Raw genomic sequence first — 49,861 nt, forward strand, 5'->3', positions numbered from 1 at the left:
CTGAACCCATCGCAAACCTCCAGTTTGCACCATCGATTCAGATTCGTCGCAAAATTGGAATCCCTCGGAGAGTCGGAAACAGCGCTCGCTGGTATTAAATGTGGTTCGGCGGAGGCATAGGCGTAAATGACTGATGCCAGGAAGGCAGCGATGATTGCCGCGAACAATTTGGGCGCTAAGCCCGGCAGCGACTAGCTTCAGAAAGCGCCGTCACTAAAGCAATTCTCAAAACGGCAAGTTCGTCCGCTTGCTCGCTGGTGATGTACTCGGAGATGTACGGCCTTTCGAGACAATGCTTTGCGGCAGCGAGGCTCCCTCACTGATCCAAGCGCAGATATTATCGATATCTTCCCGCATCAATATGAAACTTACCTGTTCCACCGATTGGCCTCGCAACTCCAAACACTCCTCTGATTCTGAGGTCGTTTTCCCGTCGGCGCAAACGAAAGCGCACGGTATTTAGTGCGTACCTCGCGCCCCTGCGACGACTATGGTTTAACACCAGGCGGCAAATCTCGGACGCGTTTTGTCACTAGGAGACCCCGATTACGTCAGTTTTGGACGCGGCTTGTCATCGTGGCGGGCGCCTCAAGCCGATTTAAAACCACAATCTAAGTCTATGATAGGGCGTGCGAATTTAAATCGCGGTATTTCAAACACGGGAATCCAGAGGTTTTACCCCGGGAACCTGGGGACTCTCATACTGGCTCTCTAGCGGGAATTCACAGGGTCAGGCATCGCTGCCATGAACGAGCTTCGCGACAGCGGCGTGATCAAGGGCTGGGGCATTGGCGTCAATGAGGTCGCGATCTGTTTGGATATCCTCGAGCGCACGCATCTCGACTGCATTCTGATTGCCGGGCGCTATACGTTGCTTGATCGGCGGGCGGAAGAAAAGCTGCTGCCGCTCTGCGCAGAGCGCGGAACGTCCTTGGTGGCTGGCGGTGTCTTCAATTCCGGCATCCTTGCGACAGGCCCGGCGCCCGGTGCGTATTTCGATTACGTCGAGGCCTCGGCCGATATTCGCGATCGCGTCGGCAAAATTCAGTCACTGGTCAATGGGGCAGGCGTCGATCTGCCCGCAGTCGCCATGCGGTTTCCGCTGCAAAGCCCCGTTGTCGCTTCGGTGCTGATCGGCGCGGCAACTCCGTCGATCGTCGAACGCAATGTCGTTTCGCTCGCCCATCCCATCAATGCCTCGCTCTACTCCGCCTGCGCGCCCTTTGCTCTTCGCTGATCGTTATTGGAAACGGCGTGCCGGCTTTGATTTTGCTTTGACACTGTCGGGCGCTGCCTTCTACTTAAAGAAAGTCATAGCTTTATGAGGAGATCGCGTGACGGAGATACCGGTTCGCGCCCGAAAGACCAGACGAAAGGGTACGGGCGTTACCATGGCCGAGGTGGCGGCTACCGCGGGCGTATCGATGCAGACCGTTTCGCGCTATCTGCGTTTTCCTGAAACGGTAGCCGCCGACACCGGCCAGCAGATCCAGGAAGCGATCGAAAAGACGCATTACGTGCACAATCTCGCCGCCAGCCATCTCGCCTCCGCGCGCAGCAATATGGTTGCCGCGATCATCCCGACGCTGTCGGCATCGATCTTCGCCGAGACGATCCAGCATTTTTCCGAGGTCCTGCACAGCGCAGGCTACCAGATCTTTCTTGGCTACACCGACTATCGGGCGGATCGCGAGGAGGAGGTTATCCGCAGCCTTCTCGGCCGTCGCCCGGACGGCATTTTTATCATCGGCACCCACCACAGCCGCAACAGCGTTGCGCTGCTGAAACGTGCGCGTATCCCGATCGTCGAAGGCTGGGATTTGACGCCGAAACCGCTGGATCGGCTGGTTGGTTTCTCCAACAGGGCGGCCATCGCCGAAATGGTCGATCATCTCGCGAGAAGCGGCCGCCGCCAAATCGTTTTCAGCGGTGTCCTGCGAAAAGGCGACAGCCGTGCGACCGAACGCCGAGACGGGTTCGTGGCTGCCATGACAGAACGATATCCGGACGAGGAGATACGGTTGCACGTCTCGACAGAGCTTCCGCTGGAAATGGCGTCCGGCGCCGTTCTTTTGCGGCAGACGCGTGAACACTACCCCGATGCCGATGCCATCATGTTTTCAAGCGACGTGCTTGCTTCCGGCGCGTTGCTTGAAAGCGCGCGGCTTGGAATTGCGGTGCCGCATGCGCTCGCCATGACAGGCTTTGGCGATTTTGAGTTGTCCAAGCAGCTCAATCCATCCCTGACGACGGTCTTCGTTCCCTCCGACGAAATCGGACGGCAGGCCGGCAGGCTGTTACTTGAGGGTATGCAGGGCGTTGTTTCCGAACAAAAATCCGTCGACGTCGGCTTCAAGCTGATGATCCGCGAGAGCGGCTGAGCCTCCTTCAAAACTTCTCTCTTCGACAAGCGCAGAGCGTGATTTACGCCGCAGCGAGTCATCAAGATTTGCATTAAAATGTTAGCGCTCACTCTGTACATTCTCATTGAAAAGCGTAAGTTGGCGACAATAAAAATGGGAACTCTTGTGGAGGAGTGATTGTCATGGCCATTCTGTCGGGCATACGCGTGCTGGATTGTTCGATCGCGATGGCGGGCCCCTTCGCCGCGCAGAGACTGGGCGATCTCGGCGCTGATGTGGTGAAGGTCGAGCCTGTGACCGGTGAGTGGCAGAGGCATGTCGCGGCCGGCGGTGCGGAAGGCAATAAGGTCAATGTCTCCTTCCTCTCGCTCAACCGCAACAAGCGGTCGCTCGCCATCGACCTGAAGTCGCCTGATGGCAAGCAGGTGCTGCTCGATCTCGTCAAGACCGCCGACGTCTTCCTGCAGAACTACCGCCCTGGCGTCGCCAAGCGTCTCGGCGTCGACTACGAGTCGTTGTCGGCGATCAATCCAAGGCTGGTCTATGTTTCCATGTCCGGCTACGGCGAGGACGGGCCCTATGTGAACCGGCCGGGACAGGATCTCGTGCTGCAGGGCATGTCCGGCGCCATGCTCTCGGCCGGCCGTGAGGGGGAAGCGCCCACGGCGGCCGGGCAATATCTCGTTGATGCAATCACCGCGTATACCGCCTTCGAGGGCGCTCTGGCGGCGCTTTTCCACCGCGAGCGCACCGACGAGGGTCAGCTCGTGCAGGTCAATATGCTGGATGCGATCACCACGATCCAGATGCAGGAGCTTTCGGTCTTTACCGTTGGCCACAAGCCGCAGAAGCGCTCGGCCGAGCCGCATGCGCATGTCTATATCCGCTCGCCATACGGTGCCTTTTCCACCAGCGACGGCTTCATCATCGTCGCCTTCCCGAAGCTGAAGACGCTTGGGGAGGTGATCGGCGAGGACAGTTTCCTCACCATGGTCGACGAGATCGACACCTGGGGTCGGCGGGACGAAATCTTTGCGAAGACCCGCGAACGGCTGAAGACGAAGACCTCGGCCGAATGGCTGGAGCTGATGCGCGCCGCCGATATCTGGTGCGGCCCGGTCTATGGCTATGCCGATCTCGTGGAGGACGAGCAGATCAAGCACAACGGCACTTTCGTCGAGTATCAGCATCCGACGGAAGGGCTGGTGAAGACGCCGGGCTTCCCCATCCGCTTCTCGAAGACGCCATCGACCGTTGAACGCGGCGCCCCGATCACCGGCCAGCATACCCGCGAAATTCTGGCGGAAGCCGGCTATGATGCGGAAAAGATCGAGGCACTGGAGCGCGCCGGCGCGATTGCCTCGGGAGAGCTGTGATATGCAGCGCCTCAAGGCCCTGACCTGGGACCATCCGCGGGGCTATAATGCACTCGCGGCGGCCTCCCGTCTTCCGGCGCTAGCGGAAAGCGGGTTGTCGATCACATGGGAGAAGCAGCCTTTGGAGGGCTTCGAATCCCATCCGATCGCCGATCTCTGCAGCCGCTACGATCTGGTTGTTCTCGACCATCCGCATGTCGGCGAGGCCGTTGCGGGTGATTGTCTGCTGCCCCTGGAAGACGTGTTCGGTGCCGACGTCATTACGCAGTTGGAGAAGAACAGTATCGGCCCCTCGCTCGCGAGCTACCGCTTTGCCGGCGCGCATTGGGCACTGCCGCTCGATGCCGCGACACAGGTGATGGCCTGCCGCAGCGACCTGTTGGAAGGCACCGTTCCGGTTACCTGGGAGGAGGTCGCGAGCCTTTCTGCATCTACAGGCAAGGTAGCGCTATCGCTTGCCGGCCCCCACGCTATCCTTTCCTTTCTGTCGATTGCCTCAGCCTTTGGCGAGCCGCCGGCAGAGGCTGATCCGGATATCCTGGTCTCTGCCGCAACCGGCCGCGCCGTCTATGATCTCATGGTCGATCTTGCGGGCCGCAGCCTCTCGTCTGTGCGTGAGAAGAATCCCATCGGCATTCTCGGCCACATGGCCACCCATGACGATGTCATCCTGTGCCCGCTGATTTACGGCTACGTCAACTACGCAGCCCCGGAACGGGGGCAGCCCATCGCTTTTTACAATGCGCCGCGACGGACCGTTGACGGGCGGCCGGGCTCCACGCTGGGCGGTACCGGCATCGGCATTTCCCGTCGCTGCTCCGTCACACCTGCGCTGAAGGAGCATTTGCTTGGGCTGATGGATGCAGAAGCCCAGATCAGGTTCATCCCTGGCCATGAGGGCCAGCCGTCCCGGCGCGCCGCCTGGCATGATGCCGGGGTCAATGCGCGCTGGGGCGGTTTCTACGGGAACACGGCCGAGACGCTGGAGGCCGCCTATGTCCGGCCTCGCCACAATGGCTACATCGCTTTCCAGACCAAGGCTTCGGCATTGCTGCGCCGGTCTTTCGACGAAAAGGCCGATGCGGAAGGCGTCATTGAAGCCCTTCAGAAACTTTATGCAGAGCACCGCATCGCCGGCAGCGAAAGATAGGATTTGTCATGACCGAGGACATCCAATTTACCATTGATGGCGCGATCGCCACGATCACCCTCAATCGCCCGCAAAAGCTGAATGCCGTGACGCCTGAGATGGCCGATGCGATCGTCGAGGCGGTCAAGACCTGCAATGACAGCGATACGATCCGCTGCGTGATTCTGACGGGCGCCGGCGAGCGCGCCTTTTGCGCCGGCTCCGATATCCGCGAGCTCGATACCTATGAGACGCCTTGGCAATTCCGCAATCGTCCCGACTATTGCGACGCCTTCCGCGCCCTGCTGAAACCGACGATCTGCGCGGTCAACGGATATGCCTTCGGCGGCGGTCTTGAGACGGCGATGTCCTGCGATATCCGCATCGCGTCCGAAAACGCGCAGTTCGCCGCGCCAGAGATAAAACTCGGCTGGATCGGCGGCGGCGGCATGGCTGCGCATCTCTCCCACTCGATCGGCGCCTCCAATGCCGCCTTGATGCTGATGACCGGTGATCCGATCTCTGCGGAAAGGGCGCTGCAATGGAATCTCGTCAGCGAGGTTGTGCCTCTGGCCGAACTGCTGCCCCGCGCCCGCGCGCTTGCCGCCGTCATTGCATCTCGTGCGCCGATCGCCGCCGAAACGGCCAAGCTCAATCTCAAGGCAGCGGTCTCCATGCCAATCGAAAAGGCGATCGAATACGAACGCGATCTGCAGACGATCTGCTTTGCAACGGCTGATGCTGCGGAGGGGAGGCTTGCCTTTAGGGAAAAGCGCCAGCCGGTCTTTCATCGCAGGTAGTTGTTGTGGCTGAGACCGCCGTTCTCATCCAGGGTTCTCGATGAACGCTGGGAAACCTGACGCGATTCCCGAGTCGGGAAAATGAGGATGCGGCGCGAGGCATCGAGCTGCGTATCTTAAAACCTGTTGATCAAGCCGCTGGGTTCAATCCAGTGCGTCGACGATCTTAGATACGGCTCAAAATCTGAACAAAACCCAAGCGATAACGCGTCCCTAATCCTACAGGAAAGTCGCCCAAACAAGGTGGCGAGAACTTCCGATTTCTACAAGCGTGAGAGGAGCGCCTGGAACCTTGTCAACCTCCAGCTTCGGGCAAGCCAGTATGGGTACGCCTGCCTTATTAGACGGCGGGTCTGGATAGTTGATGGCTTCTTCAAAGCCCGATTGGACAGCCGCGCCGGCCGCTGCTGTTTTGATGAACGTAAGGGTTTTGATGCATGACCACGATCGTTTCTTCCCAGACTCCTAGTCAGATCAGGCTTCTTTCGACGGCCGATATTGCCAAGTGGACGACGGATGATGTGGCCTCGTTGTTCACGAATCAGATCAACGCGTTGACGTCCGACCAGGTCGCTGCGTTGAGCACGGACGATGTCGCGGTCCTCAATTCTCAGCAGCTGGGCGCGATCTCCCGAAACGCGATCGACGGTCTCACCTTCAATCAACTGGCCGTCCTGAGCAAATTCGCAATCGGGAGCTTGAATACGAGCCAGATTACCGGGCTTACGACCGCGCAGGTGGGCTCGCTTTCAGCAAACCAGGCGGAAGCCTTGACGCCCGCTCAGGTGGCTGCCCTCAGCTGCTCGCAACTCGCTGCTCTGAGCACGGACGATCTCGCCGGCTTCTCGGCCGCCGATATGGCGGCGATCAGCTACAGAGCCATACCGGGCCTGTCGACGAGCGCCATCGCGGTGCTTACGCCACAGCAAATGGCGGCTCTCAGCACAAGCGCATTCTTCGGCCTGACGACCAATCAGATTGCCAGTCTCTCCACCGACCAATTCGCAGCCCTGACAACGGCTCAGATCGGCACACTCAAGGCGGCGCAGCTTGCGGGTGTGAGTACGGATGATATTGCCGCGCTGTCGACTGCACAGGTTGCTGCCCTGAATACGGCAACGGTCGCGGGTCTGACGTCCCGCCAGCTCGATGCCATGTCCACCGATCAGGTCCAGGCCTTGTCGTCCTTGCAGGTGAAGTCGCTGAGCTCCACGCAGATTGCGGCACTGGGCGTGGAAGACATCGCCACTTTCTCGACCGCCGATATGGCAGCGATCACCGCCAGGGCCGTATTGGGTCTGGGCACTGACGCTATCGCGGCGCTGTCTACTGCGCAGATCGCTGCCCTGAACACGAGTACCCTTGCCGGTATGACGTCTGGCCAGCTTGCGGCCATGTCCACTCAACAGGTTTTAGCCCTGACGACGGCTCAGATCGGCGCTCTCAAGGTGACGCAGATTGCGGTCATGGGAGCGGATGATATTTCCGCCCTGACGACAGCGCAGGTTGCTGCCCTAAGCACGGCAGCGGTTGCAAGCCTGACGCCCGACCAGCTGGGTGCCATGTCCACCGCGCAGGTTGGCGCATTGACGAGCAGCCAGGTGAAGGCTCTGAGCTCCACTCAGATTGCGGCGTTTGGAGCCGACGATATCGCGACTTTCTCGACGGCCGATATGGCAGCCATCAATGTCAGGGCCATAACGGGCCTGAGCACTGACATCATTGCGGCCCTGACAACTGCGCAGGTTGCGGCTATGAGCGCGACGGCGATTGTGGGCCTGACGACCGACCAGGTCACGGCCCTGTCCACCAAACAGATTGGAGCCCTGACCACGTCCCAGGTTGTCGCCCTCAAGGCACCGCAGCTTGCGGTCATGGGAGCAGATGATATTTCCGCGCTGTCGACGGCGCAGGTTGCCGCCTTGAGCACCGGAGCGATCGCGAGCCTGACGACTGACCAGCTCGGCGCCATGTCCACCGCCCAGGTGGAGGCGTTGACGAGCACCCAGGTAAAGGCGTTGAGCTCCACGCAGCTTGCGGCGCTGGGGACGGAAGACATCGCCACTTTCTCGACCGCCGACATGGCAATGATCGGTTTTGCGGCAGCAGCCGGATTGTCCACGAGCGATATTGCAGCGTTGTCGACGGCGCAGGTCGCCGCGCTGAATGCGAGCACGGTCGGGCGGCTAACGACAGACCAACTCGGCGCACTCTCGGGCGCGCAGGTCGCGGCTTTGAGCACGGCGGGAGTTGCTGCCTTGACGACGGCACAGGTCGCCTCGTTTTCCGCCGCACAGGTCGCCTCCCTCACGACAGCCCAGGTCGGTGCGCTTAAGCCAAATCAGATCGCGTTCATGACGGTGGACGAAATTGCCGCGTTCTCCGCAGCGCAGATTGCCGCCCTGAACACAAGCGCGATCACGGGCCTGCGGTCCGATCAGCTGGCCGGGTTGTCCCCGGCCCAGGTAGCGGCGCTGACGTCCACGCAGGTTGCCGCGCTGAACTCGTCGCAGCTCGCCGCCCTTAGTCCGACCGACCTTGCGACCTTCTCGACTTCCGATATAGCGGCAATCGCTGCGAAGGCCGTATCGGGCCTGAGCACGGATGCGATCGCAGCCCTTTCCGCGGCTCAGCTCGCCGCCCTGAGCAATTCCACGATCGGCGGCCTGTCGACCACTCAGGTCGTAGCCCTGAGCTTTAATCAGATCAACGCGTTGTCCAGCGCGCAGCTTGGCGCGCTTAGCGCGGCACAGGTCGCCGTTCTGACCACCGCTGACATTGCCGGTCTTTCGACAGACCAGATCGCTGCCCTCAGCGCGGCCGGCATCAGCGGCCTGACGTCCGATCAGATCGCCGCTCTGAAAACGAGCCAGGTCGCGGCCCTGTCCACCAAGCAGGTTGCGGTACTCAGCTCGGCGCAGGTAGCCGCCCTGAATATGGACGATATTCATGCCCTCTCGACGACGGCAATGGCTGCACTCAGCTCCAACGGAGTGGCGGGCCTTAGCTCGGCGGCCATCGCGGCTCTTTCGGTCGCACAGATTACGGCTTTGGCGACCGGGGCGATCATTGCTCTGAGGACCGATCAGATCGATGCCATGTCCACCGCGCAGGTGGGGGCGCTATCCGCCGCGCAGGTGAAGTCGCTCAGTTCCACCCAGCTTGCGGCACTGGGAGCCGACGACATAGCGACGTTCTCGACTGACGATATGGCGGCGATCACCACCAAGGCAGCTGCGGGCCTCAGTTCAGCGGCCATCGCGGCCCTTTCTGCTGCCCAGATCGCCGCCTTGAGCACCAGCGCAATCACGGGCCTGACACCCAGCCAGATCGCCGCCCTGCGGACCGACCAGGTTGCCTCATTGTCTACCGGCGAGCTCGCGGCGCTGAGTTCTGCGCAGGCAGCAGCCTTGGGGCTCGATGACATTGCGGCTCTCTCGCCTGACCAGATCGCCGCTTTGGGCACGAGCGCAATTGCAGGCCTGTCATCCGATCAGATCGCCGCTCTGCGCACCGACCAGGCCGCAGCGCTATCGACAAAGCAGATCGCAGCACTTTCTTCCAATCAGATCGGCGCCTTGAGTGCGGTCGATTTGGCGATGTTCTCGACTGCCGATATTGCTGCGATCGGCGCCAAAGGCGTGCCGGGTCTGGGAACTGGCGCCATTGCGGCGCTTTCTTCCGACCAGATTGCAGCTTTGAGTGCAAGCGCGATTGCGGCCCTAACGACCGATCAAATCGGCGCCTTGTCCGCTGCGCAGGTTGAAGCGCTGACCCCGTCCCAGGTTTCTGCGTTGAGTTCCGCGCAGCTGGGATCGTTGGGCGCGGACGACATAGCGACGTTCTCGACAGCCGATATCGCTGCAATCAACTCAAAGGCGATATCGGGCCTGAGCACAGGCGTTATTGCAGCACTTTCTGCGGACCAGCTTTCGGCCCTCAGCACCACTGCGATCGCAGGCCTGACGACGGACCAGATCAATGCATTGAGCACTGACGAGGTGGCAGCCTTGTCCACCAAGCAGATTGCGGCGTTGAGTTCGACACAGGCGGCTGCCTTGAGCCCGGACGCGATCGCGGTCCTGTCGACCGGTCAGATCGTCGCCTTCAGCACGTCCGCCATCGTGGGCCTCTCGACCAAACAGATTGCCGCCCTCGATAGCAGCCAGATCCAGGCGCTCACGCCTGCCGAGGTGGGCGCCCTCAGTTCGACACAGCTCTCAGCCCTGGATACGGACGATGTGGCACTGCTCTCGACGCAAGATCTCGCGGCGATCGGGTCTAACGCCATATCCGGGCTTTCCACTGATATCATAGCAGGCCTCTCGTCGGACCAGATCGCCGCCCTTAGCGCGGCCGCCATCTCGGGCTTATCCACGAAGCAGGCTGCTGTTCTGAGCACCGGTCAGATCGACATGCTGTCGACCAAGCAGGTTGCGGCGCTGAGTTCGGCACAGATCGCCGCCTTGAGCACGGACGACGTCGCGGCCCTGTCGACGGCGCAGATTGCCGCCCTGAGCGCGGGTGCCGTTTCCGGCATGACGACAGCGCAGGTTGGTGCTCTAAGCACTCAGCAGGCGGACGCCCTGACGGCAGCCCAGCTCGGCGCACTTAACTCGAAGCAGCTTGCGGTGCTCGGAACGGATGTCATCGCAGCGCTTTCGACGAAGGATATTGCGGCACTCAACGCGAGCGCCGTAGCGGGCCTGTCTACGGATACGATCGCCGCTCTCACGACGGCACAGATCGCCGCTCTCAGCACGGCCGGGATAGCTGGCCTGACAACCACCCAGATCGCGGCCCTGAGCACTGACCAAGTCGGGGCCCTGACTGCAGCGCAGCTCGGCGCGCTCGGTTCCAAACAGCTTTCGGCCCTTAGCACAGACGACGTTGCCGCGCTCTCAACGGCCGATATTGCAGCGCTTAATCCGAATGCCGTTTCGGGTCTGTCGACGGACGCGGTCGCTGTCCTGTCGACGAACCAGATTGCCGCCTTCAGCACATCGGCCATTGCGGGTCTTTCGACCAACCAGATTGCGGCCTTCAGCGCCAGCCAGATCCAGGCGCTCACGCCTGCCGAGGTGGGTGCCCTGAGCTCCACGCAGCTTGCTGCTTTGGGCGCGGACGATGTGGCAATGTTCTCGACGCAGGACCTCGCGGCGATTGGTTCGAACGCCATATCCGGGCTCTCCACGGATATCATAGCGGGCCTCTCGTCGGCTCAGATCGGGGCCCTTAGCGCAGCCGCCATCCCGGGCCTTTCCGCCAAGCAGGCGGCGGTATTGAGCAGCAATCAGATCAGCGCCTTGTCTACCAAGCAGGTCGCGGCGATGAATTCGGCGCAGATCGGCGCCCTGAGCACGAACGACGTCGCGGCCCTGTCGACGGCGCAGATTGCCGCCTTGAGCGTGAACGCGGCGTCGGGCCTGACGGCTGCGCAGGTTGCTGCCATGAGCACGCAACAGACCGGAGCCTTGACGCCAGCCCAGCTTGCCGCGTTGACGTCCAAGCAGCTTGCATCCCTCAGCCCGGAGGGCGTCGCGGCCCTTTCGACAAAGGATATTGCCGCGCTCAGCTCAAGCGCCGTAGCAGGCTTGTCGACGGATGCGCTGGCCGCCTTCACGACGGATCAGATCGCCGCACTCAGTGCAGCTGGCATTGCCGGCCTGTCGAGCACGCAGCTTGCCGCCTTGAAGCCGGCTCAGATCGAAGCTTTGTCGACGGCCCAGATTCACACGCTGACCTCCAAACAGGTTTCGGGCTTGGGAGCGGCCGACATCGCAGCGCTTTCCACCGATCAGATTGCCGCCTTCAGCACGGGTGCCATTGCCGGGCTTTCCACCGACCAGATGGCGGAGTTGAACTCCGACCAGATCGCAGCGCTGACGACGGCGCAGGTCGCCGCTCTCACCTCGACGCAGATTTCTGCCTTGGGCTCGGACGACATCGCGGCCTTCTCGTTGCAGGATATCGCGGCGATCAACTCAAGCGCGATATCGGGCCTGTCCACCGATAGCATAGCGTCCTTGACCGATGATGAGATCGGCGCCTTGTCAACAGCCGCCATCGCCGGCCTTTCCACCGATCAGGTCGCCGCATTGGGCACCGCGCAGATCGGAGATTTGACGAACGCTCAGGTCGGTGCATTCGGCTCCAAGCAGGTTGCAGCACTTGGAACAGACGAAATAGCGGCTCTTTCCGCCAACCAGATCGCCGCCATGGGCACGAATGGCATAGCAGGCCTGACGGCGGACCAGGTTGGCGCGCTGACCACCGAACAGGTCGAAGCCCTGACGAACGCCCAGGTCGGCGCGTTGAATTCCACGCAGATCGCTGCTCTGGGAACCGATGATCTGGGGGTTTTCTCGCCGAGCGATATCGCAGCCATCAATTCCAATGCGATATCGGGCCTGTCCACGGACACGATTGTTGCTCTTTCGCAAGCGCAGATCGCCGCCCTCGGCACATCGGGCATTTCCGGCCTCACAACCAATCAGATCGCCGTCTTGAGCACCGATCAGGTCGAAGCCCTGACGACAGCCCAGGTCGCCGCGCTCAACTCTGGTCAGATCGCGGCGCTGGGAACCGACGATCTCGCGGCCTTCTCCGGTGCCGATATCGCCGCGATCAGTTCCAAAGCGATATCGGGCCTGTCCACGGACACGCTTGCCGCACTTTCGCCTGACCAGATCGCCGGTCTTGGCACGGCGGGCATTTCCGGCCTGACGAGTGTGCAGATCGCCGCTTTGAGTACGGATCAGGTGGGCGCCCTGACGACAGCCCAGATCGCCGCTCTCGGTGGCGCCCAGGTCGCGGCACTGAATACGGCGGATATCGAAGCTCTGTCGAACAGTCAGATCGCTGCCTTGAGCACAAATGGTATCGGCGGCCTGGGCAGCGATCAGGTCGCAGCCTTGAGTGTCGATCAGATCGGATCGTTTTCCACCAAGCAGCTTAACGCGCTGACTTCGCTTGGCGTGGAGGGACTGTCGGCGCAGGATTTGAACAGCTTCTCCAGCACAAGACTTGCAGCGCTCAACTCCAATGCCATAACGGGGCTGCCTACGGAATTCATCACGTCACTTTCCGCCTCCCAGATCGCTGGCTTGGGCACGTCGGTCATTGCCGGCCTGAGCAGCGATCAGGTCGCAGCGTTGAGCGCAGATCAGATCAATGCGCTTTCCACCAGTCAGATCGCCGCCCTAAGCGCGGCGGGGCTGGCGGGTCTGTCGACGGATGACGTCAAGGGGTTCTCGACCAAGGAACTCCAGTCGATCAACCCGTCATCCATAAGGGGGCTGTCCGATGCGGTTATCGAGTCCCTTTCTGACGACGAGATTGCGGCTCTGTCGACGGGCCAGATCAGCGGATTGAGCTTCGGTCAGGTTATCCATATGAGCACGGGTCAGATCGCAGCACTGTCAACGACGCAGATCGGCGCCCTGACCACCGTGCAGCTTTTGGCTCTCAGCACGGACGACCTTGCGCAGTTCACTACGTCAGATATCGCTGCCATGGGCACGGGTGCCATCTCGGGTCTGAGCACGGCCGCCATCGCATCGCTGACGACGGCGCAGGCCCAGGCTCTGACGTCAGGCCAGGTCGGCGGCCTATCGTCAACGCAGGTGGCGGCACTGACCACGGATCAGCTGGCGGGCTTCTCCACTCAGGATATCGCATCCTTCAGTTCGGCCGGTCTGACGGGCCTGTCCACTGGCGATATTACGCATCTGTCGCGGGACCAGCTGGACACCCTGATGGATACGCAGATGAAGTCCTTGAGCCAGGATCAGATCGCGACGATCATTTCGCTCTATATGGCGAGCTGATCCTCAACATCGGGCAGGTATCGCACGCACGACGCACGCCGGAGCTTTTCATGGCTCCGGCGCAGTGATTCTGGTAAGCCGGTGCCGGCGCGGCGCCCATCGCTTACAGCTCCATCAGCCCCAAAATCGAAATCGACATGGCGGGACGAACGAGCATTGTCTTTTGTCGACAAAAAATTGTTGACAGTTAACCGTTGCTCCTTCTTTATTTATTCCTGTCGAGAGCCGATGAACCGGCGGCCGCGCAAATGATGGAGGAATAAGCTCATGGACAAGACGGTGGATAAGGGCCTTACGAAATACGTTGCTGCCTTCGTTGCCGATGCCAAGGTCAAGGATCTGCCAGAGGATGTCGTTGAGCTTGGGAAGAAGCACATCCTCGATGGTATCGGGCTCGCGCTTTCAGGTGCGGTGGCCCATAGCGGCGCGATCGTCCTTCGCCATCTTGATGAACTGGGCCTTCAGAGCGGTGTCGCGACCGTGATCGGGATGAACCGCAAGGTCGCACCGCGCTTCGCCGCCTTTGCCAACGGCGTCGGAATTCACGCCGACGACTACGACGACACCCAGCTCGCCGTGGCAGCGGACCGCGTCTATGGTCTCTTGACCCACCCGACTGCCCCGGCGTTGCCGGCCGCGCTCGCAATGGGCGAAGTGGCCAAGGCTTCAGGGGCCGACGTCATGCTCGCCTACCATCTTGGCGTCGAGGTCGAGTGCAAGATTGCCGAAGCGATCGCTCCGCGCCACTACCAGACCGGTTTCCATGCGACGGCAACCTGCGGAACCTTCGCCGCAGCGGCTGCCGCCTCCGCGCTGATGAAGCTCGACGCCGAAGCAACTGCGCGCGCCCTGTCCATCGCCGGCAGCCAGTCCGCTGGCCTTCGCGAGAATTTCGGCACGATGACGAAGCCGTTCCATGCCGGCCGCTCCTCCGAAAGCGGCGTTGCCGCAGCGCAGTTCGCCTCGCATGGCTGGACGGCGACGGACAAGATCCTCGAGGCGCCGCGCGGCTTCTTCAATGCCGCCGGCGGCGGCTACGATATCGACGCCATCTACCATCGCCTCGGGAGTCCCTGGACCTTCTCGAACCCCGGCATTTCGATCAAGCCGCATCCGTCGGGCTCGCTGACGCATCCCGGCATGACCGAGATGGCGCGCCTCATTCGCGAATATGGAATCAAGGCCGCTGACGTGAAGCATGTTCGCGTCGGAACGAATTCCAATATGCCGAACGCGCTGATCCATCATCGCCCGCAGGATGAACTGCAGGCGAAATTCTCGATGGAATTCTGCATGGCGATCCTGCTGCTGGACGGTCGCGCCGGCCTCGGTGAATTCACCGACGCCACCACACAGCGCCCCGACGTCAAGGCGATGATCGAAAAGGTCGATTTCGTCGTCGACGAGAAGGCTGAAAAGGCCGGCTACCACAAGATGACCACGATCATCGACATCACTTTGAACGATGGCCGCGTCATCCATGGCGAAGCCGATTTCGGCAAGGGAAGCCCGGCAAACCCGATGAGCTACGACGAAGTCGCCGAGAAGTTTCGCGAGAATGCCGGCCATGCCGGGTTGAAGCGCGATGCCGCGGAAGAGGTGATCACGCTCGTTCATGAACTCGAGCGGCAGCCATCCATCGAGCGGCTTATGGGCCTTGTTGCAAAGATCGGCTGAGATCGGGCTATAGAGACAGGGCGCTCACGCTTTCAGGAGGAAATCGAACATGTCCGCACATAATATTGCCGTCATCGGCGGCGACGGGATCGGAACGGAGGTCGTGGAAGCCGGCGTTCGCGTCCTGGAGGCGCTGGCGACGGTGCAGTCCGACTTGTCCTTTGCGTTCAAGCGTTTCGACTGGGGTTCGGATTACTATCGGCGCAATGGCCGGATGATGCCGGAAGACGGGCTTGCCCAGATCGCCGGTGCCGACGCGATCTATTTCGGCGCGGTGGGCGATCCGAACCTGCCTGATGACATTACCCTTTGGGGTCTGCGCCTGGCGATCTGCCAGGGCTTCGATCAGTTTGCCAACGTTCGCCCGACGCGCCTGCTGCCGGGCCTTGTCGGTCCACTGCGGCCGGAACTCGGCCAGCAGATCGACTGGGTCATTGTCCGTGAAAACAGCGAGGGCGAGTATGCCGGCGTCGGAGGGCGGGCGCATCGTGGTCTTCCGATCGAAGTCGGCATGGACGTTGCCGTCTTCACCAGAACGGGGATTGAGCGCATCGCGCGCTTCGCCTGCGATCTGGCATCGGGGCGCCCGCGCAAGCTGCTTACCGTGGTGACCAAATCGAACGCGCAGCGCCACGGCATGGTGCTGTGGGATGAGGTGGTGCGCGAAGTGATCCGCGACTATCCGGATCTCACGGTCGACTGGATGCTGGTCGATGCGATGACGCAGCGCATGGTCAACAAGCCCGGAAGCATCGATACCGTGCTTGCAACGAACCTCCATGCCGACATCCTGTCGGATCTCGCAGCGGCGCTCGGCGGTTCGCTTGGTATCGGCTCGACAGCCAATATCGATCCTTCGCGGCACCGGCCGTCGATGTTCGAGCCCATTCACGGCTCTGCCTTCGACATCATGGGGAAGGGAATTGCCAATCCGCTTGGCTCGTTCTGGACGGCAAGCCTGATGCTCGAGCATCTCGGTGAACCAGCTGCAGCACGCACACTCATGAACGCAATTGAGGTCGTCACAAGCCGCCGTGAGCATCTGAGCCCGGATTTGGGCGGCAGCGCGAACACGGCTGAGGTTACCGACGCAATCATCGCTGCGTTGAAGGGAAACAATAGTTAAGCCGCGCCGCGCAGCATCACCTTCGGAACCGCTCGCGATATTCATGCGGGCCGGTGCCGAGGCGTTTTCTGAACGCGCGCCGCATTGTTTCGGGACTTGAGAAACCGCAGCGGGAGGCAACCCGCTGCAAAGGTGTATCCGTGTCTTCGAGCAGCCGACGAGCCGCATCGACGCGTGCGAGCTCGACAAAATCCGCGGGCGTGGTTCCGGTTTCGCCTTGAAAGACCCGCGTGAAATTGCGGACGCTCATCGCTGCCCGCTCGGCAAGGACCGTCAGGCTGAGATCAAGCGAGAGATGGTCGAGCGCCCAATGCTGTACAGCCTGTATTCTGCCCTCGGTCGCGACCTGCGCTGCCAGATGGGCGCTGAATTGTGACTGTCCGCCAGGCCGTTTCAGAAAGACGACCAGCCGGCGCGCCACCATCAGCGCCAGCTCGCGTCCATGGTCATCCTCGATGAGCTTCAATGCCAGGTCGATGCCCGCCGTGACCCCGGCGGACGTATAGAGAGCACCGTCCTCTACGAATATCTGGTCGGGGACGACCTTGATTGCGGGAAATCTCTCGGCCAATTCCGTGGCATGCTGCCAGTGGGTCGTGGCATTCAGGTCATCGAGCAACCCCGCGGCGGCAAGAAAAAACGCGCCGGTGCACACGGATCCATGGCGGCGCGTCTGCGGCACGCGCTGGCGAAGCCATGCATGCAGTTGGTCGCTGGAATAGGCCTGTGCGTAATCAGGAGTGCCCGCGACCAGAAGTGTGTCGGCGGAAAAATCCGGATCGAAGATGGACCCGTCGGTGACAAGCGACATCCCGCCCGCCTTGACGACCCGCTCCGGCGTCGTCGACAGCAGTCGCACATCGTAGAGCGCCGCCTCGCCCGGCGACTGCCGATTGGCCTCCAGAAAGGCATCGAACGGCCCGGAAACATCAAGCGATTGGGCATTGGGCGGCACGACGATCACGATGCGCCTTGGCTGATGCTGCGCGTTCACCGTTCAAGATCCCTTCTCAGGTCGAACACGGCCAAATCTGCCGGTCCTTTGGCCAGATATGCTGGCTGAACGAAATTGTGGCCAAGGTAGCAAAGATCTATTCTTTCTCAAGTCGAAAACGAAGAGGAAGGTAGATCATGTATAAACTGTACTATTACCCCGAAAATGCAAACGCGGCACCGCATATGATTCTCGAAGAGATTGGGGAATCCTATGAATTGATGTTCGTCGATCGAGCAAAAAATGCGCAGAAATCGCCGGAATATCTGGAGATAAACCCGAATGGTCGCATTCCCGCTCTGGAAGATGGCGATCTTATAGTCAACGAAGCCGCTGCCATCGTTCTTCATCTTATCGACACGCATCCGCAGGCCGGTCTTGCTCCTAAATTCGGAGCGCCTGATCGCGCCAAATTCTATCAGTGGCTCATTTTCCTGACCAACTCCCTGCAGGAAGAGCTGATGGTCTGGCAGTATCCGGAACGTGTCGGCGGTGACGATGCCGCTGCCATAGACGTTATCCGGCGCGGCGCCGAGGCGCGCGCGAGCAATTTCCTCGATGTGATCGAGGATCATCTCGGGGCAAACGGTCCGTATATTCTCGGTCGCACCTTCAGCGCGGTCGATTTCTACCTCGTGATGCTGGCGCGCTGGGCTCGCCCGATGGCCAAGCCGCCTCGTAGCCGTCCGCATGTCGCCAAGCTTCTCGACCGGATGACGGCGCTCCCCGCCGTGCGCCGTGCCTATGAGCGCGAAGGCGTTACCGACGAAATCTGCTGAAGTTGGATTAATCCGCCGGTGGCCAAGGCCCCGCGCCGGAAAGGAAACTCTGATGTCGAACACCCCGAAAAGCCGCAACACGCCTGATCGCATGGATCTCCCTTTCGTCGGTCTTGCCACTTTCGCCGGCCAGCCCGCCTGCGAGGATTGGGACAAGCTGGATGGCGCAGATGTCGCCATCCTCGGCATTCCGATCGACACGGCCTCAAGCTACCGTGTCGGCACGCGCTTCGGGCCTCGCTCCATCCGCGAAGTCTCGATGTTTCATGGCTTCGGCAAGGAAGGTGTTTTCGATTTCGAGGACGAGGTCACCTATCTCACGGCCGAGGAGGTGAAGATCGTCGACGCCGGCGACAGCGACGTGATCTATGCCGATACCAAACGCAGCCTTGCCAATGCCGAACAGGCCGTTCGCGCCTTGCTTGACGCCAAGGTAATGCCCTACATCCTGGGTGGGGATCACGCCATCACAATGGCGACGGTCGCGGCCTATTCGAACGAGAAGCCGATTCATATTGTTCATCTAGATGCCCATTTCGACTTCATCGACGAGCGCAATGGGATCAGCTGGGGTCATGGCAGCCCGATGCGCCGCGCGTCCGAAATGGCGCATGTGAAGGGCATCACCACGCTCGGGCCACACAATATGGCCTCCGTCAGCAAGAAGGACTACGAGGCTGCGAAGGCCTACGGCACCAACATCGTACCGTTACGCAAATTCCGCTCGATTGGCGCAAAGGCCGCCTTGGCTCACATCCCGGATGGTGAACGCGTCTATGTCTCGATCGACATCGACAGCTTCGATCCGTCGATCGCGCCGGGTACCGCAACGATCAGTCACGGCGGCTTCACCTATTACGAGGCCAAGGACCTGCTTCGGGAGGTTGCCACGCGCTTCGATGTCGTCGGCGTCGATTTTGTCGAGGTGTCGCCGCCCTATGATCCCTCAGGCGTCACCGCGCTGCTTGCAGCCCGCACGAGCCTGGATTTCATCGGTTCGATCTTCCACGAACGCGCCAAGCGCAGGGCCGGTCAGCCGACCAGCTTGAAATAGAGCCACGCGAGGGCAAAAACGGCAATGACTGTCACGATGATGATCATCTTGCGCATCAGCGGGCGCTGCTTCCTCGGCGGCTTTCGCTTCTGAAATTTGATGACGTTGTCGTTCATCGATCTGATCCCCGGTCCTTCTCTGTCACAGACGAATAGCAGCAGAGGCAGAAATTAAAAAGGGACGAAGGGTTCCCGGCCGGCGCTTTCTCAGCGCTGGCATTTTTAGCTTGGGTCACGTTGCCAATAGGCGGCAATGCTGAAGCTGTTGCGGTCATAGCCGCTTTCGTTGCGCATGAAATTGCGGATGGAGCGCGCTTCCGATTGTTCGCAGGCGGCCCAGACATAGCCGGGCGCATCGGCGCTACGGACGATCTGTCTGACGGCGTTCGCAAGGACCCCGTCGTGCCCGCCGGGCGGCCGTTCCGGTGAACCCATGTCACGGCATATTTCGCCCTGCAGGCGAGTTCCTGCTCCTCGGCCTGATCCTCGACCTCAACGAGTATCCGGAGATTGGCGGTTGAGGGGGCCGCGGCCATGATGCGGGCGATGGCGGGAAGCGCTGTTTCGTCGCCTGCAAGGAAGATGTCTTGCGCGTCGGGAGCGCCGCCACCGCCAGGCCCCATGAGCCCCACCCGGTCGCCTGCCCTGGCATTCAGGGCCCAGGATGCCCCGGGCACGTTGTCGCCTTCATGGATGACGAAATCGATTTCGAGATGGCCGCGGACGAGATCGATGTTGCGGATCGTGTAGGCGCGAATGGTGAGCGCATCCTCGCCCTTCGGCCAGTGGATGCGGCCATCCGGTTCGGTATGAGGCCAGACCGGTTCGCGACCCGTCGGCGGGATGAGCAGGCGAACATGCAGGCCACCATCGCTGAAATGCTGCGCGTCATGTGTCGCGACGGTGACGCGGCGCATATGCGGCGTGATCATGCGCGCCCCGACGACCGCGACCTCGCGGAAGTCAGGGATGCGGGAGGCCTGCGGGCCATCCGCCCAGTGGAGTTCGAGAGGCTCCTCGTCGGCGGCACTATACAACTGCTCCGCCATCATGCTCCTGATGGTAAAGAGCATAGCTGCGGTCGGGCATCGGATGTCGACAAAGATCCGGCCGGACGAGATCGCCATGTTGATGGAGCCGATCGCCGTTTCCAGCTGGGCGCCGGTCGTCGATTTCGTCACCGTCACGTGGTCGCCGAGGCGGCCGCAGATATGGTCCAGCACGCGCTCGCAATTCGGATGGGTTGCGAAGCCGGATGCAGTAAATCCGATGGTCATTGCGACGTCTCCTTGCGTGTGAGGTGCCAGATGAGGTACGGCCCGCCGATCAGTGCGGCAAACAGGCCGACCGGAATTTGGTAGGGGTAGATCGCCACACGCGACAACCAGTCGGCGATAACAAGCAGGATGCCGCCGAGAAGCAGGCTGGCAGCCAGCTGATGCTGCGGGCGGTGAAAGCCGATGAGGCGCGCCAGATGCGGCGCGATCAGTCCCGTCAGGCTGAGCGGCCCGATGAGGAATGACGGGATCGCGGTGAGCAGCGCGGCGAGAATAGCGAGCACGAGGCGGCTGCTTGTGACACCAAGCCCAACGGCGCCGGCGGCGGAGCCACCGAGCGGCAGGATGGAAAGCCAGCGGCTCAGGATGGGAAGCGGTGCGATCAACACCAGCGCGGCAACTGCTGCGGTCCAGGCCTCGTAACGGCCGACGCGATCGGTTGAGCCGGACATCCAGGTGAGCAGGATATAGCCGCGCATGTCGCCTCGGGAGAGTACGATCGTGACTGTCGCCATCGATAGCGCCCCGATCGCGACGCCCGCCATCAGCAGCCGCTCCGGTCCGAAGCCGCTGCGGGCGCTGATCGCCAGGATTACGAGAATGGCGACAAGCGCCCCGAGCGCCATGGCGATCAGCATGATCGTCGGGGAAGGAAAGGCAAACAGAAACAGCGCGGCCGTCAATCCAACACCACCGCCTGAGCTGACGCCCAGGACCTCGGGGCTGGCGAGCGGATTACCCGTCAGTCGCTGCAGGAGGAAGCCCGCGGCCGCCAGCATCGCGCCGGCAGCGGCCGCAACCACCGTGCGGGGCAGGCGGAACGGCAGGAGGTCGGTCAGCGGCTGCCCCATGGCGATCTGCCACCCAGCCGACGTGCGGCCCACTGCAAGCGACAGGAGGAAGAGGGCAAATGCCGCGAGAAGCATGAGGACGAGGATTCGCCCCGGGGATCGCAAAGGTCTCCGCCGGTAGGGTGCAGATGGATTTTGCACAGCCATCGCCGAATGCAATCGCGGCAATAAGAAGATCAACAGCGGACCGCCGAGCAGCGCTGTCGCAGCGCCGGCCGGGGCAAGATCGACAAAGCCGGGAGACAGCAGCTGAACGGCGCAATCTGTGAGCAGCAACAATCCAGCGCCGGTGACTGGCGCGGCGATCAGCAATTGCCCTGTGCGTCGCGCGCCGGCGAGCCGGGCAATTGTCGGTGCCGCAAATCCGAGGAAGCCGATGATGCCGACTTCGGCGGTGACTGCGGCAGAAAGCCAGACGGCAAGCGCCAGGATCGCAAAGCGGGTAGAGTGCAGGGCAACACCCAGGCTCCTCGCGCCTCCGTCGTCGAGCCCCATGATAGCGAGTGGCCTCAGTAGCAGGCCGGCGGCAGCGAGCCCGATCGCAAGCTGCGGGGCGAGCGCGATGACGCCGCTCCAGCTCTGCTGGTTGAGGGCGCCGGCGCCCCAGATGTAGATCGACATGGCGTATTCGCCGCGCGCGAGGACAATGGTTACGCTCAATGCGGCTGCGATGAGGGTCATCACCATGCCCGATAGGGCGACCGTGATCGGCTCGAGCCCGCGGCGCCAGCTCAATGCGATGACGAGCCCGAGAACGATCAGCCCACCGGCGAAGGCCACGAGTTCGCGCGAGAAACCGAGCAGAACAGGAAAGAAACCGATCGAAACCGTGAGCGCCAATTGCGCGCCTGCGGCAATGCCGAGTGTCGAGGCGTCGGCGATCGGATTGCGCAAGACCCGTTGTAGCAGCACGCCTGATAGGCCAATCGCGCCGCCGGCGATCAGCGCGATTGCCCCGCGGGGCAGAAGGCTGTCCCAGAGCAGAATGTTGTCGAGTGTCGCGATGTCAGTGCCGCCGCCGGGTAATTGCGGACGCAGGGCGATGGTAGCGCCGAGGGCAAGGACGCATAGCGTCAGAAGCGCAAGCCCTGCCGGTATCAGCGAAGATCCGGCGGGGACGCGGAGCCGGCTAACTGTTCCATCCATGGCTCAGCCCCTCCGCAAGCAGATCGGCAAAGCGCATTGCGGCCGGCAGCGCGCCATAGGGATTGATCGAGCCGAGCACCAGCACCCGTCCGTCACGAACAGGCGGCAGAGCGTTCCAGAAGGCGCTTGCCTGCAGTTCGGCATAGGCATCGGCCGGATGCGGCGGAATGAGGACGATCCAGGCGTCAGTCATGCTCGCCAGCCGCTCGATGCCGACAGGCGCGGTTGCCGAATAGCTGGTGAGATCAGGCCACGCGTTGGTCAGCCCCGTGCGCGCAAACACTTCGCCAAACATGCTGTCGGAGCCGAAGGCCCGGAAATGACGCGCATCACCAAGATTGATCGGCAGGATCGGGCGGTGATCGCCTTTTGCGAACCGGCTCCGATAGACTGTCAGCTTATCGCTGAGACCGTCGACCAATGCTCGGCCGGATGCAAGACCGAGCCTGTCGCCGATCGCCAGGGTCATCTGTTCCGCAAGCTCATAGGGGCTCTTGCCGGCAATGTAGATGCTGTGGCTCTCGACAGGCGCGATAAGGCGGATGCGATCATCTGCCCAGGCGTAAAAGCTCGAATTGAAGACCAGATCCAGCCTCGCATCGCGCAGGGCCTCGAAATTCGGCGTGCCGCGCAGGCCGAGATCTGCAACGGATGAAGGGACGGCAGGCGTGACGGCGACATCGCGGAACTGCAGCAGTTCGGTGCCGGCAACGAGATTGGCACCGAGTGCCAGCAAAGTTTCGAGGATCGCCCAATCGAAGGTTGCAACGCGGAGATTGGCGTCGGCCGCTTTCGCCTCGAACGCACCGGATACCGCAAGCGTGGACGCCAGAGCCAGAAATCGCCGGCGGGAGAGGGGCCTGTCGATCAAAGACATCACAGCAGGTAGCTCACTGGCTCGTTGCGAACCGGATGCGGGAAGACGCCCATGCCGACGCCGAAGATCTCGCGAAGTTTGTCCGCGGTCATGATCGCATCCGGCTCTCCCTCGGCCGTGATCGTGCCGCGGTTCAGCGCGATGATGTGGTCGCAGTAGCGCGCCGCCAGGTTGACGTCGTGAAGAACGATGACGATCATCAGCCCGCGCTCCTGGCTCAGCGAATGGACAAGCGACAGAACCGAGGCCTGATGGGCGAGATCGAGTGCGGAGGTCGGCTCGTCCAGCAGCAGGCAGCGGGCATCCTGCGCCAGCATCATGGCGATCCAGGCGCGCTGCCGTTCGCCGCCCGACATGTTGGCGACGCTGCGATCGGCAAAATCGAGGAGTTCCGTGCGTTCGATCGCCTCGGCGACTGCCGCCTTGTCGGCGCTGCTGAAGCGGCCAAGCGTGCCGTGCCAGGGGAAGCGCCCCAGCGCCACCAGTTCGCGAACCGTCATCCCGTCTGTCGCCGGAGTGAACTGCGGCATATAGGCGATGTTTCTAGCAAATTCCCTGTTGGCCCAGGCGGCGAGCGGCTTGGAGTTGAGCGTAATGCTGCCCTCCGTCGGCACAATTTGCCGGGCAATGATCTTCAGAAGCGTGCTCTTGCCGGAGCCGTTCGGCCCGACCAGTCCGTATATCCTGCCAGCCTCGAGCTTGAGATCGATCCCGGAGAGGATGCGCTTCGTGCCGGCGAGATAGCCGATGCCGGTCAGTTCGATAAGATTGGAGGACACTGCTTCAGTCTGCCTTTGATTGCGGATGGGAGAGGCAGCGGCCTCTCCCATCCTTTGTCACAGTCGAAATTGAAAGTATACCTTTTTTCTCAACTTACCATTTCGTGCTGAGCTTGAAGGTGATCATGCGCGCCTCGCCGTAGGCGCAATCGTTGGCGGTCTGGCAACCCGAGACATATTCCTTGTCGAAAATGTTCGAGACGTTGAGCGAAGCGCCCCAGCCCTTCTTCTCGTATTTGATGCCGGCATCGAAGAGAGTGGCGGAAGGAACGCGCAGCGTATTGGCCTGGTCCGCCCAGGACTTGCCCTGGTAGCGAACACCGCCGCCGACGCTCAGGCCTTCAAGCGGACCGTCGTTGACCGCATATTGCAGCCATAGCGAAGCGGTCGAGTTGGGCACGAGGTAGGGCGAGTTGCCGACGATGGACGAGTCCTGGTCCTCGGTCACCGTCAGATCCGTATAGGAATAGGAGCTGAGCATCTTCCAGTTGTCGTCGAGATTGACCTTGCCTTCCAACTCGACACCGCGCGAACGTACCTCTCCGAGCTGGCGTTGCAGGAAGGTGGCAGGGTCGGTCAGGGCGACGTTCTTGCGGTCGATCTGGAAGATCGAGGCGGTGAAGAGGCCGTCGATGAAGGTCGGCTCATACTTGATGCCGGCTTCATATTGCTGGCCCTTTTCAGGCACGAGCGGTGCGCCGCTTTCGGAGTTACCGACGAGCGGCAGGAAGAAGGTGCTGACGCTGACATAGGGCGTAACGCCGTTGCCGAAGTCGTAAGCAAGGCCCGCACGCCCGCTGGCGGCATGGTCGTTGTAGTCGTAACCGGAGACGCCGCTAAGCTTGGAATCCATGTCGGTGTTGACAAAGTCGTAGCGGCCGTTGAGGGTCACCAGCCATCCGTCGCCGAAGCGCATCTGATCCTGAGCGTAGATGCCGAGCTGCTGCTGGGTAATGACCTGGTTGAGATAGGGAACGTTTGGCGGCTGCGGCAGGCCGTAGACCGGATGCGTCGCGCTGATCGGGGTATCGGCAGCAGGCCATTGCGGAACGGCCTGGATTTCATCCAGCCGGTAGAGCGAATAGTCGGCCCCGACCATGAAGTTGTGGCTGACCGGGCCTGTATCGAAATCCGTCTGCAGGCGGTTGTCGGTCGACAGCGTATCGACTACCGAACGCTCGTAGAAGCCGATGCGGTTCATCAGGAAGTCGGGGTCGCTATAGGACGGGTCGAGAGGATCGCCGTTGGTATATCCGTTCAGATATGGCCCGTGCTCGCTCTTGTTCAGGTGGCCGTATCGCGTATCCGACGTAAAGGTCCAGCCATTGTCGAAATCGTGGCTAAAGGAATAGCCGTAGAGCTGCTGGTTGTATCTGAGCTTGTCGTCATCGGGCTCGCCATAGAAGGCCTTGCGGTCGATCTTGCCGAACGGCGCGGCGACAACGGTGCCGACATAGGGGAAGAAGCCGTTGCCGCTGTGGATTTCGTCGAGACCGCTGACATAGCTATAGACGGTCAGCTTGGTGGAATCGTCCGGCGAGATCGTCAGCTGCGGCATGATGAAGCCGCGCAAATCGTGCGTGTAGTCGCTGTAAGTGTCACCTCCGGCGATCTTGCCGGTCAGGCGATAGCTATAGACGCCGTCGGCGCTGAGCTTGCCGGAAAAGTCGAAGCCGGCAAAGGCGTTGCCGATATTGTTGATGCCGATCTCGGTATAGTAGGAGGGCTCGTCCGTCGGCTGCTTGCGGACCATGTTGATCAGGCCGCCGGGGTTGGAACCGCCATAGGTGACGGAGGAGGGTCCCTTCAGAGCCTCGACGCGCTCGAGCGCGAAAGGGTCTATCTGGAAGCCACCGAAGGCGTAGCTGTGAAGCGTCAAGCCGTCGAGAAAGACGCCGTTCTGCGTTGCGTCGAAGCCGCGAATGTAGAACCAGTCGGTGTCGCCGTCGTCGCCGAAGGGCTGCGTGAAGACGCCCGGCGTATAGCGCAGGGTTTCGTCGACCTTGTTGGTGATGCCGCGGTCTTCCATTTCGTCACGGCCGATGATGGAGACGGATTGCGGCAGGTCTTTCACGGCGATGTCCGCCTTCGATCCCGCCGTGGTCTTCTTGGCGACGTAGCCCCTGACCGGCGCCGTGCCGTCCTTTTCGACGGTGGCATCGGTTGTCTGGCCTGCCTTTCCGCCCTGGCTGCCCTGAACAATCAGCGGCTTCAATTGCGTCGGTTGCTCCTGCGCCATGACAGGTGCCGCGAAGATCAATGCGGCGATGGCCACGCCCGCTTCCAGAGCGATCCGTATCGATGCTCTACCGTTCCGATTCTGCATTTCCAAAGTCACCCCAACGCTCGTCGCCACGCTTCTCAGAGGAGCGCAGCGATCAGTAATTCAATAAGGTGAGCGTTTAACTCATATTTAAGATTAGGGCTTGTCTCGATCGGGGCGTTTTGAATGTTTTTGGGCAATTGTCGGTGACCTCGGCAATTGCTCCAAAACTGTTGCACTCATGCCACCTGGCTCTTTTTCCAGCTGGCCGGGGTGATCCCGACATTTTTGCGAAAGACCCGCGTAAAATGCGCCTGATCGGCAAATCCGGTTTCCGCCGCTATGACCGTCAACGGCGTGTTGTCGTTCAGAAGCAATTGCTTGGCCCGTTCCAGCCGCGCCCGCATCTGCCATTGATGCGGTGGCAAGCCGGTGGAGGCCTTGAAGGCATGGCTGAAATGCGATTGCGAGAGCCCGGTCAGCGACGCCAGTTCCTCGAGGCGAATGCTGCGCATGCAGTTTTCCTCGATGAAATCGGTGGCGCGCCGCAATTGCCAGGAAGCAAGCTTGCTGCGCTTGCGTGGCGCCGATTGCAGCAGGCCAAGAATATCGATGAGCAGCGACAGGCAGAGACCGTCGCCATAGAGGTCATGCAGCGGCTGCGGGTTTTCGCACTCGGTTGCGATCAGTTCGGCAAGCGCAAAGAAACGGGGATCGGAAAACAGCAGCTTCGGGCTGTTCAGGCGGGCCGGATCAATATCGTCCATCAGCCGCCGACGGATGGTTTCGACATCGAAGTGAATGTCGAGATGGCGGACGAAATCGATGTCGACAAGATCCGCCCAGACTTCCGTTCCCGCCGGAATATACGAAATCCTCTGCCGTTCGCGGTCCTGGATCATGCCCTTGGAGCGCGGCGACAGTTTCACGCTGCTGCGTCCTGCGCCGCGGGAATCGAGCAGGATGAACAGGCGCGGATCGTTGGCGACATAGTAGCCGCCGGCATAGGAGGCGCAATTGACGTTCCAGACATCCGCAACGATGCCGTTCCACTCTCTGCGGTGAAGCCCTCCGATAACGGAAAACCCCTCGATCTTGTTTTGCATCCTCGGCTGAAAAGTCATGTCGTCTTCGTCCCGCCGCATCGATCGCGGCTTAAACCTTCTTCAGAAAATCAAGTTTTATTATAAGACGATGAACGACGTGGCAATAGCGCTCTACCCTGGAGTGACCGGGGCGACTTACGGCGGCTTTGCGCGCTAAAGGCGCGCATCGCTGTCCTCGACCGGAAGAATTGCCTTCAGATCGTAGATGACGCCGTCAGGGACGAGGAAGGACCGGATGTTCTCTTCGCCCATCTCGGAGATCACGTCGTGGCGAACTGCAAGTGCCACGGCTTCAAATTCACCCGCCGGCAACTCGTTCTCGATCCTGATGCCATACTCGGCTTCGACTTCGTGGGGGTCTGCGAACGGATCGTACACGACGACTTCATTCGCCATATGCGCAAGCTCGCGCACCAGGTCGGCGACCTTGGTGTTGCGGATGTCAGGGCAGTTCTCCTTGAAGGTGAAGCCCATGACAAGGATGCGGGACTTCCCGACTTCCAGCTTGCGCGAGAGCATGAGCTTGATGATGTCGAAGGCCACCCATTGTGCCATGTGGTCGTTAATGCGACGTCCGGCGAGGATCATCTCCGGGTGAAAGCCGATCGTCTGGGCCTTGTGCGTCAGGTAGTAGGGATCGACGCCAATGCAGTGTCCCCCGACAAGGCCCGGCGAATAGCGATGGAAATTCCATTTCGTGCCTGCGGCGGCGAGCACTTCACGGCTCTCGATGCCCATCTCTTTGAAGAGCTGCGCAAGCTCGTTGACGAGGGCGATATTGACGTCCCGCTGGATATTTTCGATGACTTTCGCAGCCTCGGCAACGCGAATGGAGCTCGCCCTATGCGTTCCGGCGGATATGACCGTGGCATAGACGGCATCTATCAGCTCGGCTGCCTCAGGCGTCGAGCCTGAAGTCACCTTCATGATATTTGGGAGCCTGTGGTTGGCGTCGCCGGGATTGATCCGCTCCGGAGAATAGCCGGCAAAGAAATCCCGGTTGAAGACCAAACCCGAGGCGCCTTCGATGATGGGGACGCAGACCTCTTCCGTCGCCCCGGGATAAACGGTCGATTCGTAAACGACGATGTCGCCGCGGCCGATGACCTTTCCAACCGTCGCCGACGCCTTGTGCAGCGCCGTCAGATCGGGCTGCAAGGCATTGTTGATCGGGGTTGGAACCGTCACGATGTAGAAATTGCAGGATCTGAGGTCTTCGATATCGGCGGAGAAGGTCAGCTTTTCAGCCGCGGCAAATTCCTCGCCGGTCACTTCCCGGGTCCGGTCGTCGCCGCTCTTCAATTCGAGGATTCGCTGGGTGTTGATGTCGAAACCCACGACAGGGAAATAGCGCGCCACGTAGACGGCCAGCGGCAGACCCACATAGCCGAGGCCGATAACGCCGATTCTCACATCCCTTAAATCAATCATGTCAGCTCATCCAACTGTTGAACCCTGTCGCGCGAGGCAGGGGAATTTGGGTATTTTCCAGTCCGCTTGAGAGGTTCGGCGGGCGGGAGACTTCGAATGCTCAGGGCTTGTACATATGCCACTTGATGGAGGATGGGCAATCGACCCGGATGCACAGCTCCTATCTGTCTTGTCGCGACCTTCCCTGTGTTGATATGTTCATAAGGAACCCGCGCCGCGCAAAACGGGCGTTGAGTAGCGATCATCGGGAGATTTCAATGGCTTTCAGCCCCTGGCATTCAAAGCAGGAGGATGCCTTGCACATTCCTGCGATCGGCCTCGATCTTCGCGTCAGACTTCCGCCAGATGCATCCGATGCGGCGCTGACCGTCATCGAGACGACAAATGCTCCCGGCTTTGGGCCGCCTCTGCATCGTCATGCCGAGACGGAAGTGTTTCGCGTGCTCACCGGACGCTATCTGTTCGAAGTCGATGGGCGTCGCTTTTATGCTGACGCAGGCGATGTGGTCACGGCCCCTAGCGGCGCTGCGCATGCCTTCGTCAATGTGACGGACGCTCCGGCGCAGCAGTTCATTCTGATCCTGCCCGGATTGGATGCGACGGCATTCTTCACGCAGCTCGGCGATGTGATGCGCGACGGCGTCCCGGACAGGGCGTTGTTGAATGATTTCGGTAAACGCTGGGCCGTCGAATTCCTCGGGCCGCCGCTGCGCGCCGAATAAGGCCGCTATCGCCGTTCAAAGGCGGAAGGCATCGCTTTCACCGGGCACGAGTTCCAGCGGCCAGATCTTGCTGCGGGCGCCATCGGGATAGAAATGGCTGTAGGCCGGCATCGCGGCGAGCAGGGTTTCGGCAAGATCGACGCCAAGATCGCGCAACGACATGCGAAAGCAGGTCAGCGCCGGCTGGAGAAACTTTGCGCGGGGTTCTTCGCGAAAGCCGATGACGGCGAGATCGCGACCGGGAATGACGCCGGCTTCCATCAGCCTGCGATAAAGGCCGATTGCCATAAGCTCATAGATGAGAATGACGGCGGTGGGTCGCTCTTTCAGCAACAGAAGCTCGTGACCTGCCTGGTATCCGCCTTGTTCGCTCGATTTGACCCGGATCACGAGGGAGGGGTCAAAGGGAATGCCGTGGCGTTTAAGCGCGCTGCGGTAGCCATCCAGGAAGATGAAGCCAAGGTTGATGTCATTTGACGGAGCCGAAATCGCGATCCGTCGATGGCCTTGAGCGACGAGCCGATCGACGGCGCAATTCGCGACGCCATCAAAGTCGAGGTCGATCCAGGGATAGTTGCTGCCGGAAAGACTCCGCCCGAGCGTGACGAAGGGAATTTTCGTCTTCGACAAGAGATCGATACGTTTGTCGGTGCGCTGTGTGGCCGAGATAATCATCGCGTCGACGACCCGACGGGCGACCATGCGTTTCAGATATTCGTGCGGATCCTCGTCGCTGGGGCAGGGGAGCATGATGAGGTCGAGCTGATGGCGGGCAAGCACGCTCTGCAATCCGCCGGTCAGGCCGAGAAAGAAGTTGTCGCTGTTTTCTACCGTTTCCTTCGAGGATTCGATCATCAGGCCGATGACGTTTGTCGTGCCCTGCCGCAGGCTGCGGCCGGACTGGTTGGCGACGTAGCCCAATTCTTCGGCCGCCGCCAGGACTCGTCTGCGCGTCTCCTCGTTGACATCAGGCTTGCCGTTCAGCGCCCGCGACACGGTGCCGATCGATATGTCGAGATGCTCCGCAAGCTGGCGAATGCCCTTCATCGGCGCCCGTTTTCCTCCGCTTTCCAATTTCCCTACTTCTCCTCATTGACACAGGAAATTCTTTCCGCATAGTATCGTAAACGTTTACGGGGTGCATGTCACGAGGAGTTGGCATCATCCTCAGGAGGAAATCGTGAAATTTAGTGCCATTCTGTGCGGGTGCGGAGCTATGTCCAAAGGTTGGTTGCGAGCCATCGCGTCCAACCCTGATCTCGCAGGTTCAATCGCTATTGTCGGCCTGGTCGACCTGAACCGGGCGACGGCGGAAACCCTCGCCAAGGAGTTCGGTCTCGAGGGCGCCGTGATCGGCTCCGACCTTGCCCAGGTCATTGCCGCGACCAAGGCTGATCTCGTTTTCGATATCGTCGTTCCCGCGGCCCGCTACACTGTCGTCTCCACGGCGCTGAAGGCCGGCTGCCATGTGCTCAGCGAAAAGCCGATGGCGACCTCGCTTGCCGAGGGCGCTGCCCTTATCGATCTTGCCGCGGAAGCCGGCAAGGTTCACGCCATCATCCAGAATCGCCGTTTCATTTCAGGCATTCGCCGCCTGCGCCGCTTCGTCGAAAGTGGTGTTATCGGCGAGCTGACCGGCATTCATTGCGACTTCTTCCTTGGTCCGCATTTTGGCGGTTTCCGCGAGGAAATGGACAATGTCCTGCTGCTCGACATGGCGATCCACACCTTTGATGCGGCCCGTTTCGTCGCCAACAAGGCGCCGCTTGCCGTCTATTGCGTCGAAAAGAACCCTGTCGGTTCCTGGTACAAGCATGGTGCCTCCGCCGACGCGATCTTCGAATTCGCCGACGATGTCGTCTTCACCTATCGCGGCTCCTGGTGTGCGGAAGGCAAGCGCACGAGCTGGGAGAGCCAGTGGCGCATCACCGGATCCAAGGGCATGTTGACCTGGGACGGCGAGGAAACCTTCGAGGCAGCCGTTGCCGGCAACGAGCCCGGCCTGCTGCCCGGTTTCACGCCGATTGAGGTTCCAGGCCCCGAGCATGACCAGGAAACCCATGGTCATGCCAGCGTCATTGTCTCCTTTATCGACGCGATCCGGACCGGCAAGCGGCCGGAGACGGAGAGCCGCGACAATATTCGCAGCCTCGCCATGGTGCTCGGCGCTATCGAAAGCGCCAAGACCCGCAAGCGCATAGAGATTTCAGCATAGGGACTAGACGATATGACAAACCCCGCAAAAGCCATCCGTATCGGCACCATGGTCAAGGCGAGCAGCGAAGATGCCGCCGCGCGCATCTCCAAGATCGCAGACCTCGGCTTCGAAAGCTTCGAGCCCTTCTTCTGGCAGACGACCAACGGCCAGAACCTTGCCGAACTCGGCAAGCGTTGCGTCGATGCCATCGGCAATCGCGACATCACCATTTCGACGCTCGGCATGTTCGGCAATCCGCTTGAAGAAACCGCAATGGACCTGCAGACGCTGCAGGGCTGGAAGGACTGCATCGACAACGCCCATCATTTCGGCGCGACCTGCGTTGCCGGCTTCACCGGCCGCGTGCGCAACAAGCCGCTGACCGACAGCCTGCCGCGCTACAAGCAGATCTGGAGCGAGCTTGCCAAGCGCGCTGCCGACAAGGGCATCAGGATCGCCTTCGAAAACTGCGCCATGGACGGCAACTGGGCGACCGGCGATTGGAACATCGCCCACAATCCCGATGCCTGGGAACTGATGTTCAACGAGACGCCTGACGACAATCTCGGCCTCGAATGGGAACCCTGCCACCAGATGGTCTACCTGATCGATCCGCTGCCGCAGATCCGCAAATGGACATCGAAGATTTTTCACGTCCACGGCAAGGACGCGACGATCCGTTGGGACGTCATCAAGGAGCACGGCATCTTCGGCAAGGAAAAGTTCGTTCTTATGCGCACGCCGGGCTTCGGCGACACCAACTGGACGGATGTCATTTCCGAACTTCGCATGGCCGGCTGGTCCGGTTCGATCGATATCGAAGGCTGGCATGATCCGGTTTATCGCGATGCGCTTGAGATGACCGGCCAAGTCCACGCACTCAACCATTTGAAGCATGCCCGGGGCGGGGATTTTGTTGCCGACCCGGATTGAGTGACCTATCGTGCCGCGTTCGGGCGAGGAGGCTCGGCGCGGCGCGCGAACATTAAAGCTTTTTGCGGCGCGGCCGCCTTTTTGGGAGGAAAGTATGAAAGCGATATCAAGACTCGCGTTGGTCGTCGGCGTTTCGATGCTAATGTCCACCGTCGCCCATGCCCAACAGAAAACCTTCAAGATCTGGTGGTTTGAGGAGCCGACGACGGCCCAGGGCATTGTCTGGAAAGAGGCGCTCGACGAGTTCAAAACAAAACATCCGGATGTCACTGTCAGCTTCGAGCAGAAGACCTTTCAGCAGTTGCAGGCGTCCGGCGGCATGATCCTCAATTCCGACCAGGCGCCCGACGTTCTCGAATACAACAAGGGCAATGCGACGGCTGGCTTGGTTGCAAGCCAGGGATTGCTGACCAGTCTGGACGACTATGTGAAGAAGGAAGGCTGGGACAAGATCCTGAATAAAGGCAATCTTGTCCTCAGCCACTATGACGAAAAGGGTATCTATGGCTCCGGCCCCGTCTGGGGCATCCCTGTCTACGGCGAATATGTGTCGTGCTTTTACAACATCGACATGTTCGAAAAAGCGGGCCTTAAGCCGCCGACGACGCTCGAAGAGTGGGTCGCGGCCATGGAAGCCTTCAAGCAGAAAGGTCTCACGCCTCTGGCGCTTGGCGCCATCGACACCAGTGGCCAGCATTTGCTTGCCTCTCTCGCCTATACCAAGGCCGATGACGCGTGGATCCAGAATTATCAGGGTTTGAAGGCTCCGCTCGACGGCGCGCCCTATCTCTATGCAGCTCAGACACTCGTGGACTGGGTGAGCAAGGGCTACATCAGCAAGGACTCGACGGGCATGAAGGACCCGGACGCGGCTCTGCTCTTCACCTCCGGCAAGGCGCCGATGTATGTCTCGGGCACATGGAATCTCGGCACTTTCGCCTCGACCATCAAGGACTTCAAATGGGGTCAGTTCGTCATTCCAACGCCGAAATATTCGGTCGGTTCGACGGGCAATCTCTGGGTCGTTCCCAAGGCGAGCAAGAATCCTGATCTTGCAGCCGAATGGATCAGCCTGACCCTGTCGCCGAAGTACCAGGCCGCACTCGCCAATGCCGGCGGTGTTCCTATCGCCGCTGATCCTTCCGCGATCACCAATCCCATCGGCAAGAACGCCGCTGCGGTTTTCAAGCAAATCTCTGACAAGAGCGGCCTTGGTTTCTACCCTGACTGGCCTGTCCCCGGCTACTATGACGTGCTCAATCAGAAAGACACCGGCCTCTTCCAGGGTAGTGTGACCGCGGAGCAGTTCGTCGAACAGATCAAGAAGGCCTACGACGACGCGCAGGAAAATCAGTAGCGCCATCTCAAGCCGCTGGGCTGCGCGTCTACGCGCAGCCCCCATGGAAGGCTGAAGGAAGAATGATATGGCATTATCCAGTCAGCGATCGGGCGACAGTTCACTAAGCTATAGTCTTTATCTGATCCCAGGAGTGATCGGCTTTGTTCTGATCGTGCTCATACCGCAGCTTGCCAATCTGGGGCTGAGCTTCACGGCATGGAAGGGCGTTGGAACCCCGCGACCGGTCGGCTTGCAGAACTATCAGCGCCTGTTGACGGACGATCAATTTTGGGGATCGATGTATCACACGCTGCTGTTCATCGTCTCGATGACGGTCATACCCGTTTGCATCGGCCTGGTGCTTGCCGCTCTGCTATTCGACTATGTCAGGGACGAGTTCGGGGAATGGGTCTCGAGCTTTTTCAGGGCTGGTTTTTATCTGCCGCAGATTCTGCCCGTGACGGTCGCGGGTGTGCTCTGGGGGTGGATTCTCAATCCCGTCGGCGTCGTCAATATCACCCTGAAGGCCATCGGCCTCGGTAATCTCGCCCAGAACTGGATCGGCGATGCGACTTACGCGCTTGCTTCAGTCTCGCTCGTCATTGTCTGGATACAGGTCGGCTATTGTCTGGTGGTGTTCATGGCCGGTCTTTCGCGCATCGATCCTTCTCTCTACGAGGCTGCCGAGCTTGACGGTGCAAGCTGGTGGAGCCGGCTGTTGACGATCACCATTCCGCTGCTGGCGCCTGAGATTTTTGTCGTTGTGCTGACCACGCTGATCGCAGCGCTCAAGGTCTTTGCGCCAATCTTTGTCATCACCGCCGGCGGGCCTGACAACGCCACGCTCGTGCCTTCCTACCTGACCTACTATCACTTCTTCACCACACAGCGCGTCGGCTATGCGGCAGCGATTGCGGTCGTGCAGACGACCCTGACAATCGTTCTGGCGATGATTTTTCTGCGCTTCCAGAGCCAGCGCGAGCCGAAGGAGTAGAATATGGCCGATTCAGTTCTCAGCGACGGTACGACCAAGGTCCGGGCGACGGCGGCAGCTCATCGCATTCGCCGCGATCCCATGCGATGGGTGGTGTTGGCCATCCTTATCCTGCTCCTTGCCTTCACGCTTTTTCCGTTTTTTCTTGCGCTGATCAATGCCGTCAAGGCGAGCGCCGAATATGCCGTCGGCGGACCGCTTTCCATTCCCCGGTCGATCGATCTCACGGCGGTTGAAAAATTCTGGACGGCATCTGATTTCAGCCGCAAGCTCATCAACAGCGTGATGATCAGCCTTGGTGTTTCGGTGCTGGGGGTATTGATCAGCCTGTTCAATGCCTATGCGATTGGAATCGGCAAGGTGCCGGGCTCGCGCTTGATTCTGGTGGTTTTCCTCCTCGGTATCATGGTCCCGCAGGAATCGATCATCTACCCGCTTTACTACATGGCGAAAGCGACCGGCCTCTACGACACGCAGCTTTCCGTCATCATTATTTTCGCGGTCCTGCAAAGCGCTTTCGGGACTTACCTGCTCTCGACCGTGCTGAGCACATTCCCCAAGGAAATCCTCGAAGCCGCCGAGATGGATGGCTCGACCCACTGGAAGACGCTGTGGTTCGTCGTCGTCCCGGTCCTGCGGCCAACGCTTATGGTCTTGGGAACGTTCTTCTTCATCTGGACCTGGAACGAATTCCTGATTCCGCTTGTCATGCTGGTCTCCAACAACAATCAGACGGTCTCGGTCGCCATGGGCCTCACCCGCGGTCAGAACATGTCCGACCCGGTACTGCAGGCCTCGGCGGCTTTCCTGGGCATCATACCGACTGTGATCTTCTTCCTGATCTTCCAGCGCACGCTGGCGCGCGGCATTGCCGCCGGAGCAGTCAAGTGACGATATTTTTCACCCATGGCCACTTCATCGGTCCCGGTCTGGGACCAGCAAGGTTTTCGGCATGAACCAGGATATCCAGATCGAACTCTCCGGAATCGAGAAGCATTACGGTGCCTACCACGCCCTCAAGAACATCAACCTTTCGATTGCCAAGGGTACATTCGTGGCGCTGGTCGGTCCGTCCGGATGCGGCAAGTCCACTCTGCTGCGCTCTCTTGCAGGGCTGGAAAAAATTACCGGCGGGACGCTGAAGATTGCCGGCGACGTGATGAACGACGTCCCTCCACGCATGCGCGATATTGCCATGGTGTTCCAGTCCTATGCGCTCTACCCGCATATGACAGTCGAGCAGAACCTCACTTACTCGCTGCGGATGCGCAAGATCCCGAAGCCCGAGGCGAAGCGCAAGGCTGAGGAGGTTGCCAGGATCGCCGGCTTGACGGGTCTGCTGGATCGCTATCCTCGGCAACTCTCTGGCGGCCAGCGTCAGCGCGTCGCCATGGGGCGCGCCATTATTCGAAACCCCAAGGCCTTCCTGTTCGACGAGCCGCTGTCCAATCTCGACGCCGCGCTGCGCGTTTCGATGCGCAAGGAAATCCGGGCGCTGCATGAACGGTTGCATGCGACGTCGGTCTATGTGACGCACGACCAGATCGAGGCGATGACGATGGCCGACCATGTCGTCGTCATGCGCGACGGCGTCATCGAACAGCAGGGCGCACCGCTCGAGCTCTACGATCGGCCGGCCAACAAGTTCGTGGCAGGCTTCATCGGCTCACCGGCCATGAACTTCGTGCCTTCAGTCGTGGCGGAGGGTGGGGCGAGCCTGCTTCTCGATTTCGGCAAAGAGCGCAAGGTGCTGCCGCTCGCCCGGACGCTGCAGCCCGGCCAGAAAGTGCTTGCCGGCATGCGTCCTGAACACATGGCGATCGTGGCGCCGGGGCAGGGGACATTCGACGTCCGCGTCGCCTTCGTCGAATCGACGGGGTCCTCGACCTTCATCACAGCGGACACCCAGCCTGAACTGACGATCGTCGAAACCGGACGCGGCAATATCCACGCCGGTGATTTGATCGGACTGGCGATCGATCCCGCAAAGATCCATGTCTTCGATGCGACGACCGAAGGTCGGGTCCAGGAGCGGGCGATCGGCTAGCGGAAGTCTGTCTGTCGGGCTTCATCCCTTGGAACAAATACCAAAGTTTGGTACGGCCGTGGAAGAGGTGTGCCATGAATAAGAACACGTCCGTCAGCCTTGGCGATCATTTTACCAGCTTTGTAGCCGGCCATGTGGAAAAGGGGCGCTACAGCTCTGCCACAGATGTCGTTCGCGCGGGTCTACGCCTGCTGGAAGAGCGCGAAGCCAAGCTGGCGACGTTACCGCGCCGCCCTGATCGAAGGGGAGAACAGCGGCCCTTCGTCGCCGTTTGATTTTGAGGCCTTTATCGCGCGCAAGCGCGACGAGGGCGTGCCTAAGCCGTGACGAGCTACATCGTTTCCCCTCGCGCACAGCGTGACCTGGAGGGGTTTTGGGATTACACGGCCGAACGCTGGAATCTGGCGCAGGCGGAAATCTATCTTCGTGGCATCTGGTCGGCGATCCAGATCATCGCCGCCGATCCGAGGATAGGCCGGTCAGCCGATGAGGTCCGTCCGGGTTACCGTCGTTATCAGGTCGGCTCCCACGTCATTTTCTACAAAATGACGGAGGGCGTCTTTGACGTAGTGCGCGTCCTGCATAGCCATGTGGATTTTGACAGCCATCTTTGACTGTCACATCCAGTCCCGCCGTGCATCTTTAGCCCTGTAGTGAGGCGATCACATCGAGGATCGGCCTCGAGCCGGATTTCGTCGGCCGGTATTCGAGGCCGATCCGGCCGTCATAGCCGTGGGCGAAAAGCCAGTTCAGTCGATCGGCGAGATCGATGTCGCCGGTTCCTGGCTCGTTTCGGCCGGGATGATCGGCGATGTGGACATGGGCGATACGATCGACGCGGCCGGCAACAACCTCCTCGGTGCGCTCGTCCATGACGGCAGAATGGTAGATATCGTAGACGATGCCGATTTCCGGACGGCCGACCTCATCGACGATGTCGAGCCCTTCTTCCGTCGACGACAGGAAATAGCCGATATGATCGATCTTCGTGTTGAGAGGCTCGACTCCGAGGCGGATGCCGGAGCCTTCAAGAATATCGGCTGCGTCGCGCAAGGCGGTAACCAGCGCCTCTCTCTGCTCCTCGCGCGATAGGCCGGGTTGATCGTCCCCCGCCTGGGCAATAAGGACCTTCGCGTCAAGGCGTTGAGCGGCCGAGATCGACTGCCGCAACCCCTCCAGCCATGGCTCGCGATTGGCCGGGTTGGTCAGCGCGATCATGGGCTCCGCCACGATACCGGTAACGGCAATGCCGCCTTCGGCGACTGCTGCCTCAACCGCATCGAGATCCTTGTTGGTCCAGCGCCAGAATTCGACGGCGTCGAGCCCCATCTCCCGTGCTTTGCGGATACGGTCGGCAAATGCATCGTTATCCTCTGCAAACAGCCATTCGATGCAGGCGGAAAAACGTCGCATGGGGCAACTCCTGTCAAAAGATGTGCCCTGGGGCGCGCGCAAGGATGAAAGGTGAAATCAGGACAATATCGTCGGCATGGTCGTGACGATACGGATATCACGGCGGAAATCCGAAGGCGACATGCCGGCGATGTGACGGAAGGATTTGTTGAAGGCGCTGATCGAGCCGAAGCCGCTGTCCATCGCAACCTGCAGCACGTTTACGTCATCACCCATGAGAAGTGCCTGGGCATGGGATAGCCTGAGCAGGTTGACATATTTGTTGAGCGTCATTCCGGTCGATTTCTTGAAGAGGTTCATTGCGTATTTCGGATGCAGATCCGCTGCCCGCGCGATATCGATCGAATCGATGTCCTGGAGAAAATTGGCCGCGATGAAATCGCAGATCCGCGCGATGCTGCGGGAAGCATGAGGTTGCGGCTGATCCCTGAGCCTGCTGTTGCTCATGTCCGGCAGCATCGTATAGGGCTCGAAGGCGATCCGTTCCAGGCGAAGCAGCAATTCGTCGACCGCATGTTTCCCCTTGGCAGGATCGTTTGAGCGGACATAGCGAAACCAGCGCGCAAAGTTTTCGTTGTCCGCGGCATCGGTGGCTGAGGTCAGCAGCGTCTCGCCTCTCATCAGCCGGCTGGAAATGCTGTCGGGCAGGCGCAGGCGGAAAAAATAGACGAGCGGCAGATGGGCGCCGGCATAGAGCGAATCGTCGGACGATTCGTCCATCTGATGCGGCTGGCCACCCCAGAAAAGGCACATGTCGCCCGCGTTGAGACGCAGTTCGTGGCCATTCATCTGGTAATGCACCGTGCCCTCGATGAGATAATTGACCTCGACCTGCGCATGCCAGTGGGGCATGACCATGACCGGCGGGTGGGCGTGAAACATTTGCAGCGCCGTTGGAAGGCCTTCGATGCTGCTTGCTCCCGGTTGATAGATAGCTCTCTGCGAGACCTTACTTTCCGCCAACTCGATGTTCCCTTTTTAGGAGACAGCCGCTCCCTTGCAGATAGTCTACGCGGGTTCGCTAAGGGACGGCAATTGAAAAGGGAGGATTTTCAATGCGCTTCAAACTTCTTGGTGCGACGACGCTCGTCGCACTGTGTGTCTCAGGCTCCGCGTTCGCGCAGCAGGCAAATCTGACGATCTGGAGCTGGAATGTCGCTGCGTCGGCGCTGAAATCGACGCTGGAGGGCTTCAACAAGCAATATCCTGATATCAAGGTCGACGTGCAGGATCTCGGCAACCAGCAGGTCTTCGACAAGATGCTGGCCGCCTGTGCAGCCGGCGGCGACGGTCTGCCCGACATCGTCACGGTCGAGAATTTCGAGGCCGAGATTTTCTGGAACCGCTTCCCCGACTGCTTCACCAATCTGAAGGATCTCGGCTACAACGCGGATATCCAGAAGCAATTCCCGGACTTCAAGCGCACCGAGCTGGAGATAGGTGACGTTGCCTATGCGATGCCTTGGGATTCCGGTCCTGTTGCCGTTTTCTACCGCCGCGACTTTTATGAAAAGGCCGGCGTCGATCCGGCGACGATCAAGACCTGGGATGATTTCATCGCGGCCGGAAAGAAGATTTCCGCGGCCAACCCCGGCGTCGTCATGTCCCAGGCCGATTTTAACGGTGACAGCGAGTGGTTCCGCATGCTGTCGAACGAGCAGGGCTGCGGCTATTTCTCGACCGACGGCCAGAACATCACCATCAACCAGCCCGCATGCGTCGCCGCCCTTCAGAAGGTGAAGGAGATGAAGGATGCCGGCACGTTGACGGCAGCGAACTGGGAAGAAAAGATTCAGTCCAACACCGCAGGGAAGGTTGCGAGCCAGCTGTATGGCGGCTGGTACGAAGGTTCGGTCCGCTCGAATTCGCCTGATCTTGCCGGCAAATGGGGGGTCTACCTGATGCCCAGCATGACGGCAGACGGCGCACACGCGGCCAATCTCGGTGGTTCTTCGCTCGCCATCGCCAGCAACTCCAAGAACAAGGAAGCCGCCTGGAAATATCTGCAATATGCACTCGGCACTAATGAGGGGCAGGTCGCCATGCTCAAGTCCTTCGGTCTTGTGCCGTCGCTGCTCAGCGCCGTCAAGGATCCCTTCGTCGACCAGCCGCAGCCCTACTGGGGCAACCAGAAGGTCTGGGCCGATATTCTCTCGACGCTGCCGAACATCCATCCGAGCCGCGGCACGGCCTTCCAGACCGATGCCGATTCCATCCTGAAGACGGCACAGACGAAGTTCTTCGCCGGCGGCTATCCGGATGCCAAGGCCGCGCTGGACGATGCTGCCAAGCAGATCGCTTCCGCCACGGGTCTGCCGATCGCCCAGTGAATGAATGGACCGGGCGTTTGATGGCGCCCGGTTCCCCCTTGACGCTGGTGGGAGAGCAAGGGGGGGCCTTCGGGCCGTGCATTCATGGGAAATAGGAGGAGACGTTCATGCGGCTGCAGAACAGGAGCGCCTATACGTTCCTTGCGCCCTATCTTTTGATTTTCGCCACCTTCTGGGTCTGGCCGATCATCAATTCGTTTCTGATCTCGTTTCAGAACACGCGCATCAATCCATGGAAATACAGCTTCTCGGCAAATTGGGGCCGTCTCTTCGAAGATCCCGCCTTCTACAACGCGCTGCAGAACACGCTGATCATCCTTGTCATCCAGGTCCCGGTCATGATCGCGATCGCAACCGTCATGGCCGTTCTTCTGAACTCGCCGCTTCTGAAAGCGCGGGCGATTTTCCGCTTCGCATTCTTCGCGCCTGTTGTCGTTGGTGAAGTGGCCTATGCTGCCGTCTTCCGGCTGATGTTCAACATCGATTTCGGCATCATCAACAAGCTGCTCGGTGGCATCGGCGTCGGACCTGTCTCCTGGTTTGCCGAGACCCCTGCCGCCATGGCGCTGCTGATCATCGCGGTCACCTGGCGCTGGTCGGGCTATAACGCCATCATCATCCTGTCAGGCCTGCAATCCATTCCGGAAGACGTCTACGAGGCGGCAACACTCGATCGCGTCAGCAAGGTCAAGCAGTTCTTCTACATCACGCTGCCACTGCTGAAGCCGATCATCCTCTTCTGCGTGGTCCTCTCCGTCATCGGCACGATGCAGCTCTTCACCGAGCCCTTCCTGATCACCAATCGCGGCGGTCCCGGCGGCGGCACGGAAACGCTCGGCCTGTTGCTTTACCGCCAGGGCTTCTATTCGCTGAACTTCGGCTATGCCTCCGCTATCGCCTATACGATGACGGCGCTGGCGGTCGCGATCTCTCTTCTCAATCTCTGGCTGGGGCGCGAACCGAAATGAAATCAAAGTCCCGATCCACTCTGATGCGCTCGATCGCGCTGCATGCGGCGCTGACGCCGCTTGCCATCATCTGGCTGTTTCCGCTCTGGATGATGTTCGTCTTCTCGACCATGCCCGACAACGGCATTTTCAGCCCTGACATCGTGCTCATTCCATCGACGAATTTCTTCGCGAATGTGGCGAACCTGCAAGCCGATACCGATTTCGTCGGCGCGCTGACGATATCGATCGTCGTGGCGGTCATCTACACGGTGCTCTCGGTGTTGCTGACCTCGATGGCGGGCTGGGCCCTAGCGCGCTATCGCTTTTATGGCCAGTCCATCGTCCTTGCCATCATCCTTGGAACGATCACGCTTCCTTATTTCGTCGTGGTCATTCCGCAGTTCATCATGGTTGCGCGGCAGTTCCATCTCGCCAATACCTGGATCGCGCTCATTGTCCCACCGCTCTTCAATTCACTCGGCGTGCTCTTCATGCGCCAGGCCTTCTCGATGATGCCGGGTGAGCTTTTCGATGCCGCTCGCGTCGAAGGCGTCAAGGAATGGCAGATCTTCCTGCGCATTGCCCTGCCGCTTGCCCGACCGACCATGGCAGCACTCGCCATCATCCTCTTCCTGGTGTCCTGGAACAACTATCTCTGGCCGCTGCTGATCAACTCGAAGCCCGGGATGATGACGGCGCCGGTGGCGCTCGGAACACTGATCGGGCTCACCAAGGTTTCCTGGGGCGGGATCATGGCGGGTGCCGTCATGCTCACGGCCCCGATCCTCGTGGTCTTCGTCCTCCTGCAACGCCACTTCATCGCCGGCATCGCGGCCGGCGCAATCAAATAATTTGGAGAACGCCTGATGGCAGGACTGTCACTGAAGAATGTCGTCAAGCGCTATGGCGCATTCGAGATCATCCATGGCGCCAGCCTGGAGGTCGCGGACGGCGAATTCGTTGTCTTCGTCGGCCCTTCCGGCTGCGGGAAATCCACGCTTTTGCGCATGATTGCGGGGCTCGAAGATATCTCCGGCGGCGAGATTAAGATCGACGGCAAGACCGTCAACGATGTGGAGCCGGCCGATCGGGGTATCGCCATGGTGTTCCAATCCTATGCGCTCTATCCGCATCTGACTGTCGAGCAAAATCTGAGCTTCGGCCTGCGCATGAACGGCAATCCCAAGGCGGACACGAATCGCCGCGTACGCCACGTCTCGGATATCCTCCAGATCAAGGAACTGATGAACCGGCGGCCGAAACAGCTGTCGGGCGGCCAGCGCCAGCGTGTCGCGATCGGCCGCGCCATCGTGCGCGAGCCCAAGGTCTTCCTCTTCGATGAACCACTGTCCAATCTCGACGCCGAATTGCGCGTCCAGATGCGTGTCGAAATATCGAAACTGCACAAGACGCTCGGCACGACGATGATCTACGTGACGCACGATCAGACGGAGGCGATGACGCTTGCCGACAAGATCGTGGTGCTCAGAAGCGGCAATATCGAGCAGATCGGCGCGCCGCTCGATCTCTATGACAATCCGGCCAATCAGTTCGTTGCCGGTTTCGTCGGCTCGCCGAAGATGAACTTCATCGGTGCGGAGGTCGTCGAGGTCAACGCGAATGGCGTCTTGATCGCCCTGGCAAGCCAACGCGATGTCCGGCTGACGATACCCTTGCAGGGGGCCGCCCCCAAGATCGGGGACAAGGTCGTGCTCGGAGTCCGCCCGGAGCATTTTCTCGACGCTGGAAAGGGCGACGTCGACCTGATGGTTGCCGTCGACGTCGCCGAGCATCTCGGCAGCACCAGCTACATTTACGCCAACATCGCCGGAGGCGAGCAGATTGTCATCGAGCGGGAGGAATCCCGCAACGCGTCCAACCGGGACACGCTGACCGTCGCGCTCGCCGCCCGCCGCTCCTTCCTCTTCGACAGCGCGGGCAACCGCCTACGCTAACGCCTTCATTTCAGAACCGATAGAATCATGAAAGGAACCTCCCATGCGTTCAACCAATCCCATTCGCTGGGGCATCATCGGGCCGGGAACGATTGCCAAGACATTTGCTGATGGCATAGCGCATTCGCGCACCGGCAAGCTGGTTGCGATTGCAACGCGCAATCCGCAAAAGCCTGGCCTAGCCGAGGGTTTTCCAGGCGCCCGTATCGTCAATGGCTACGACGCCTTGCTCGCCGACAGCGAAGTGGAGGCGATCTACATCGCAACGCCCCATACGGGCCATGCGGAATGGGCGATCAAGGCGGCGCGAGCCGGCAAGCACATTCTGGTCGAAAAGCCGATCGCGCTTTCGGCCTACGACACAACTGCGATCTACCACGAAGCCAGGAAAGCCGGCGTCTTTGCCGGCGAGGCGTTCATGTATCGTGTCCACCCCCAGACCGCAAAGCTGATCGAGCTGGTTCGAAGCGGCATCATCGGGCAGGTGCGCATCATCCGCTCCTCCTTCGGCTTCAACATGGGAAACGTGCGGCCGGAACATCGGCTTTTCGCCAATGACACGGCCGGCGGCGGCATTCTTGATGTCGGCGGCTACCCGGTGTCGATGGCGCGGCTGATTGCCGGTGCGGTCGACGGCAAGCCATTCCTTGAGCCGGAAAAGGTTTCGGGCGTTGCGCATCTCGGCCAGACGGGCGTCGACGAATGGGCGTCCGCCGTCCTTAAATTTCCGAACGGCATCATTGCCGAGGTCTCCTGCTCGATCATGGCGAACCAGGACAACACGCTTCGCATCATCGGCTCGGAAGGACGCCTGGAGGTGAAGGACTTCTGGTTTGCTTCCGGCCACAAGGGCGGTACCGGCAAGATCGAGGTGATCAAGCCGAACAGCGAGCCGCAAACGATCGACGTCGAGGAAAAAGGCTGGCTCTATTCCTTCGAGGTCGATGCGGCAGGCGATGCGATAAGGGCCGGTCGGACGGAGTTCACGTCTCCCGGCATGAGCTGGGCGGATTCGATCGGCAACCTGCGTGTGCTCGATCAATGGCGCGCCTCCGTCGGCCTTGAATACGAGGTTGAGAAGGCGACTCGGCGGACGGTAAATCTTGCCGGCGCGAAGGTTTCGCTCGGAAAATCCGTTCCGATGCGCCAGATTCCGGGCGTTTCCAAGCCGGCGTCGATGGTGGCCCTCGGCTTCGAATTCTTCCCGAATTTCGCATCGGCATCGCTGACGCTGGATGCCTTCTACGAGGCCGGCGGCAATCTCTTCGACACTGCTTACGTCTATGGCGCCGGCAAGACGGAGAGCATCTTCGGCGATTGGCACACCAGCCGCGCGGTGCCGCGTGAAGAAATCGTGCTGATCGGCAAGGGCGTTCATTCGCCGCTCTGCTATCCCGATATGATCGCAAAGCAGCTTGATCAGTCGCTGAACCGCCTGAAGACGGACTATGTCGACATCTATTTCATGCATCGCGACAACACCGACGTCCCGGTTGGCGAATTCGTCGACGCCATGGATGCGGAGGTAAGGGCAGGGCGCATTCGCGGCCCCGTCGGCGGATCGAACTGGACGCGCGAGCGCATGGACGAGGCAATCGCCTATGCAGCGAAGAACGGAAAAACCGCGCCGGGAGCGCTGTCCAACAATTTCGCGCTTGCAGAAATGCTCGATCCGATCTGGGCCGGTTGCGTTGCCGCTTCTGACGATAGCTGGAAGGTCTGGCTCAATGCCAACCAGATGCCCAACTTCGCATGGTCGAGCCAGGGTCGAGGCTTCTTCACGGACCGCGCCGGTCGCGACAAACTCGATGACGAGGAGTTGGTGCGCGTCTGGTATTCGGATCGGAACTTTGCACGGCGGGAAAGGGCGATCGAGCTGGCCGAGAAACTTGGCCGAAGCCCCATTCACGTTGCGCTCGCCTATGTCGTCGCCCAGCCATTCCCCGTCATTCCGCTGATTGGCCCGCGCACGATCGCCGAACTGGAAGACAGCCTGTCGGCGCTGGATATCAAGCTGACACCGGAGCAGGTGAAGTGGCTGGAAGGCAGCGAATGAGCCGCAGATAAATATTCTGGCGACTGGTTTACCTGAGAGGAATGGGCGTTTGGCGATGCGGGCAAGGAGCCCGCATCGTATCAGATGGCCCGCGCCAGTTCCCTGTCGATGCCGGCAATCAGCCGCGGATCTTCAGCCGTCACGTCGGGGGCGAAGCGTGCTGCGACGCTGCCATCCCGGCCGATCAGGAATTTCTCGAAATTCCAAAGGATCTCGCTGGATGTGCCGGTATCGATACCGTGGTCTTTCAGCCGCTGCCGCATCGGGCCTTCCCCCGTGGCCGCGGGCATGGTCTGCGTCAATGCATGATAGAGCGGATGCTTGTCGCTGCCCTTGACCGAGATCTTCGAAAAGATCGGAAACTGCACGTCATAGGTGCTGGTGCAGAAATCGACGATTTCTTCGTCGGTGCCCGGTTCCTGGCCTTTGAAGTCATTGGCGGGAAAGGCAAGAATAACCAGACCCTGATCGCGCTTGTCTTCATAGAGCTTTTCCAGCCCTTCATATTGCACCGTCAGCCCGCATTTCGACGCCACGTTGACGACCAGCATGACGCGTCCACGGTATTCGCTGAGCGTCGTCTCCTGGCCGTCGGGCCGCCTTACGGGAATATTCAGAAGATTATCCATGGTCCAATAGACTCCATTCGATAGGCCTTGATAGCAGCTGAAGATGGCATGGGGCTCAGTGAGAACTCGTCATCGCCCCAGCTGCTCGCCGAGCGAGCTTAGGCGATCCAGCGCAGATTGCACCCTGAATCACGTGTCACGAATTCCGGCGAGTGACCTTTCGATCGCTGTCGTGACCAACCGACGCAATACATCGTCGTATCGTTTTTTCTGAGTTTGCTTGCTCTCTCGGGCGTTACTTCGGAATCAATTGCTCTCGACCGAGATGACTTCAGCAATAATGCCCTCTCCAGGAAGGGGAAGAATAAACTAATTTAAATATCCCTAATATAACAAAATACGTGCTCAAAAACGGTGCGTGGATCTGAAAAATGAGCATCGGGCCAAAAATGGTCTGTTAGAAACGATATTTTTTCGGCGATATTCATTGCCAACTCGACATACTTGTGACTTTTGCAATTTAATTCTTTTTCCCTTAGTGTTGCTGCGGCGCAACAGTTGAGGATTCTCTTGAGTTTGCTTTGGGAAAACCTTCTCGAATTCTTCAGGCAACTCTGATAATTGCTGCGTCGGAGGGACAAGTGCCCTTCGGGGATCATCGAGTGGGCGGTATATGAACAAAAACATTTTGAAGCCGATCGGCTGCATTGCCTTTGCTGCGATGTTGTTGTCGGGATGTACTTACCTGCCGCGCTCCGGCCCCGATGAAAAAGCCATCGACAACCATGCCGCCGTCAAGGTCACCACCAAGGACCGCAAGGCCGGCATCGACTATGTCCTGGTCGACCTCAGCCAGAATATGCTGAAATATTTCGACGAGAAGGCCGCGACCTCGCTGAAGCAGAGTTTTGGCGGCGGCAAGGGCGGCCCGCCGGACATTCCGCTCGGTTATGGCGACGTTGTCCAGGTCTCGATCTTCGAAGCCCAGTCGGGCGGCCTGTTCATTCCGTCTGATGCCGGCAGCCGTCCGGGCAACTTCATCACCCTGCCGAACCAGACGATCGACCGGACCGGCACGATCAGCGTGCCCTATGCCGGACGGATCCAGGCGGCAGGCCGCCTGAAGGAGGAGGTCGAGCGCGACATCGAGGACAAGCTGTCCAACCGCGCCATCGAGCCGCAGGTCGTCATCACCACGGTGACAAGCAATTCCAGCCAGGTGGCGGTTTTGGGCGACGTGACGACGCCGACCCGCGTCGAGCTCAATTCGTCCGGCGAGCGCGTGCTCGACGTCCTGTCGCAGGCCGGCGGCCTGAAGACGGCAGGCATCGAGACCAACATCACGCTGCAGCGCCGCGGCAAGACGGCGACCGTGCCTTACGAGACGCTGCTGAAGAACCCGTCGGAAAACATCTATGTCGCACCTGACGACACGGTCTTTGCCGACCATCAGCGCCGCACCTTCGTCGCCTTCGGCGCCAACGGCCAGAATGGCCGCTTCGACTTCGAGGATACCGACCTGTCGCTGGCCGAAGGCATCGCCAAGGCGGGCGGGTTGAGGGACGACCAGGCGAACCCGGCCCAGGTGCTGCTCTACCGCAATGTCGACCGCAAGATCCTGCAGGCGATGAACGTCAACACCTCCGCCTTCCAATCCGACAAGATCCCGGTCGTCTTCCGCGCCAACCTGCGCGACCCGTCCGGCTTCTTCGCCGCCCAGAAGTTCGCGCTCGCCGACAAGGACATCCTCTACAGCGGCAATTCCGGCTCCGTCGAACTCCTGAAGTTCCTCGATATCGCCAATGCCATTACATCAACCGCGGCCGGCACAACATCCGATACAGTCTCGACACGAGATTCAATCAGAGATCTCAATTGATGATTTGAATATCCTCGGAGGTTAATCATAACCGAAGAGGAATAGGACAGGCCGATTGAACTAAATAGTTTCGTCGTGTAGTTCTTTACTTAACATTAACTAATTCTTTGGATGGAGACCACCGATGGCAAAATTTGAGAAGGCGCGCAATGCCGGCCTCGGAGCTGCTTTGGCTGCCGCTATTGTATCTTTTGGCGCAACGGGTGCATTTGCCCAGGCCGCTTCTCCTGCGCCGACTGCTCCTGCCGCACCCGCCGCGGCCCCTGCACCGGCCGCGCCGACGACGACAGCTGCTGCACCGGCTGCCGGTGGCGCCTGCTTCCAGGCCCCGGCCGCGTTGAGCCCCGATGAAGTCGCCTCGTTCCTCGCCAATCCTCCCGCGTTGCTGGCAACCTATCCGACGGGTGGCCTGCCGCTTGCGACGCGTGCACGCGCCCTGGCCGGTTCGAGCAGCAACTCGATTGATGCCTTGATTGCGCTTGCCAATGCTGCAAACAAGGATCAGAAGGCTGCGATCGGTGCTGGACTTGCCCGCGCGGCCCGCGCCTGCGTGGCATCCAACCCGCAATATGCCGCTGAAATCCAGCAGAAGGTTGCAGCTTCCAATCTGGCCGACGTGGTGACCGCATTCCTGGCCGCCTCGAACGACGTTCAGACCGCTGCCCTCGGTGGGGCTGGTGCGGGCGGCGGAGCCGGCGGTGGAGCAGGCGGTATCGGCGGCGGCGGCGCGACGAACGGCGGTTCCGGTGCGGCAGCCGGAGACGCTGCAACGGGGACGGCTGCACCGGCCGGATTCAACGGCGGTGGTGGTGGATCGACCAACCGATCCTCAACCACCCAGAACTTTTCAACATTCGTGACGTCGCCGAGTGTCAGCCCGACGGGCACCTGATATCGAGTGATCGTAAGATCTGACCGCAAATAAATTGCGAGGGCATATGTTATCACCCGACAAGGTTTCGAGAACCGATGCGCAATGGGATGACGACGCCCCGTCAGAGTTTATTGATTTCGATAAGCTGATAGCTGTCGCAAGGCGCCAATGGCGCGTCGTTGCGGCTGCTGCGGTCGTCTTTTTTGCTCTCGGACTGATCTATGTTTTTACGGCGGTACCTCAATATACAGCCGTTACGAACCTACTCATCGATAAGGACAACAGCGATGTTGCCAACCAGGTCTCCACGCTGAGCGTAGGGGACTTCACGGACGACGAAGGATCGATTCTCAGCCAGGTGGAGCTGATAAAGTCCGATACGATCGCTCTTGCCGTCGTCGACAAGCTGAAGTTGCTCGACAATCCGGTCTTCACGGCCCCGTCTGCGTCACCGCTCAGCGTCTTGAGACGGCTTCTCGATTTCAAGTCCTGGTTCGCCGACAGCGACGCATCCGCAGAAAGCGATGCAGATAGGCGTGAGGACGCGGCGACGACGCTCGGCAGCAATATGCAGGTTGACAGAGTGGGCCGCACTTACGTTCTTTCCGTCAGCTATACATCGCCATCACCCGATCTTGCCGCCCAGATCGCGGGTGCGATCGCCGATGCCTATCTCGTCGACAAGCTTAATTCCAAATATGATGCGACGCGTCGCGCAAGCGACTGGCTCCAGGCCCGCATTGAGGA

At 60.3% G+C, this 49,861-nt stretch carries 39 protein-coding genes and 2 pseudogenes; 27 read left to right on the plus strand and 14 right to left on the minus strand.

Features of this window, described 5'->3' with window-relative positions; translation table 11 throughout:
• The first annotated feature begins 745 nt into the window (after positions 1–745).
• From EV561_RS32015 to EV561_RS32050, 8 genes are all read left to right on the plus strand, one after another.
• Positions 746–1,237: an aldo/keto reductase gene (locus EV561_RS32015; RefSeq protein ID WP_132527943.1), complete on the plus strand. Its 492-nt coding sequence runs from the start codon at positions 746–748 to the stop codon at positions 1,235–1,237.
• A 97-nt stretch (positions 1,238–1,334) separates the two neighbouring features.
• Positions 1,335–2,381 (plus strand): LacI family DNA-binding transcriptional regulator, encoded by a 1,047-nt coding sequence (locus EV561_RS32020; protein ID WP_245513128.1) that lies wholly within the window; start codon positions 1,335–1,337, stop codon positions 2,379–2,381.
• Positions 2,382–2,545: 164 nt separating this feature from the next.
• Positions 2,546–3,739: a CoA transferase gene (locus tag EV561_RS32025; RefSeq protein WP_132527944.1), complete on the plus strand. Its 1,194-nt coding sequence runs from the start codon at positions 2,546–2,548 to the stop codon at positions 3,737–3,739.
• Between the two features lies 1 nt (position 3,740).
• Positions 3,741–4,889, plus strand: coding sequence for an extracellular solute-binding protein (locus EV561_RS32030; protein ID WP_132527945.1), 1,149 nt, complete (start codon positions 3,741–3,743; stop codon positions 4,887–4,889).
• A gap of 8 nt (positions 4,890–4,897) precedes the next feature.
• Complete coding sequence (locus EV561_RS32035; RefSeq protein ID WP_132527946.1) at positions 4,898–5,668, plus strand: enoyl-CoA hydratase/isomerase family protein; 771 nt, start codon at positions 4,898–4,900, stop codon at positions 5,666–5,668.
• A 437-nt stretch (positions 5,669–6,105) separates the two neighbouring features.
• Positions 6,106–13,497, plus strand: a complete 7,392-nt coding sequence (locus tag EV561_RS32040; protein WP_132527947.1) for a hypothetical protein — start codon at positions 6,106–6,108, stop codon at positions 13,495–13,497.
• 267 nt (positions 13,498–13,764) lie between these two features.
• Complete coding sequence (locus EV561_RS32045) at positions 13,765–15,174, plus strand: MmgE/PrpD family protein (protein ID WP_132527948.1); 1,410 nt, start codon at positions 13,765–13,767, stop codon at positions 15,172–15,174.
• A 49-nt stretch (positions 15,175–15,223) separates the two neighbouring features.
• Complete coding sequence (locus EV561_RS32050; RefSeq protein ID WP_132527949.1) at positions 15,224–16,300, plus strand: tartrate dehydrogenase; 1,077 nt, start codon at positions 15,224–15,226, stop codon at positions 16,298–16,300.
• Between the two features lie 16 nt (positions 16,301–16,316).
• On the opposite strand, the gene EV561_RS32055 is transcribed toward EV561_RS32050, so the two are convergent.
• Positions 16,317–17,294, minus strand: coding sequence for a GlxA family transcriptional regulator (locus EV561_RS32055; protein ID WP_132527950.1), 978 nt, complete (start codon positions 17,292–17,294; stop codon positions 16,317–16,319).
• Between the two features lie 137 nt (positions 17,295–17,431).
• Here EV561_RS32055 and EV561_RS32060 point away from each other — a divergent pair, with 137 nt between their 5' ends.
• Entirely contained in the window at positions 17,432–18,073 is a 642-nt protein-coding gene (locus tag EV561_RS32060; RefSeq protein WP_132527951.1) for a glutathione S-transferase family protein, read from the plus strand.
• Positions 18,074–18,125: 52 nt separating this feature from the next.
• Complete coding sequence (locus tag EV561_RS32065; protein ID WP_132527952.1) at positions 18,126–19,127, plus strand: agmatinase; 1,002 nt, start codon at positions 18,126–18,128, stop codon at positions 19,125–19,127.
• Here the strand turns inward: EV561_RS32065 and EV561_RS37415 are convergent.
• From EV561_RS37415 to EV561_RS32100, 9 genes and pseudogenes are all read right to left on the minus strand, one after another.
• The gene (locus tag EV561_RS37415) at positions 19,106–19,243 is read right to left on the minus strand and encodes a hypothetical protein (protein ID WP_165927995.1); all 138 of its coding nucleotides are present in this window, start codon (positions 19,241–19,243) and stop codon (positions 19,106–19,108) included. The two genes, EV561_RS32065 and EV561_RS37415, sit on opposite strands and share 22 nt — an antisense overlap.
• A gap of 105 nt (positions 19,244–19,348) precedes the next feature.
• On the minus strand, positions 19,349–19,561 hold the full coding sequence (locus EV561_RS38135) for an SIP domain-containing protein (protein ID WP_245513132.1): 213 nt from the start codon (positions 19,559–19,561) through the stop codon (positions 19,349–19,351).
• Between the two features lie 23 nt (positions 19,562–19,584).
• Positions 19,585–20,403, minus strand: a pseudogene (locus EV561_RS32070) (siderophore-interacting protein); the annotation flags it as partial.
• Entirely contained in the window at positions 20,400–22,400 is a 2,001-nt protein-coding gene (gene fhuB / locus EV561_RS32075) for a Fe(3+)-hydroxamate ABC transporter permease FhuB (protein ID WP_132527953.1), read from the minus strand. The pseudogene EV561_RS32070 and the gene fhuB, both read right to left, overlap by 4 nt.
• On the minus strand, positions 22,384–23,277 hold the full coding sequence (locus EV561_RS32080) for an ABC transporter substrate-binding protein (RefSeq protein WP_132527954.1): 894 nt from the start codon (positions 23,275–23,277) through the stop codon (positions 22,384–22,386). The genes fhuB and EV561_RS32080 overlap by 17 nt, the downstream gene beginning before the upstream one ends.
• A complete protein-coding gene (locus tag EV561_RS32085) occupies positions 23,277–24,056 on the minus strand; it encodes an ATP-binding cassette domain-containing protein (protein WP_132527955.1) in 780 nt (259 codons plus the stop codon). The genes EV561_RS32080 and EV561_RS32085 overlap by 1 nt, the downstream gene beginning before the upstream one ends.
• A 94-nt stretch (positions 24,057–24,150) precedes the next feature.
• Positions 24,151–26,382 (minus strand): TonB-dependent siderophore receptor, encoded by a 2,232-nt coding sequence (locus tag EV561_RS32090; RefSeq protein ID WP_132527956.1) that lies wholly within the window; start codon positions 26,380–26,382, stop codon positions 24,151–24,153.
• Between the two features lie 176 nt (positions 26,383–26,558).
• The gene (locus EV561_RS32095; RefSeq protein WP_132527957.1) at positions 26,559–27,443 is read right to left on the minus strand and encodes an AraC family transcriptional regulator; all 885 of its coding nucleotides are present in this window, start codon (positions 27,441–27,443) and stop codon (positions 26,559–26,561) included.
• Positions 27,444–27,578: 135 nt separating this feature from the next.
• Positions 27,579–28,856, minus strand: a complete 1,278-nt coding sequence (locus tag EV561_RS32100; protein WP_132527958.1) for a nucleotide sugar dehydrogenase — start codon at positions 28,854–28,856, stop codon at positions 27,579–27,581.
• 257 nt (positions 28,857–29,113) lie between these two features.
• Between EV561_RS32100 and EV561_RS32105 the strand changes: the two genes are divergently transcribed.
• Complete coding sequence (locus tag EV561_RS32105; RefSeq protein WP_132527959.1) at positions 29,114–29,578, plus strand: cupin domain-containing protein; 465 nt, start codon at positions 29,114–29,116, stop codon at positions 29,576–29,578.
• 15 nt (positions 29,579–29,593) lie between these two features.
• On the opposite strand, the gene EV561_RS32110 is transcribed toward EV561_RS32105, so the two are convergent.
• Positions 29,594–30,625: a LacI family DNA-binding transcriptional regulator gene (locus EV561_RS32110; RefSeq protein ID WP_132527960.1), complete on the minus strand. Its 1,032-nt coding sequence runs from the start codon at positions 30,623–30,625 to the stop codon at positions 29,594–29,596.
• Positions 30,626–30,758: 133 nt separating this feature from the next.
• On the opposite strand from EV561_RS32110, the gene EV561_RS32115 reads away from it, so the two are divergent.
• The 8 genes and pseudogenes from EV561_RS32115 to EV561_RS32150 all read left to right on the plus strand — a co-directional run bounded on the left by EV561_RS32115 (position 30,759) and on the right by EV561_RS32150 (position 37,702).
• On the plus strand, positions 30,759–31,793 hold the full coding sequence (locus EV561_RS32115) for a Gfo/Idh/MocA family oxidoreductase (RefSeq protein WP_132527961.1): 1,035 nt from the start codon (positions 30,759–30,761) through the stop codon (positions 31,791–31,793).
• 12 nt (positions 31,794–31,805) lie between these two features.
• Complete coding sequence (locus EV561_RS32120) at positions 31,806–32,708, plus strand: sugar phosphate isomerase/epimerase (RefSeq protein WP_132527962.1); 903 nt, start codon at positions 31,806–31,808, stop codon at positions 32,706–32,708.
• Between the two features lie 94 nt (positions 32,709–32,802).
• Complete coding sequence (locus EV561_RS32125; protein ID WP_132527963.1) at positions 32,803–34,065, plus strand: extracellular solute-binding protein; 1,263 nt, start codon at positions 32,803–32,805, stop codon at positions 34,063–34,065.
• 67 nt (positions 34,066–34,132) lie between these two features.
• The gene (locus tag EV561_RS32130) at positions 34,133–35,041 is read left to right on the plus strand and encodes a sugar ABC transporter permease (protein WP_132527964.1); all 909 of its coding nucleotides are present in this window, start codon (positions 34,133–34,135) and stop codon (positions 35,039–35,041) included.
• Between the two features lie 3 nt (positions 35,042–35,044).
• On the plus strand, positions 35,045–35,932 hold the full coding sequence (locus EV561_RS32135) for a carbohydrate ABC transporter permease (protein WP_132527965.1): 888 nt from the start codon (positions 35,045–35,047) through the stop codon (positions 35,930–35,932).
• A gap of 61 nt (positions 35,933–35,993) precedes the next feature.
• On the plus strand, positions 35,994–37,088 hold the full coding sequence (locus EV561_RS32140) for an ABC transporter ATP-binding protein (protein WP_132527966.1): 1,095 nt from the start codon (positions 35,994–35,996) through the stop codon (positions 37,086–37,088).
• 74 nt (positions 37,089–37,162) lie between these two features.
• Positions 37,163–37,415: pseudogene (locus EV561_RS32145) on the plus strand (type II toxin-antitoxin system ParD family antitoxin).
• Positions 37,412–37,702, plus strand: coding sequence for a type II toxin-antitoxin system RelE/ParE family toxin (locus tag EV561_RS32150; protein ID WP_132527967.1), 291 nt, complete (start codon positions 37,412–37,414; stop codon positions 37,700–37,702). Before EV561_RS32145 ends, EV561_RS32150 begins: the two are co-directional and overlap by 4 nt.
• 28 nt (positions 37,703–37,730) lie before the next feature.
• On the opposite strand, the gene EV561_RS32155 is transcribed toward EV561_RS32150, so the two are convergent.
• Both EV561_RS32155 and EV561_RS32160 read right to left on the minus strand, forming a co-directional pair.
• Positions 37,731–38,501 (minus strand): TIM barrel protein, encoded by a 771-nt coding sequence (locus EV561_RS32155; protein WP_132527968.1) that lies wholly within the window; start codon positions 38,499–38,501, stop codon positions 37,731–37,733.
• Between the two features lie 57 nt (positions 38,502–38,558).
• Positions 38,559–39,470, minus strand: a complete 912-nt coding sequence (locus EV561_RS32160) for a helix-turn-helix domain-containing protein (protein ID WP_132527969.1) — start codon at positions 39,468–39,470, stop codon at positions 38,559–38,561.
• 86 nt (positions 39,471–39,556) lie between these two features.
• Here EV561_RS32160 and EV561_RS32165 point away from each other — a divergent pair, with 86 nt between their 5' ends.
• From EV561_RS32165 to EV561_RS32185, 5 genes are all read left to right on the plus strand, one after another.
• The gene (locus EV561_RS32165) at positions 39,557–40,831 is read left to right on the plus strand and encodes a sugar ABC transporter substrate-binding protein (RefSeq protein ID WP_132527970.1); all 1,275 of its coding nucleotides are present in this window, start codon (positions 39,557–39,559) and stop codon (positions 40,829–40,831) included.
• A gap of 107 nt (positions 40,832–40,938) precedes the next feature.
• Positions 40,939–41,799, plus strand: coding sequence for a sugar ABC transporter permease (locus EV561_RS32170; protein WP_132527971.1), 861 nt, complete (start codon positions 40,939–40,941; stop codon positions 41,797–41,799).
• Positions 41,796–42,632, plus strand: coding sequence for a carbohydrate ABC transporter permease (locus EV561_RS32175; protein WP_132527972.1), 837 nt, complete (start codon positions 41,796–41,798; stop codon positions 42,630–42,632). The genes EV561_RS32170 and EV561_RS32175 overlap by 4 nt, the downstream gene beginning before the upstream one ends.
• Before the next feature lie 15 nt (positions 42,633–42,647).
• Positions 42,648–43,736, plus strand: a complete 1,089-nt coding sequence (gene ugpC, locus EV561_RS32180; RefSeq protein WP_132527973.1) for a sn-glycerol-3-phosphate ABC transporter ATP-binding protein UgpC — start codon at positions 42,648–42,650, stop codon at positions 43,734–43,736.
• Positions 43,737–43,779: 43 nt separating this feature from the next.
• Positions 43,780–45,792 carry an aldo/keto reductase gene (locus EV561_RS32185; protein ID WP_132527974.1) on the plus strand — a complete coding sequence of 671 codons (2,013 nt, stop codon included), beginning with the start codon at positions 43,780–43,782 and terminating at the stop codon, positions 45,790–45,792.
• A gap of 80 nt (positions 45,793–45,872) precedes the next feature.
• Here the strand turns inward: EV561_RS32185 and EV561_RS32190 are convergent, their stop codons facing one another.
• Positions 45,873–46,421, minus strand: a complete 549-nt coding sequence (locus tag EV561_RS32190) for a glutathione peroxidase (protein ID WP_132527975.1) — start codon at positions 46,419–46,421, stop codon at positions 45,873–45,875.
• Between the two features lie 613 nt (positions 46,422–47,034).
• Between EV561_RS32190 and EV561_RS32195 the strand changes: the two genes are divergently transcribed.
• The 3 genes from EV561_RS32195 to EV561_RS32205 form a co-directional block, all read left to right on the plus strand.
• Complete coding sequence (locus tag EV561_RS32195; protein WP_132527976.1) at positions 47,035–48,240, plus strand: polysaccharide biosynthesis/export family protein; 1,206 nt, start codon at positions 47,035–47,037, stop codon at positions 48,238–48,240.
• A gap of 124 nt (positions 48,241–48,364) precedes the next feature.
• Positions 48,365–49,132 carry a hypothetical protein gene (locus tag EV561_RS37420; RefSeq protein ID WP_165927996.1) on the plus strand — a complete coding sequence of 256 codons (768 nt, stop codon included), beginning with the start codon at positions 48,365–48,367 and terminating at the stop codon, positions 49,130–49,132.
• 46 nt (positions 49,133–49,178) lie between these two features.
• The coding region (locus EV561_RS32205; protein WP_245513130.1) for a Wzz/FepE/Etk N-terminal domain-containing protein at positions 49,179–49,861 on the plus strand (683 nt) is incomplete at its 3' end.

This window comes from Rhizobium sp. BK376 (assembly GCF_004341625.1).
Taxonomy (GTDB): Bacteria; Pseudomonadota; Alphaproteobacteria; order Rhizobiales; family Rhizobiaceae; genus Rhizobium.

What these genes read in the sequence shown, in the direction of transcription:
- EV561_RS32090 (WP_132527956.1), bottom strand. Translation starts at nt 26,382, where the DNA reads ATGCAGAATCGGAACGGTAGAGCATCGATACGGATCGCTCTGGAAGCG.
- EV561_RS32125 (WP_132527963.1), top strand. Translation starts at nt 32,803, where the DNA reads ATGAAAGCGATATCAAGACTCGCGTTGGTCGTCGGCGTTTCGATGCTA.
- EV561_RS32155 (WP_132527968.1), bottom strand. Translation starts at nt 38,501, where the DNA reads ATGCGACGTTTTTCCGCCTGCATCGAATGGCTGTTTGCAGAGGATAAC.
- EV561_RS37420 (WP_165927996.1), top strand. Translation starts at nt 48,365, where the DNA reads ATGGCAAAATTTGAGAAGGCGCGCAATGCCGGCCTCGGAGCTGCTTTG.
- EV561_RS32195 (WP_132527976.1), top strand. Translation starts at nt 47,035, where the DNA reads ATGAACAAAAACATTTTGAAGCCGATCGGCTGCATTGCCTTTGCTGCG.
- EV561_RS32190 (WP_132527975.1), bottom strand. Translation starts at nt 46,421, where the DNA reads ATGGATAATCTTCTGAATATTCCCGTAAGGCGGCCCGACGGCCAGGAG.
- EV561_RS38135 (WP_245513132.1), bottom strand. Translation starts at nt 19,561, where the DNA reads ATGGGTTCACCGGAACGGCCGCCCGGCGGGCACGACGGGGTCCTTGCG.
- EV561_RS32015 (WP_132527943.1), top strand. Translation starts at nt 746, where the DNA reads ATGAACGAGCTTCGCGACAGCGGCGTGATCAAGGGCTGGGGCATTGGC.
- EV561_RS32170 (WP_132527971.1), top strand. Translation starts at nt 40,939, where the DNA reads ATGCGGCTGCAGAACAGGAGCGCCTATACGTTCCTTGCGCCCTATCTT.
- EV561_RS32065 (WP_132527952.1), top strand. Translation starts at nt 18,126, where the DNA reads ATGTCGAACACCCCGAAAAGCCGCAACACGCCTGATCGCATGGATCTC.
- EV561_RS37415 (WP_165927995.1), bottom strand. Translation starts at nt 19,243, where the DNA reads ATGAACGACAACGTCATCAAATTTCAGAAGCGAAAGCCGCCGAGGAAG.
- EV561_RS32110 (WP_132527960.1), bottom strand. Translation starts at nt 30,625, where the DNA reads ATGAAGGGCATTCGCCAGCTTGCGGAGCATCTCGACATATCGATCGGC.
- ugpC (WP_132527973.1), top strand. Translation starts at nt 42,648, where the DNA reads ATGGCAGGACTGTCACTGAAGAATGTCGTCAAGCGCTATGGCGCATTC.
- EV561_RS32175 (WP_132527972.1), top strand. Translation starts at nt 41,796, where the DNA reads ATGAAATCAAAGTCCCGATCCACTCTGATGCGCTCGATCGCGCTGCAT.
- EV561_RS32025 (WP_132527944.1), top strand. Translation starts at nt 2,546, where the DNA reads ATGGCCATTCTGTCGGGCATACGCGTGCTGGATTGTTCGATCGCGATG.
- EV561_RS32050 (WP_132527949.1), top strand. Translation starts at nt 15,224, where the DNA reads ATGTCCGCACATAATATTGCCGTCATCGGCGGCGACGGGATCGGAACG.
- EV561_RS32095 (WP_132527957.1), bottom strand. Translation starts at nt 27,443, where the DNA reads ATGACTTTTCAGCCGAGGATGCAAAACAAGATCGAGGGGTTTTCCGTT.
- EV561_RS32165 (WP_132527970.1), top strand. Translation starts at nt 39,557, where the DNA reads ATGCGCTTCAAACTTCTTGGTGCGACGACGCTCGTCGCACTGTGTGTC.
- EV561_RS32060 (WP_132527951.1), top strand. Translation starts at nt 17,432, where the DNA reads ATGTATAAACTGTACTATTACCCCGAAAATGCAAACGCGGCACCGCAT.
- EV561_RS32030 (WP_132527945.1), top strand. Translation starts at nt 3,741, where the DNA reads ATGCAGCGCCTCAAGGCCCTGACCTGGGACCATCCGCGGGGCTATAAT.
- EV561_RS32120 (WP_132527962.1), top strand. Translation starts at nt 31,806, where the DNA reads ATGACAAACCCCGCAAAAGCCATCCGTATCGGCACCATGGTCAAGGCG.
- EV561_RS32035 (WP_132527946.1), top strand. Translation starts at nt 4,898, where the DNA reads ATGACCGAGGACATCCAATTTACCATTGATGGCGCGATCGCCACGATC.
- EV561_RS32135 (WP_132527965.1), top strand. Translation starts at nt 35,045, where the DNA reads ATGGCCGATTCAGTTCTCAGCGACGGTACGACCAAGGTCCGGGCGACG.
- EV561_RS32130 (WP_132527964.1), top strand. Translation starts at nt 34,133, where the DNA reads ATGGCATTATCCAGTCAGCGATCGGGCGACAGTTCACTAAGCTATAGT.
- EV561_RS32140 (WP_132527966.1), top strand. Translation starts at nt 35,994, where the DNA reads ATGAACCAGGATATCCAGATCGAACTCTCCGGAATCGAGAAGCATTAC.
- fhuB (WP_132527953.1), bottom strand. Translation starts at nt 22,400, where the DNA reads ATGGATGGAACAGTTAGCCGGCTCCGCGTCCCCGCCGGATCTTCGCTG.
- EV561_RS32080 (WP_132527954.1), bottom strand. Translation starts at nt 23,277, where the DNA reads ATGTCTTTGATCGACAGGCCCCTCTCCCGCCGGCGATTTCTGGCTCTG.
- EV561_RS32100 (WP_132527958.1), bottom strand. Translation starts at nt 28,856, where the DNA reads ATGATTGATTTAAGGGATGTGAGAATCGGCGTTATCGGCCTCGGCTAT.
- EV561_RS32040 (WP_132527947.1), top strand. Translation starts at nt 6,106, where the DNA reads ATGACCACGATCGTTTCTTCCCAGACTCCTAGTCAGATCAGGCTTCTT.
- EV561_RS32105 (WP_132527959.1), top strand. Translation starts at nt 29,114, where the DNA reads ATGGCTTTCAGCCCCTGGCATTCAAAGCAGGAGGATGCCTTGCACATT.
- EV561_RS32045 (WP_132527948.1), top strand. Translation starts at nt 13,765, where the DNA reads ATGGACAAGACGGTGGATAAGGGCCTTACGAAATACGTTGCTGCCTTC.
- EV561_RS32185 (WP_132527974.1), top strand. Translation starts at nt 43,780, where the DNA reads ATGCGTTCAACCAATCCCATTCGCTGGGGCATCATCGGGCCGGGAACG.